The 57,671-nt window shown below is 62.1% G+C and carries 51 protein-coding genes, 1 tRNA gene and 4 pseudogenes (1 of these 56 running past the window's edge); 11 read left to right on the top strand and 45 right to left on the bottom strand.

Annotated elements, in window-relative coordinates:
* Positions 1-156 precede the first annotated feature (156 nt).
* The 6 genes and pseudogenes from IPK59_00890 to IPK59_00865 form a co-directional block, all read right to left on the bottom strand.
* Positions 157-2,054 (bottom strand): annotated as a pseudogene (locus tag IPK59_00890) (PhoX family phosphatase).
* A gap of 157 nt (positions 2,055-2,211) precedes the next feature.
* Positions 2,212-4,163 (bottom strand): annotated as a pseudogene (locus IPK59_00885) (PhoX family phosphatase).
* A 112-nt stretch (positions 4,164-4,275) separates the two neighbouring features.
* Positions 4,276-4,977 carry an ABC transporter ATP-binding protein gene (locus tag IPK59_00880; protein MBK8157414.1) on the bottom strand — a complete coding sequence of 234 codons (702 nt, stop codon included), beginning with the start codon at positions 4,975-4,977 and terminating at the stop codon, positions 4,276-4,278.
* 7 nt (positions 4,978-4,984) lie between these two features.
* Positions 4,985-6,232 carry a lipoprotein-releasing ABC transporter permease subunit gene (locus tag IPK59_00875; protein ID MBK8157413.1) on the bottom strand — a complete coding sequence of 416 codons (1,248 nt, stop codon included), beginning with the start codon at positions 6,230-6,232 and terminating at the stop codon, positions 4,985-4,987.
* On the bottom strand, positions 6,229-7,545 hold the full coding sequence (locus IPK59_00870; GenBank protein MBK8157412.1) for a proline--tRNA ligase: 1,317 nt from the start codon (positions 7,543-7,545) through the stop codon (positions 6,229-6,231). Before IPK59_00870 ends, IPK59_00875 begins: the two co-directional genes overlap by 4 nt.
* Before the next feature lie 105 nt (positions 7,546-7,650).
* Positions 7,651-8,118, bottom strand: coding sequence for a hypothetical protein (locus tag IPK59_00865; protein ID MBK8157411.1), 468 nt, complete (start codon positions 8,116-8,118; stop codon positions 7,651-7,653).
* A gap of 108 nt (positions 8,119-8,226) precedes the next feature.
* Here IPK59_00865 and IPK59_00860 point away from each other — a divergent pair, with 108 nt between their 5' ends.
* A complete protein-coding gene (locus IPK59_00860; GenBank protein MBK8157410.1) occupies positions 8,227-9,588 on the top strand; it encodes a hypothetical protein in 1,362 nt (453 codons plus the stop codon).
* Here IPK59_00860 and IPK59_00855 read toward each other — a convergent pair.
* From IPK59_00855 to IPK59_00770, 18 genes and pseudogenes are all read right to left on the bottom strand, one after another.
* Positions 9,575-11,242, bottom strand: a complete 1,668-nt coding sequence (locus IPK59_00855; protein ID MBK8157409.1) for a ribonuclease J — start codon at positions 11,240-11,242, stop codon at positions 9,575-9,577. The genes IPK59_00860 and IPK59_00855 overlap by 14 nt on opposite strands.
* Positions 11,239-12,030: a type III pantothenate kinase gene (locus tag IPK59_00850; protein ID MBK8157408.1), complete on the bottom strand. Its 792-nt coding sequence runs from the start codon at positions 12,028-12,030 to the stop codon at positions 11,239-11,241. The genes IPK59_00855 and IPK59_00850 overlap by 4 nt, the downstream gene beginning before the upstream one ends.
* Before the next feature lie 30 nt (positions 12,031-12,060).
* Positions 12,061-12,798 carry a biotin--[acetyl-CoA-carboxylase] ligase gene (locus tag IPK59_00845; GenBank protein MBK8157407.1) on the bottom strand — a complete coding sequence of 246 codons (738 nt, stop codon included), beginning with the start codon at positions 12,796-12,798 and terminating at the stop codon, positions 12,061-12,063.
* Positions 12,795-14,235 (bottom strand): annotated as a pseudogene (nuoN, locus tag IPK59_00840) (NADH-quinone oxidoreductase subunit NuoN). Before nuoN ends, IPK59_00845 begins: the two are co-directional and overlap by 4 nt.
* 18 nt (positions 14,236-14,253) lie before the next feature.
* Complete coding sequence (locus IPK59_00835) at positions 14,254-15,774, bottom strand: NADH-quinone oxidoreductase subunit M (protein MBK8157406.1); 1,521 nt, start codon at positions 15,772-15,774, stop codon at positions 14,254-14,256.
* An 8-nt stretch (positions 15,775-15,782) separates the two neighbouring features.
* A complete protein-coding gene (gene nuoL, locus IPK59_00830; protein MBK8157405.1) occupies positions 15,783-17,753 on the bottom strand; it encodes an NADH-quinone oxidoreductase subunit L in 1,971 nt (656 codons plus the stop codon).
* A gap of 1 nt (position 17,754) precedes the next feature.
* Positions 17,755-18,066, bottom strand: a complete 312-nt coding sequence (gene nuoK / locus IPK59_00825) for an NADH-quinone oxidoreductase subunit NuoK (protein MBK8157404.1) — start codon at positions 18,064-18,066, stop codon at positions 17,755-17,757.
* Positions 18,063-18,680, bottom strand: coding sequence for an NADH-quinone oxidoreductase subunit J (locus tag IPK59_00820; protein ID MBK8157403.1), 618 nt, complete (start codon positions 18,678-18,680; stop codon positions 18,063-18,065). Before IPK59_00820 ends, nuoK begins: the two co-directional genes overlap by 4 nt.
* 28 nt (positions 18,681-18,708) lie before the next feature.
* Positions 18,709-19,194, bottom strand: coding sequence for an NADH-quinone oxidoreductase subunit NuoI (gene nuoI / locus IPK59_00815; GenBank protein ID MBK8157402.1), 486 nt, complete (start codon positions 19,192-19,194; stop codon positions 18,709-18,711).
* An 11-nt stretch (positions 19,195-19,205) separates the two neighbouring features.
* A complete protein-coding gene (gene nuoH / locus IPK59_00810; GenBank protein ID MBK8157401.1) occupies positions 19,206-20,282 on the bottom strand; it encodes an NADH-quinone oxidoreductase subunit NuoH in 1,077 nt (358 codons plus the stop codon).
* Positions 20,275-22,341, bottom strand: a complete 2,067-nt coding sequence (locus tag IPK59_00805; GenBank protein MBK8157400.1) for an NADH-quinone oxidoreductase subunit G — start codon at positions 22,339-22,341, stop codon at positions 20,275-20,277. Before IPK59_00805 ends, nuoH begins: the two co-directional genes overlap by 8 nt.
* Before the next feature lie 25 nt (positions 22,342-22,366).
* Positions 22,367-23,650, bottom strand: coding sequence for an NADH-quinone oxidoreductase subunit NuoF (gene nuoF / locus IPK59_00800; protein MBK8157399.1), 1,284 nt, complete (start codon positions 23,648-23,650; stop codon positions 22,367-22,369).
* 3 nt (positions 23,651-23,653) lie between these two features.
* On the bottom strand, positions 23,654-24,280 hold the full coding sequence (gene nuoE, locus IPK59_00795) for an NADH-quinone oxidoreductase subunit NuoE (GenBank protein MBK8157398.1): 627 nt from the start codon (positions 24,278-24,280) through the stop codon (positions 23,654-23,656).
* The gene (locus tag IPK59_00790) at positions 24,277-25,455 is read right to left on the bottom strand and encodes an NADH-quinone oxidoreductase subunit D (protein MBK8157397.1); all 1,179 of its coding nucleotides are present in this window, start codon (positions 25,453-25,455) and stop codon (positions 24,277-24,279) included. The genes nuoE and IPK59_00790 overlap by 4 nt, the downstream gene beginning before the upstream one ends.
* Positions 25,455-26,087: an NADH-quinone oxidoreductase subunit C gene (locus IPK59_00785; protein MBK8157396.1), complete on the bottom strand. Its 633-nt coding sequence runs from the start codon at positions 26,085-26,087 to the stop codon at positions 25,455-25,457. Before IPK59_00785 ends, IPK59_00790 begins: the two co-directional genes overlap by 1 nt.
* A 50-nt stretch (positions 26,088-26,137) precedes the next feature.
* Positions 26,138-26,707, bottom strand: a complete 570-nt coding sequence (locus tag IPK59_00780) for an NADH-quinone oxidoreductase subunit B (protein MBK8157395.1) — start codon at positions 26,705-26,707, stop codon at positions 26,138-26,140.
* 7 nt (positions 26,708-26,714) lie between these two features.
* The gene (locus IPK59_00775; protein ID MBK8157394.1) at positions 26,715-27,080 is read right to left on the bottom strand and encodes an NADH-quinone oxidoreductase subunit A; all 366 of its coding nucleotides are present in this window, start codon (positions 27,078-27,080) and stop codon (positions 26,715-26,717) included.
* 281 nt (positions 27,081-27,361) lie between these two features.
* Positions 27,362-27,438 (bottom strand) — tRNA-Asp (locus IPK59_00770).
* Between the two features lie 367 nt (positions 27,439-27,805).
* On the opposite strand from IPK59_00770, the gene IPK59_00765 reads away from it, so the two are divergent.
* Both IPK59_00765 and IPK59_00760 read left to right on the top strand, forming a co-directional pair.
* A complete protein-coding gene (locus tag IPK59_00765) occupies positions 27,806-28,921 on the top strand; it encodes an efflux RND transporter periplasmic adaptor subunit (GenBank protein MBK8157393.1) in 1,116 nt (371 codons plus the stop codon).
* A 12-nt stretch (positions 28,922-28,933) separates the two neighbouring features.
* Entirely contained in the window at positions 28,934-32,038 is a 3,105-nt protein-coding gene (locus tag IPK59_00760; protein MBK8157392.1) for an efflux RND transporter permease subunit, read from the top strand.
* Here IPK59_00760 and IPK59_00755 read toward each other — a convergent pair.
* Both IPK59_00755 and IPK59_00750 read right to left on the bottom strand, forming a co-directional pair.
* A complete protein-coding gene (locus IPK59_00755; GenBank protein ID MBK8157391.1) occupies positions 31,959-32,435 on the bottom strand; it encodes a 2,4'-dihydroxyacetophenone dioxygenase family protein in 477 nt (158 codons plus the stop codon). The genes IPK59_00760 and IPK59_00755 overlap by 80 nt on opposite strands.
* Positions 32,436-32,443: 8 nt before the next feature.
* Entirely contained in the window at positions 32,444-33,325 is an 882-nt protein-coding gene (locus IPK59_00750; protein ID MBK8157390.1) for a DMT family transporter, read from the bottom strand.
* 155 nt (positions 33,326-33,480) lie between these two features.
* Here IPK59_00750 and hutU point away from each other — a divergent pair.
* The 6 genes and pseudogenes from hutU to IPK59_00720 all read left to right on the top strand — a co-directional run bounded on the left by hutU (position 33,481) and on the right by IPK59_00720 (position 39,813).
* A pseudogene (hutU, locus tag IPK59_00745) lies at positions 33,481-35,151 on the top strand (urocanate hydratase).
* A gap of 15 nt (positions 35,152-35,166) precedes the next feature.
* Positions 35,167-36,390, top strand: coding sequence for an imidazolonepropionase (locus IPK59_00740; protein MBK8157389.1), 1,224 nt, complete (start codon positions 35,167-35,169; stop codon positions 36,388-36,390).
* Positions 36,381-36,974 carry a HutD family protein gene (locus tag IPK59_00735; protein ID MBK8157388.1) on the top strand — a complete coding sequence of 198 codons (594 nt, stop codon included), beginning with the start codon at positions 36,381-36,383 and terminating at the stop codon, positions 36,972-36,974. Before IPK59_00740 ends, IPK59_00735 begins: the two co-directional genes overlap by 10 nt.
* Positions 36,971-37,762: an N-formylglutamate deformylase gene (gene hutG, locus IPK59_00730; GenBank protein ID MBK8157387.1), complete on the top strand. Its 792-nt coding sequence runs from the start codon at positions 36,971-36,973 to the stop codon at positions 37,760-37,762. Before IPK59_00735 ends, hutG begins: the two co-directional genes overlap by 4 nt.
* A 208-nt stretch (positions 37,763-37,970) precedes the next feature.
* The gene (locus IPK59_00725; GenBank protein MBK8157386.1) at positions 37,971-38,402 is read left to right on the top strand and encodes a hypothetical protein; all 432 of its coding nucleotides are present in this window, start codon (positions 37,971-37,973) and stop codon (positions 38,400-38,402) included.
* A 64-nt stretch (positions 38,403-38,466) separates the two neighbouring features.
* Complete coding sequence (locus IPK59_00720) at positions 38,467-39,813, top strand: PepSY domain-containing protein (protein MBK8157385.1); 1,347 nt, start codon at positions 38,467-38,469, stop codon at positions 39,811-39,813.
* Here IPK59_00720 and IPK59_00715 read toward each other — a convergent pair.
* Together IPK59_00715 and IPK59_00710 are read right to left on the bottom strand one after the other, a co-directional pair.
* On the bottom strand, positions 39,810-41,246 hold the full coding sequence (locus IPK59_00715) for a hypothetical protein (GenBank protein MBK8157384.1): 1,437 nt from the start codon (positions 41,244-41,246) through the stop codon (positions 39,810-39,812). The two genes, IPK59_00720 and IPK59_00715, sit on opposite strands and share 4 nt — an antisense overlap.
* A 50-nt stretch (positions 41,247-41,296) precedes the next feature.
* Positions 41,297-42,658: a formimidoylglutamate deiminase gene (locus IPK59_00710; GenBank protein ID MBK8157383.1), complete on the bottom strand. Its 1,362-nt coding sequence runs from the start codon at positions 42,656-42,658 to the stop codon at positions 41,297-41,299.
* A gap of 93 nt (positions 42,659-42,751) precedes the next feature.
* On the opposite strand from IPK59_00710, the gene hutC reads away from it, so the two are divergent.
* Positions 42,752-43,465 (top strand): histidine utilization repressor, encoded by a 714-nt coding sequence (hutC, locus tag IPK59_00705; protein ID MBK8157382.1) that lies wholly within the window; start codon positions 42,752-42,754, stop codon positions 43,463-43,465.
* A 19-nt stretch (positions 43,466-43,484) separates the two neighbouring features.
* On the opposite strand, the gene IPK59_00700 is transcribed toward hutC, so the two are convergent.
* From IPK59_00700 to IPK59_00680, 5 genes are all read right to left on the bottom strand, one after another.
* Entirely contained in the window at positions 43,485-44,207 is a 723-nt protein-coding gene (locus IPK59_00700; protein ID MBK8157381.1) for a hypothetical protein, read from the bottom strand.
* A gap of 435 nt (positions 44,208-44,642) precedes the next feature.
* Complete coding sequence (locus IPK59_00695; GenBank protein MBK8157380.1) at positions 44,643-44,984, bottom strand: hypothetical protein; 342 nt, start codon at positions 44,982-44,984, stop codon at positions 44,643-44,645.
* Positions 44,985-45,138: 154 nt separating this feature from the next.
* A complete protein-coding gene (locus IPK59_00690; protein MBK8157379.1) occupies positions 45,139-45,657 on the bottom strand; it encodes a hypothetical protein in 519 nt (172 codons plus the stop codon).
* 654 nt (positions 45,658-46,311) lie between these two features.
* Complete coding sequence (locus tag IPK59_00685; GenBank protein ID MBK8157378.1) at positions 46,312-47,169, bottom strand: DUF3037 domain-containing protein; 858 nt, start codon at positions 47,167-47,169, stop codon at positions 46,312-46,314.
* Positions 47,166-47,969: a hypothetical protein gene (locus IPK59_00680; protein ID MBK8157377.1), complete on the bottom strand. Its 804-nt coding sequence runs from the start codon at positions 47,967-47,969 to the stop codon at positions 47,166-47,168. The genes IPK59_00685 and IPK59_00680 overlap by 4 nt, the downstream gene beginning before the upstream one ends.
* 779 nt (positions 47,970-48,748) lie before the next feature.
* On the opposite strand from IPK59_00680, the gene IPK59_00675 reads away from it, so the two are divergent.
* Positions 48,749-49,591: a hypothetical protein gene (locus tag IPK59_00675; protein MBK8157376.1), complete on the top strand. Its 843-nt coding sequence runs from the start codon at positions 48,749-48,751 to the stop codon at positions 49,589-49,591.
* A 23-nt stretch (positions 49,592-49,614) separates the two neighbouring features.
* Here IPK59_00675 and IPK59_00670 read toward each other — a convergent pair whose 3' ends face one another.
* From IPK59_00670 to IPK59_00615, 12 genes are all read right to left on the bottom strand, one after another.
* Positions 49,615-50,094, bottom strand: a complete 480-nt coding sequence (locus tag IPK59_00670) for a terminase small subunit (GenBank protein MBK8157375.1) — start codon at positions 50,092-50,094, stop codon at positions 49,615-49,617.
* Positions 50,091-50,303 (bottom strand): hypothetical protein, encoded by a 213-nt coding sequence (locus tag IPK59_00665; protein MBK8157374.1) that lies wholly within the window; start codon positions 50,301-50,303, stop codon positions 50,091-50,093. The genes IPK59_00670 and IPK59_00665 overlap by 4 nt, the downstream gene beginning before the upstream one ends.
* A complete protein-coding gene (locus tag IPK59_00660) occupies positions 50,291-52,291 on the bottom strand; it encodes a DUF4376 domain-containing protein (protein ID MBK8157373.1) in 2,001 nt (666 codons plus the stop codon). Before IPK59_00660 ends, IPK59_00665 begins: the two co-directional genes overlap by 13 nt.
* A 3-nt stretch (positions 52,292-52,294) precedes the next feature.
* Positions 52,295-52,729 carry a hypothetical protein gene (locus tag IPK59_00655; protein MBK8157372.1) on the bottom strand — a complete coding sequence of 145 codons (435 nt, stop codon included), beginning with the start codon at positions 52,727-52,729 and terminating at the stop codon, positions 52,295-52,297.
* A complete protein-coding gene (locus IPK59_00650) occupies positions 52,719-52,997 on the bottom strand; it encodes a hypothetical protein (protein MBK8157371.1) in 279 nt (92 codons plus the stop codon). The genes IPK59_00655 and IPK59_00650 overlap by 11 nt, the downstream gene beginning before the upstream one ends.
* Positions 52,998-53,034: 37 nt before the next feature.
* A complete protein-coding gene (locus IPK59_00645) occupies positions 53,035-53,232 on the bottom strand; it encodes a hypothetical protein (protein MBK8157370.1) in 198 nt (65 codons plus the stop codon).
* 18 nt (positions 53,233-53,250) lie between these two features.
* A complete protein-coding gene (locus tag IPK59_00640; protein ID MBK8157369.1) occupies positions 53,251-53,412 on the bottom strand; it encodes a hypothetical protein in 162 nt (53 codons plus the stop codon).
* Positions 53,405-54,199, bottom strand: a complete 795-nt coding sequence (locus IPK59_00635) for a hypothetical protein (GenBank protein MBK8157368.1) — start codon at positions 54,197-54,199, stop codon at positions 53,405-53,407. The genes IPK59_00640 and IPK59_00635 overlap by 8 nt, the downstream gene beginning before the upstream one ends.
* Positions 54,196-54,435 (bottom strand): hypothetical protein, encoded by a 240-nt coding sequence (locus IPK59_00630; protein ID MBK8157367.1) that lies wholly within the window; start codon positions 54,433-54,435, stop codon positions 54,196-54,198. Before IPK59_00630 ends, IPK59_00635 begins: the two co-directional genes overlap by 4 nt.
* A gap of 344 nt (positions 54,436-54,779) precedes the next feature.
* Entirely contained in the window at positions 54,780-55,397 is a 618-nt protein-coding gene (locus IPK59_00625; GenBank protein ID MBK8157366.1) for a hypothetical protein, read from the bottom strand.
* A 67-nt stretch (positions 55,398-55,464) separates the two neighbouring features.
* A complete protein-coding gene (locus tag IPK59_00620) occupies positions 55,465-55,986 on the bottom strand; it encodes a hypothetical protein (protein ID MBK8157365.1) in 522 nt (173 codons plus the stop codon).
* A 264-nt stretch (positions 55,987-56,250) separates the two neighbouring features.
* Positions 56,251-57,671: the 3' portion of an AAA family ATPase gene (locus IPK59_00615; GenBank protein ID MBK8157364.1), read on the bottom strand. It continues 496 nt past the right edge of the window; the window shows 1,421 of its 1,917 coding nt (coding positions 497-1,917); its start codon lies off the right edge, out of view — the gene reads right to left on this strand; its stop codon occupies positions 56,251-56,253.

The raw sequence follows: 57,671 nt of genomic DNA, 5'->3' as shown, positions 1-57,671 counted from the left end.
GATCTGCTGTTGGAGCCGTGCACCCTCTCTGCCGAAGATACTGACTGATTCGGGTTGCGGGCAGCTTGCACGGACGTGACAAATCGATGACCGACATGGAAAGCGCCCGGCAGTGTTTCCTGCCGGGCGCTTCCGCTTCAAACAAAGACTGGCCGATCAGCCGCCGATCTCACCGCCATCCTGTTTGGTGATGGCGACAACCGAGGGGCGCGGCAGGCTGTCCGGCCCGAAATCCGGCCAGCGCGTCGTCAGCTTGTCGAGGCTCTCGGAATTTTCGGCCGGATGCTGGACCGAGACGAAGAGCGTCTTGCCGTCCGGTGTGAAGGCCGGACCGCACAATTCGGCACCGGTCGGACAGGCGAAGAAGAAGCGCGGCAAGGCGCGGCCGTCGCCCAGCGTGTCGGCACCATAGAGGCCATCGGCGATGTCAAAATCGTTGGCACCGTCGCTGGCGATCCAGATGCGGCCCTTGGGATCGAAGGCGACATTGTCGGGGCTGCAAACCAGCCGTCGGCGCTGATGCCTTCGTTGTACCTGGCACCCTCTTCCGGCTTCGCGGGATTGCCGGCCAGCAGGAAGACGTCCCATTTGAAGATGTCCGCCGCATGGTCGGCATTCTTGCCCTCGCCCGGAGGGAGCATTTCCAGAATGTGGCCGTAGTGATTCTCGGGCCGCGGATTGGCGGCATCGATTTCCTCCGGCTTGCGCTTCTTGTTCTTGGTCATGACCGCATAGACGCGACCGGTGACGGGATTGGGCTCGATATCCTCAGGCCGGTCCATCTTGGTGGCACCGACCTTATCACCGGCAAGGCGCGCCTTGATCAGCACTTCGGCCTGGTCGGCAAAGCCGTTCTCAGGCGTAAGACCGTTCTGGCCATGGATCAGGGGGATCCAGGTGAGCGTGCCGTCCGCATCGAACTTGGCGACGGAAAGCGTGCCCTCGTCGAGCAGTTTCTTGTTGGCGGTGCGGTCGGCCGGATCGAATTTTCCGCTGCTGACGAAGCGGAAGATATATTCGAAATAATCGTCGTCGCCGGTATAGACCACGACACGGCCATCGGCGTTGACGATGCAGGTCGCGGCCTCGTGGCCCATGCGGCCCAGCGCCGTGCGCTTCACCGGCGTCTCACCCGGTTCGTAGGGATCTATCTCGACCACCCAGTCGAAGCGGTTGGGTTCGTTCGGCACCTTGTCGAGATTGAAGCGTTCTTCGATGCGCGCAAACCCATAATAATCGGAGCCGTCATAGGCATAGCGTTCGAGCAGGTCCGGATCGCCGCCCTTGGCCGGATCGCCGCCGAACGTGTCGGAGAGGCCTTCTTCGCAAGAAAGAACCGTGCCCCAGGGCGTCACGCCGCCGGAGCAATTGTAGCCGGTGCCGAAGACCCTGGTGCCGGTCGGATCGGCCGCCGTCTGCAGCAGCTTGTGGCCGGCAGCGGGACCGGAGATGGCCATCTCAGTCGTGCCGGTGATGCGGCGGTTGAACTTGCTGTCCTTCACCGTCTGCCATTTGCCATCGACTTTCTTGACCTCGACGATCGAGTGACCCCAGGATTCGAAGGCCGCCTTGATCTGATCAGGATTCATCTTCTTCGGCGCATCGTCCTCGGTCATGCCGGGGAACATGACATGCGGGTTCGGATACTCATTGTTGACGCACAGGAGCCCGTGCTCGCTATTGTTCGAACCCAGCGGCAGCGGCATGTAGCCGATGAAATCGCAATTGTAGCCGAACTGCCTGGCCTGATCGGCGGCGTTCTGGTTGGCGGCATCAAGCTCCTTGCCACCCGAGACGATCGCCTCGCCCCACCGCACCAGGATATCGGCATTGTAGCCCTCGGCCACGTGATGGGTCTCGTCATAGACCTTTTTCAGTTCCGGAAAGGTCAGCGTCGAAGAACTGGTCGCGGCCTGCGCGCCGGGCAAGCGGAAGGACATGGCCGAGGCAGCCGCGGCGCCGGCGGCGCCCAGCAGCACGGTGCGGCGCGAGAATCGCGCGGCGACCAAGTCGGCATAAGTGGGTATCGAGTCAGTCTTGGCAGAATCGCGCATCGAAGCCTCCTCTTTTCTGGGTGGGAGGGACAGCATAGCGCGCGGTGATGACGGTCAAAGGCCGGAAATGTGAAGGATCAATGACAGTCTCAAAAAAGCAGAAAAGCCCGGTCGAGGAACTCCCCGACCGAGCTTCCTGATGCAAACGCGACGCCTATCAGGCGCCGATTTCGCCACCGTCATCCTTGGTGATGGCGACGACCGTCGGGCGCGGCGGCATGCCATCCTTGAAGTCGGGCCAGCGGGTCGACGGCGTCGCAAAATTGCTGCCATCCTCGTCACCGGGATGCTGGACCGCGACGAACAGCGTCGTTCCATCCGGCGTGAAGGCCGGTCCGCAGAGTTCCGCACCGCGCGGGCAACCGAGGAAGTGACGGGTGATCGCGCGCCCCTCGCCTTCCGTCTCCGTCACCCACAGGCCGTCATGCACACCATGATCGGGGAAACCGTCGGTCGAGATCCACAAGCGGCCCTTGGCGTCGAAGGCGACGTTGTCGGGATTGGCAAACCAGCCGGCATCCGTGACGGCACCGCCATAGACCGCACCTTGCGCGGCATCGCCCGGGTTGCCGGCCTGGATGAAGGCGCTCCAGGTGAAGCTGGTGGCGGCATGATCCGCCTTGCCGTCGACCATCGGCGGCACCATCTCGACGATGTGGCCCCATTTGTTTTCAGCGCGCGCATTGGCGGCGTCGACCTGGTCAGCCTTGCGCTTGTCGTTCTTGGTGAGGACGACATAGACCTTGCCGGTCTTGTCGCTGGTCTCGATATCTTCCGGCCGGTCCATCTTGGTAGCCTTCAGCAGATCGCCGGCGCGACGTGCTTCGATGAGCACATCGGCCTGGGACTTGAAGCCATTGGCCTCAGTCAACTCACCCTGGCCATGAACCAGCGGCATCCAGGTGACATTTCCCTCGGCATCGAGCTTCGCCACGAACAGGGTGCCCTCGTCGAGCAGCGCCGAATTGGCGCGGCCCTTCGCGGCATCGAAGGTGCCGGTGCTCACGAACTTGTAGATATACTCGAAACGCTCGTCGTCACCCGTATAGACCACGAGACGACCATCGCTGTTGATGACCGTGGTGGCGGCTTCATGCTTGAAGCGGCCGAGCGCCGTGTGCTTCACCGGAATCGACGCCGGGTCATAGGGATCGACTTCGATGATCCAGCCGAAGCGGTTGGGTTCGTTGGGCTCCTTCGAGATATCGAAGCGGTCCTGGAACTTGCCCCAGGCATAGGAAGGTTCGCCCTTGATGCCCATGCGCTTGGCATTGGCGGCCTCGGCGGTGCCGCTCGGATCGCCGCCGAAATACTGGTGCGTATTCTCTTCCGCAGACAGTATGGTGCCCCAAGGGGTCCAGCCGCCGGCGCAATTGTTCATCGTGCCGAACACCTTGGTACCGCTGGCATCGGCCGAGGTCTTGACGCGGTCATGGCCGGCAACCGGGCCAACCAGCTCGAACTCTGTCGCCAGCGTGATACGGCGGTTGAACGTGCTGTCCTTCACCAGCGTCCAGCCGGACGCTTCCTTCTTCACCTCGACAACGCTGAGACCATGCGCCGCCTGTTCATAGGCCGCCATCTCGGCGGTCGCCGCGGCGAGCGCTTCCTTGGCATCGGCAAAGCCCGGGAAGATCATATGCGTGTCTGTGTATCGTGGTTGACCACGAGCAGGCCGTGATCGCTGGCGTTGGAGCCTTCCGGCAGCGGCACAAAGTGCACGAAGTCGCAATTGTAGCCGAACTGCTGCGCCTGCGCGGCCGCATCACGCGTCGTGGCATCGAACGCCGGCGCGCCGGCGATGCTCGGGCCGCCCCAGCGCGGGAACGGGTTGGCCGTGTAGCCGGCGGGGATGTGCAGGTTTTCGTCATAGGCATGGGGAATCTCGGTAAAGCTCAAGCCCATCGCGGCCTGGGCCGGGCGAAGGGCGCCAGAGCCGACACCGATGGCACCGAGGGCGGCACTTGCCAGCAGGCCCTTCAACGCCGTGCGGCGCGAGAAGCGCTGGGCGATCAGGTCGGTCATCGTGGGACCGGCGCTGGGATTGGACGGGTGGTTGTCGTCTTCGTTATTGATGGTCACCGGCATGCGGTAATGACGATCGGTCATCGCGTGAGCCTCCTGTTGTCTGGCGATCCAGGCGCTATAGCGGTGTTTCATGACACTTTCCGGTCACCCGCGTGACGACCACATGACTGGATGTCGCTGGGCCGAAATCGCCTCAGCCAGCAACCAGTTCTCCGTCGCGCAAGGTGACCACCCGGTCCATGCGAGCCGCGATTTCGAGATTGTGCGTGGCAATGAGCGCCGCCACGCCGAAATCGTGGACCAGCGCGCGCAGCATGGCAAAAACGTCGTCCGCCGTATGGTGATCGAGATTGCCGGTCGGTTCATCTGCCAGGATCAGCTTCGGCTCGTTGGCCAGAGCCCGGGCAATGGCAACACGCTGCTGCTCGCCGCCGGACAGCTTGCCTGGACGGTGATCGAGGCGCTTTGCCAAGCCAACACGGGTCAGAAGTTCAACCGCCCGCGGCGTTGCCGTAGCCCGCGACCTGCCGGCGATCATCTGCGGGACGACGACGTTCTCCAGCGCCGAGAACTCCGGCAGGAGATGATGATGCTGATAGACAAAGCCCATCGTGTCGCGGCGCACCGCCGTCCGCGCGTCGTCACCCAACGCCGTCATGGTCTTGCCGGCGATGACGATCTCGCCCGCCACGGCCTTCTCCAGCATGCCGGTGATGTGCAGCAGGGTGGATTTGCCGGAACCGGATGGGCCGATCAGCGCCACCATCTCGCCGCGCCGCAAGGTGAGGTCGGCATTGCGGATGACTTCGAGGACACCTTCCGCTTGCGGAAAGCTCTGGCGGATGCCCTTCAGCTCCAGAACGATATCGCCATTGTTGGCGTGCCCCTTGCTCATGACGTCGTTACTCATAGCGAAGGGCCTCCACCGGATCGAGCCTTGCGGCGCGCCAGGCAGGATAGACCGATGCCAGCAAGGTGAGGACCAGCGACATGGTCGAGATGAGGACCACTTCCATCGGATCGACGATGGCCGGCAGCTTGGAGAGGAAATAGATCGTCTCGCTGAAGAGATTGGTGCCGGTGATGTTTTCGAGGCCACGCCGGATGGTTTCGATATTGGCCGCGAAGGCGACGCCCAGCAGGCAGCCGAACACCGTGCCGACGATGCCGATGCTGGCGCCAGACAGCAGGAAGATGCGTAGGATCATGCCCTGCGTCGCACCCATCGTGCGCATGATGGCGATGTTGCGTGCCTTGTCCTTCACCATCATGATCTGGCCGCTGATGATGTTGAAGGCGGCGACGACAATGATGAGCGTCAGGATCAGGAACATGACGTTGCGTTCGACTTCGACCGCCGTGAAGAAATCACGATTGGCTTCCTGCCAGTCGCCGATATGAAAGCCTGGGCCGATCGCGTCGATGATTTCGCCCTTGGTTTCCGGCAGGTCATTGATGTTCCTGGCCATCACTTCGATATTGGTCGCCCCAGCCCGCACCTTGAAATAGATCTGCGCCATTTCCAGGGTCGAGAAGGCGATGGTGTTGTCATACTGATACATGCCGACATTGAAAATGCCGACCACCGTGAAGGTCTTCATGCGCGGAATGGCGCCGCCGATCGTCACATTGATATCGGGCGAGATCGCCGTGATCTCCGTGCCGATGCCGGCGCGCAACGCGCGGGCCATGGCTTCGCCAATGATGATACCGTCACGGTTGCGCAGGCCATCGAGGGTGCCTGCGACCATGCTGTCGGCAATCAGCGCCTTCAGCTTGATGTCCTCAAGCCGCACACCACGCAGCACGGCACCCACACCACCTTCCGTGCCGGTGAGAAAGACCTGGCCTTCGACGATGGGCGTCGCCGAGGCGACGCTGGGCAGGCTGCGCAGCTTGTCGGTGAGCTTCGCATAATCCGCAATCGACGTGCCGTTGGCGCTGATCGAGAGATGCGCATTGAAGCCTAAGATGCGGTCGAGCAATTCGGCCCGGAAACCGTTCATCACCGACATCACCACGATCAGTGTCGCGACGCCAAGGCCGATGCCCAGCAGCGAGAACAGGGCAATGACGGAGACGAAGCTCTCCTGGCGGCGCGCGCGCAGATAGCGCATCGCCACCAGGCGTTCGAAGGCCGAGAAGATCATGCGCCGAGCTTCTTCAGCGCCGCATCGGCAGACATGGCTTCAACGGCGCCGGTCTTGCGGTTCTTGAATTCGACCTCGCCTTTTGCGGCACCGCGCGGGCCGACGACAACCTGCCAGGGCAGGCCGATGAGGTCCATCTCGGCGAACTTCTCGCCGGCACGGGTATCGCGGTCGTCATAGAGCACTTCGACGCCGGCCTTCTGCAGCTTGGCATAGATGTCGTCGGCAAGGCCGGTCGAGGCGGCATCGCCGGCCTTCAAATTGATGAGGCCGACCTTGAAGGGGGCGACACTCTCGGGCCAGATGATGCCCTTCTCGTCATGGCTGGCTTCGATGATGCCGCCCACCAGGCGCGAGACACCGATGCCATAGGAGCCCATATGGACCGAGATGGTCTGGCCATCCTGGGTCTGCACCTGGGCCTTCAGCGGATCGGAATACTTCGTGCCGAAATAGAAGATGTGGCCGACTTCGATGCCGCGCGCCTCGACCTGGCGGTCCTTCGCGAGCGCCCCGAACTTGGCCGCGTCATGCTTTTCGTCGGTGGCGGCGTAATCGGTCGTCCATTGCTGCACGATCGGTTCGAGATCGGCGTTGTAATCGACGTCCATCGAAAGCACGTCGCGCTCGATGAAACTCCGATCACAGAACACCTGGCTCTCGCCGGTATCGGCGAGGATGATGAACTCGTGGCTGAGATCGCCGCCGATGGGGCCGGTATCGGCCGCCATCGGAATGGCCTGCAGCCCCATCCGCGCAAAGGTGCGCAGGTACGCCACGAACATGCGGTTATAGGCGCGGCGCGCCGCAGCCTCGTCGATGTCGAAGGAATAGGCATCCTTCATCAGGAATTCGCGGCCGCGCATCACGCCGAAACGGGGGCGCACTTCATCGCGGAACTTCCACTGGATGTGATAGAGGTTACGCGGCAGCTCGCGGTAGCTCTTCACCGAATTGCGGAAGATCTCGGTGATCAATTCTTCATTGGTCGGGCCATAGAGCATCTCGCGGTCGTGGCGGTCGGTGATGCGCAGCATCTCCTTGCCGTAATCGTCATAGCGGCCGCTTTCCCGCCAGAGGTCGGCCGACTGGATGGTCGGCATCAGGACTTCCTGGCAGCCGGCGCGATCCTGCTCCTCGCGGACGATCCGTTCGATGTTTTTCAGCACCTTGAAACCCATGGGCAACCAGGAGTATATTCCTGCACTGGCTTGGCGTACCATGCCGGCGCGGAGCATCAGGCGGTGCGAAACGATCTGGGCTTCCGAGGGGTTTTCCCGGAGCGTCGGCATGAAGAACTGGCTGGAACGCATGGAGAGGCCTTGCTGAAAAAAGACGTGTGAGTGGGATATCGGATAGGCGGGGGACTGTAGGCAAAGCCCCCCTTCCTGTCCACAGGGGGCCCGGTATTGGGCAGGCTATTTCGCTGGCAGTTGTTCGCGGCAGAGCTGTTCGAGGGCGGCGATCTCGGGATCGCCGAGGAGTTGTCCCTCGTAAAAGACCTGATCGCCTTTCACCGTCACCACGCCGACTTGTGCCTTGGCGTTCCAAAGCACGGAATTGGTCGGGATGTTGAAGCGGTCCTGGATGAGGATCTCGATGGGAATGATGATGGTTTCCGGCGGTTTGATTTGATAGCCCCCACCGATATCGGCGGGGGCCACGGGGCGGCCATGGACGTCGACACCCGGCTGGTACTCGACGCCCGGCGCCGGCTGGTGCTTGACCAGGCGATCGCAATCCGCGCGCGTCACGGCAATATCGGCGGCTGCTGGAAATGACCCGCCGAAGCAGGTAAGAAGGAACAGCACTGCGTTAACGATCGCGACTCGGGATCTGGTCATGGCGCGGGCGGTGCTGGGACGTTGGTTGGGGACGGATGGCATAGCTGCATCCTAGCAGTTTGGTGGCCGGACGGCGAATAACGCTCTGGTGAGGATAGCTATTGTACTTTTTTCCACCTGATATTGGCCCCGGAAGCTGGAGATGACGGGATGGTAAATCCCCTCGCGGATGAGCCGGCGACCAATGCCATGATCCGCCTGCGCCAGATCGGGCTGGCGACAGCCGGCTTGGGCGTGACGATCGCCGATTGTCTGCCCATCCTGCGCCCAGATCTCGACCCGCAGCCCGTGCCGGTCGCCGTCGCCTGGCTGGCCCTGGCGTTTCCCCTGTTGGTGCCGGCCAGCATCATCGACCGCTTGCCCGCTTTTCACAGCATTGCACGGCGCGACCTGCTGGTGGGTCCGGCCATCATCATGGCCCTGGTCCTGTTCCCGGCCCTCACGGCCTTCGGCTGGATCGGGATCGGCTTCGCCGCTGTCGCCACGGCAATCGCGCTGGTCGATCACATCGTCGCCTGCATCGACCGCTGCGGCATTGATCTCCTGTGGCTGTGGATCCCCGTCATCCTGCTGGCCGGACTGGCCGTCGCCCATTTCGGGGCGCAGCCGGCGATGGAGGCGGCCTTCGGCGCCTGGGTCGATGTGCTGAAAGTGCCGGATGGCGGCGCCAGCGATGCGCGCATCATCATGCTGGTGGTGGCGTTGCCATTTCTGGTGGCCTGCCTCGCCATGGCGGGAACGCTGATCGGCGGCACGCTCCGCGAGCACAGCACGACCTCGATCGTGGTCTTGCTCATGGCGCTGTTCCTCGCTGTCACCCTCCCCTCGCTCGGCCTCGGTCCCAGTTCCCTGGTCAACGGCACCATGCTGCTGGCCGCGGCGGTACTGGCCCTCGGCATCGCGCCCCTGTTTGTGCTCGCGGCAGATCCCAGCGCCGAGCCGCCGGTGCCCGAAGGTGTGATCTGGGGTTTTGCCCTGGCACTCGTGCTGATCCTTTCCGCCCTCGATAGCGCGGTAGGCCTCACCTGGGCCGTCGTGCTGCTGGCCTGGATCAACCGACACTACGGCGTCAAGGCACGGTTCTTTCAGGTCATGCTGGGTGCGTCGCTTGTCATCTGGGCGGTGATCGAAACCCTGATGGGCGGCTGGCAGATGATCGCTGACGCCTCGCCCCTCAACATGGCCTTCGTCGCGACACTCTGGGTGGAAGGACGTACATCCTTGCTCGTCGGCAGCCATGTCATCGTCATTTCGACCTTGATGCTGACCGCGATCGGGTTCCAGCGCGGTGCGGTGGATGTGCGCAAATATGCAATCCTCACCTTGCTGGTGGCTCTGGTGGCGATCGACCTGCTGGTCTTGCTTGTCGGTTTCGCCGAGGCTCAGGCCCTGCGCTTCCTTGCCGCAGCCGGCTGGCTGGCCATGCCATTCCTGCTCGCCGAGATGCTGGCCCTGCTGCCGGCCGGACCGATCGTCTATCTATTCGGCAAGCGATCCTTCACACGCGGATGACGTGGATCTTGGTGATCGGTTTCTTGTCGTAGTTCTTCTGGAACCAGCGGCGGGCGGCAAGACGTGCGGCCTCCCCCACTTCGCCATCGTCACCGCGCTTGGTATGGGCAAGTTCGCCGAGCGCGCTCTCGATCGCCTGGGCGATCTTGCCGCTGGTGGCGATGGCCTCGTCGCCATCAAGGAGTCCATCGAGCGAGACCTGCGGCGGCGCCAGCAATTTCCCACTGCGATCGACCACCAACGATCCCATGATGACGCCGTTATAGCTCATCCGGTGGCGATGCCGGATCGCCTCACTGTCGACCGGCACAAGAGCCTTGCCGTCGAGCGCCAACCGCCCGGCCTGCACGCGGGCGATGATCTCGGCCGGACCTGGTGCCAGGCGGATAAGCGTGCCGTTCTCCGGCGCCAGCGCCTCCGGCACCTGGCATTGGCGGGCAAAATCCACATGCTCCTTGATGTGCCGCAGCTCGCCATGGACCGGCAGCGCGATGCGCGGGCGCACCATGTGATACATCTCGGCCAGCTCGTCGCGTGCCGGATGCCCAGATACATGCACATCCTCGTCCCGGTCGGTGATGATCTCGACACCGCGCCGGGTGAGGTCATTGTGCAGCCGGTTGATCGAGTTCTCATTCCCCGGAATGACGCGCGACGAAAAGATTGCGGCGTCGCCGGCTTCCAGCGAGACCTGCGGATGCTCGCCCCGCGCGATGCGGGTCAGCGCCGAGCGCGGCTCGCCCTGGCTTCCGGTGCAGATCATGAGGATGTTCTCACGCGGGAAGTAGCCGATATCGTGTTCGGTGACGAAACGCGGCAGATCGGTGAGATAGCCGTTCTCCTGCGCCGATTCCAGCATCCGCCACAACGAGCGGCCGATGAGGGCGCAATGGCGGCCATGCGCCTCCGCCACGCGGGCGATGGTTTCGACGCGCGCGAGGTTGCTGGCGAAGCAGCCGACGGCGACGCGGTTCTTGAGTTCGCCCACCACCTCCATGAGCGACGCCCGCACATCGGCTTCCGACCCTGAGGTGCCCTCGACGAAGACGTTGGTCGAATCGCAGACCATGGCGAGGACGCCGCCATCACCGAGGCGCCGCAGGGTCGCCACATCCGTGGGTTCGCCCAGCAGCGGTTCCGGATCCAGCTTCCAATCGCCCGTATGCAGCACCGCGCCATGCTTGGTGCGGATGACGACCGCATTGGGCTCGGGGATCGAATGGGTAAGCGTGATCAGTTCGACATTGAACGGCCCGATATCCCGGCTGCCCGACATCGGGATGATCGTGATGGGTGCCTGCTTCTCAAGCCCCACTTCGATCAGCTTCCGCCGCAGCACCGATGCCGTGAACGGCGTTGCATAAAGCGGGCAGCGCAGGCGCGACCACAGATAGGGCACCGCGCCGATATGATCTTCATGGGCGTGCGTCAGCACGATGCCGACGAGGTCCGAAGCGCGCTCGGTGATGAATTGCGGATTGGGCATGACGACGTCGATGCCCGGTGTGCTGTCATCGCCGAACGAGATGCCGAGATCCAGCATCAGCCACTTGCCGTCATGGCCGTATAGATTGAGGTTCATGCCGATCTCGCCGGACCCACCCAAAGGCAGGAACAGCAATTCGTCGGGACCTGGCTTAAAGGGATCGCTCATTGGCTGTTACGGCGATAGATCTCGACCAGCCCCCGCATGGTGATGTCAGGATCGAGATGAGTGATGACCGGCTTCTGCCCGTGGAACAACGGTGCGAGGCCACCGGTTGCCACCACATCGAGCGGGCCGCCGAATTCGTCCGAGATGCGCCGCACCATGCCTTCCACAAGGCCGACATAGCCCCAGAAGATGCCGGACTGCATCGCCTCGGTGGTACTCTTGCCGATGACGCGGGCCGGCCGCTCGACCACGATGCGCGGCAGCATGGCGGTGGCGCTGTGCAGGATCTCGACACTGAGCACGATGCCGGGCGCGATGGCGCCGCCAATGTAATTGCCTTCCTGGTCAACGACGTCGAAGGTCGTGGCCGTGCCGAAATCAACGACGATCAGCGGCTTGCCGTCATAGGTCATGTGGCCGCCCACGGCATTGGCCAAGCGGTCGGCACCCACGGTCGACATGGGGATATCCATCTTGACCTCGATGCCGAGTTTTACCGATGGATCGCCCACAACCAGCGGCTTGGTGCCGAGATGGCTTTCGCACAGCATGTTGAGATGGAACAGGGATTGCGGCACCACGGTCGCGATGATCGCGGCATCGATCGATTTCAGCGACAGGCCCTTCATCGTCATCAGCTGGTTGAGCCAGACGACATATTGGTCGGCGGTGCGACCGGCCTCGGTCTTGATGCGCCAGTCCCCGAGCGATTTGGCGCCCACGGATCTCGCGCCGTCATAGACGGAGAATTTCACATTGGTGTTGTTGGCGTTGATGGCGAGCAGCATCAGCTTCTTTCCGGATTTCGGTGGTGCATTCTAGCGTTGGGGCACAAAGATATCACCGGCGGCGATCCGCCGACTGGAGCCGTCGGAAAGCGCCATGACCAGCGTGCCATCGGCCTCGATATCGTCAAACCGGCCCGAGACCTCTTCCTTCTCAAGCCGCGCCAGCACAGTTTCGCCAAGACCGGCACCATGCGCCAGCCAATCGACCCGCAAGGCCGCAAACCCCTGGCGCAGCCAGGATTCATAGAGCGGCCGGAACTCTGCCAGCAGCAAGTCGAGGGCCTGGTCAGGTGTCAGGCTAGGGCCGCCGGCCGCCAGCAGGTCCGTGGTCGGATAGAGGCCTGCCGGTGGATGGTGGCGCAGATTGACGCCCATGCCCAGGACCAGCCAGTCGACCTTGCCCCCTGTGACGCCGCCCGATTCAAGCAGGATGCCGGAGATCTTGCAGCCATCGACCAGCACGTCGTTGGGCCATTTGTGCAGTACTGGTACCGGCAGGACCGCGCGCAGCAACCGCCCCAGGGCAATCGCCGCGACGAAGCCCAACGTCGCCGCGTCGGCTGGCGATTTCCCCGGCCGCAACAGTATCGAGACATAAAGATTTCCCGGCTCCGACACCCAGTTGCGACCGCGGCGGCCACGGCCGGCGGTTTGCAAGCCGGCGCGGAGCACAAGGCCCGCTTCGGCACCGGCCAGCGCCCGGCGCTTCAGCTCTTCATTGGTGCTGTCGATTTCCGCAACGCTCTCGACGCGGAAGATCAGGCTCATTCGGCGAAGAGCACGCTCGCGGCGCTGTCCGAGAGATCGAAGAACGGGGCACCCGCGATGAAGCCGAAGCTGATCACGAACACCGTCCCGATGAGCACCAGACGCAAAGTGGGCGTCACTCGGTCGAAGGCTTCGGCCGGTTCGTCGAAGAACATGACCTTGATGATGCGGATGTAATAGTAAGCTGACACCACGCTGGCCAGCACGCCGATCACCGCGACCACATTTAGACCGGCCTGGATCGCCGCCAGGAACACGAACCATTTGCCGAAGAAGCCGGCGAAGGGCGGAATGCCGGCCATCGAGAACATGAAGATCGCGAGTGCTGCGGCAAGGCCCGGCTGGGTGCGGCTGAGGCCGGCAAGATCGCTGATCTGCTCGACCGCTTCGCCGCGCCGACGCATGGCAAGGATCACGGCAAAGGCGCCGATCGTCATCACGACATAGATCGACATATAAATGAGGAGCCCGGAGATGCCCTCTTGCGTCCCGCTGGCAAGGCCCACCAGCGCATAGCCGACATTACCGATCGAGGAGTAAGCCATCAGGCGCTTGATGTTCTTCTGGCCGATGGCGGCGACGGCGCCGAGGATCATCGAGGCCACGGCAATGAAGATGATGATCTGGCTGCCACTGGTCGACCAAATCTCCGAACGGACCGACCAGTACCCTGGCAAAAAGCGTGATCGCCGCGACCTTGGGGGCCGCTGCAAAGAAGGCTGTGATCGGCGTGGGTGCCCCTTCATAGACGTCCGGCGTCCACATGTGGAATGGCACCGCCGAAACCTTGAAGGCGAGGCCCGCGCACAGGAATACGATACCGACGATGAGACCGAGCGACGCCTCGCCGCTGAGCGATGTCGCCAGCACCGAGAAGCTGGTCGATCCCGTGAAGCCATAGATCAGCGACGAACCGTAGAGCAGCATGCCGGAGGAAAGCGCGCCGAGGACGAAGTATTTGAGACCGGCTTCAGTCGATTTCACCGTGTCGCGCCGGATGGCCGCCACCACATAGAGCGCCAACGATTGCAGCTCCAGGCCGACATAAAGCGAGATGAGATCGTTGGCCGAGATCATCAGCGCCATGCCGAGACTGGCCATCAGCATGAGGAGCGGCAACTCGAACCGCGCCATCCCCTCTCGCTCGGCATAGTCCAGCGACATGACGATGGCCAGCGCCGCCGCCCCGAAGGACAGCACCTTGGCAAAACGCGCATAGTCGTCGGCCACGAACAGGCCGTGGAAAGCAAGGCCGTCGGCGGAGTCGGTGATCGCCAGGACCATCGCCACCACCAAGGACGCGACACTGGCCCAGGCGACGAGGCGGGTATGACGATCGCCGAGCGACACGCCGATGACGAGCAGGGCCAAGGCGGCTATGGCAAGGAAGATCTCCGGTCGGGCGAGACCCAGATTGAGATCGATGAACGAATTCATGGCGTGGCTATCCTTGCCTTACGGAGTTGTCGCAGCGGGATCAGCCGCGATCGCTTCCATGCGCGGACCGTAATCCTGGATGAAATCAGTCACCGTCGGCCCGAAGATCGAGGTGAAGCTGATCGGATAAATGCCCATCCAGAACACGAGCAGCAGGAGCGGCGCGAAGATCACCTTCTCGCGCAACGAAAGATCGAGCATGGTCTTCAAATCTTCCTTGACCAGCTCGCCGAAAATAATGCGGCGATAGAGCCACAGCATGTAGGCGGCACCGAGGATGACACCAGTCGCGATCAGCAGCGCCACCAGGGTGTTGTCCTTGAACACGCCGACCATCACCAGAAACTCGCCAATGAAACCGCTGGTGCCCGGCAGGCCCACAGAGGCCATGGTGAAGATCATGAACACCACGGCATATTTCGGCATGCGGTGCACAAGGCCGCCATAGCGCGCGATCTCGCGCGTGTGCAGCCGGTCATAGATGACGCCGACGCACAGAAACAAAGCGCCCGACACAACACCGTGCGAAAGCATCTGGAACAGGGCACCTTCGAGACCCTGCTGGGTCATCGAGAAGATGCCCGCGGTGACAAAGCCCATATGCGCCACGGACGAATAGGCGATGAGCTTCTTGATGTCGGTCTGCACCAGCGCAATGAGCGAGGTGTAGATGACCGCCACCACACTCAAGGCATAGACGAGCGGGGTGAAATAGGCCGAGGCCTCGGGCAGCATCGGGATCGAGAAGCGCAGGAAACCGTAGGCACCCATCTTCAGGAGCACACCGGCCAGGATGACCGAACCGGCAGTCGGCGCTTCCACATGGGCATCCGGCAACCACGTATGGACCGGCCACATCGGCACCTTGACCGCAAACGAAGCGAACAATGCCAGCCACAGCCAGTTCTGGATGGCAGGATCGAACCGGTAGGCCATCAGGGTCGGAATGTCGGATGTCCCGGCGATGGTGTACATGGCGAGGATCGCCAGCAGCATCAGCACCGAACCTGCCAGCGTAAACAGGAAGAACTTGATCGAGGCATATACGCGCCGCGGACCGCCCCAGATGCCGATGATGAGATACATCGGGATCAGCACGGCTTCGAAGAAGATGTAGAAGGCCACGAAGTCGAGGGCGCAGAAGGTACCGACCATCATCGTCTCGAGGCCGAGAAAGGCGATCATGTACTCCTTGACGCGCTTCTCGATCGATTCCCAGCTGGCCAGGATGCAGATCGGCGTCAGCAGGGTGGAGAGCAGCACGAAGGTCATCGAAATGCCATCGATGCCCATGTGATAGTTGATGCCGAGCAGCGGCAGCCAATCCATTTTCTCGACGAACTGGAAGCCGACCACCGACCGGTCGAACTGGAACCAGATTACCAGCGAGACGGCAAAGGTGATGAGCGACGTCCACAGCGCGATGTACCGCGCGTTGCGCGCGACTGATCCCGCCTCACCCTTCAGCATGAGGATGAGCGCCGCTCCCAAAAGCGGCAGGAAGGTCGTCAGGCTGAGGATGGGCATGCTGCCGCTCATCAAATCTCTCACTTACCAAAGGCGAAAATATACCAGCTGACCATGGCGACGATGCCGATCAGCATGACGAAGGCGTAATGATAGACATAGCCGGACTGCAAGGCGCTCGCGCGCTTGGCGAACCACGAACCGGTCAACCAGGCAAACCCGTCAACCGCGCCATCGACGATTGCGCCGTCGCCCTTCTTCCACAGGAAGCGGCCCAAGCCCTTCGCCGGGTTGACGAAGATCGCGTCATAGAGCTCGTCGAAATACCATTTGTTGTAGGACATCAGGTAAAGCGGCTTGAGCGCACCCGCGATCGCGGCCGGCAGACCCTTCTGCACTAGATACGCATAGGTGGCAAAGAGGATACCGATGACGCCTGCCGCCAAGGGCAGCAGCTTCACCCACAACGGCACATCATGGGCGTGATGCGGCACTTCGTTGGTGGCGGCGAAATGGATCGCCTGGCCCCAGAAATGCTCCATCTCCGTGCCCACGAAGCTCTCATGCCACACGAAGCCTGTGAGGATGGCGCCAGCGGCCAGCACGAAGAGCGGGGCCAGCATGACCCAGGGGCTCTCATGGACATGGTGCATCACGTCATGCGACGCGCGCGGCTTGTTGTGGAACGTCATGTAGATGAGGCGCCAGGAGTAGAACGCCGTCATCACCGCACCGATGATGCCGAGCCAGAAAGCATACATGCCGACACTGCTATGGGCGGCGAAGGCCGATTCAAGGATGCTGTCCTTGGAATAGAAACCGGCGAAACCGAAACCAGGAAAGCCGAGGAACGCCGGAATGCCGACACCGGCGAGCGCGATGTTGCCGATCCACATCAAGGTGTAGGTGGTCGGGATGAGCTTGTAAATGCCGCCCATCTTGCGCATGTCCTGCTCGCCCGACATCGCATGGATGACGGAGCCGGCGCAGAGGAACAGCAGCGCCTTGAAGAAGGCGTGGGTGAAGAGGTGGAACATGCCGGCGCCATAGGCGCCGACACCGGCTGCAAAGAACATGTAGCCGAGCTGCGAGCAGGTCGAATAGGCAATGACCCGCTTGATGTCGTTCTGCGTCAGGCCCACCGTCGCCGCGAAAAAGGCGGTCGAAGCGCCGACCACCGTCACAACTTCCTTGGCATAGGGCGCGTATTCGAACATCGGCGACAGGCGGCAGACCATGAACACGCCGGCCGTCACCATGGTCGCGGCATGGATGAGGGCCGAGACCGGCGTCGGGCCTTCCATCGCGTCCGGCAGCCAGGTGTGGAGGAAGAGCTGCGCCGACTTGCCCATGGCGCCCACGAACAGCAGCAGGCAGAGCGCTGTCAGCGTATCGACCTCGTAGCCGATGAAGTTGAAGGTGGGCGGCGTCTGGCCGGCGATGATCGTGTCGAACAGCGGCTTGAACTCGACCGTGTTGAACACCAGGAACACACCCATGATGCCGAGTGCGAAACCGAAATCGCCGACACGGTTGACCAGGAACGCCTTGATGGCGGCGGCATTGGCGGTCGGCCTGTCATACCAGAAGCCGATGAGCAGGTAGGAGCTGAGGCCCACCCCTTCCCAGCCAAAGAACATCTGGATGAAATTGTCCGCCGTCACCAGCATCAGCATGCAGAAGGTGAAGAACGACAGATAGGCCATGAAGCGCGGCACCGATTTGTCGTGGTGCATATAGCCGATCGAATAGACATGGACCATGGCGGAGACGGTCGTCACCACGATCAGCATCACGGCCGAGAGCTGGTCGATGCGCACGGCCCAGGCGGCGCGGAAGCTGCCGGTTTCGAACCAGGTGAAGAGTTCCGTGGTGCGTGTGGCACCGCTGCCGGTCACATCGAAGAAGGTGATCCAGGAAATGACCATCACGGCCAGCATGAGGCCGGAGGTGATCCATTGCGCGGCATGATCGCCGATGCGGCGATTGCCGATCCCGGCGATGAGAGCGCCCAGCAGCGGAAGGGCGACGATGGCGACGTCGAGAGTCATGTCAGCCCTTCATCATGTTGACGTCCTCGACGGCGATCGAGCCGCGAGTCCGGAAGAAGACCACAAGGATGGCGAGGCCGATGGCGGCCTCGGCGGCAGCCACGGTCAGGACCAGCATGGCGAAGACCTGCCCCACCATGTCGCCCAGGAAATGCGAAAACGCCACCAGATTGACGTTGACCGAGAGCAGCATCAGTTCGATCGACATCAGCAGGATGATGACGTTCTTCCGGTTGAGGAAGATGCCAAAGATGCCGATCGTGAACAGGATCGCCGATAGCGTCAGGTAATGCTCGATGCCGATCGCCGTCATTTGACACCTCCAGAAGCACCCTGTCCGGTCTTGACCTTGGTGAGTTCGACCGAGCTGCGGTCGCGCAGGACCTGGTCGCCGATGCGCTGGCGGCGCACGCCGATGCGTTCGCGGTGGGTGAGCACGATGGCGCCCATCATGGCGACGAGCAGCACCAGTCCCGCCACCTGGAACAGGTAGAAATACTGGGTGTACATGATGTTGCCGAGTGCTTCGGTATTGGTGACTTGGTCGATGGCCGGTGTCGGCGCGGAGGGGGCCGCGGTGCCGAGGCTTGTCCCGGTCATGACGAAGATCAGTTCCGCGGCAAGGATCACACCGACCACGGCGCCCACCGGCAGGTACCGCACGAAGCCCTGGCGCAACTCGACGAAATTGATGTCGAGCATCATGACGACGAACAGGAACAGGACGGCGACGGCGCCGACATAGACGACGACCAGCATCATCGCCAGGAACTCGGCACCGATGAGGACGAAGAGTGCCGCCACGTTGAAGAAGGTCAGAATCAGGAACAGCACCGAGTAGACCGGATTGCGGTTGCCGACCACCAGCAGCGCCGACACGACGGCGATTGCGGCAAAGACATAAAAGGCGATGGTCTCGACGATCATCTAACTGTTCTCCCCCACCCTATCCCGATCAGCGATAAGGCGCGTCGGCGGCGATATTGCCGGCAATTTCCGCTTCCCAGCGCTCGCCGTTCCGCAGCAGCTTGTCCTTGTTGTAGAACAGCTCCTCGCGGGTCTCGGTGGCAAACTCGAAATTCGGTCCCTCGACGATCGCATCCACCGGGCAGGCCTCCTGGCAGAAGCCGCAGTAGATGCACTTGGTCATGTCGATGTCATAGCGCGTCGTGCGGCGGCTGCCGTCGTCGCGCGGCTCGGCCTCGATGGTGATGGCCTGGGCCGGGCAGATCGCCTCGCACAGCTTGCAGGCGATGCAGCGTTCTTCGCCATTGGCGTAGCGGCGCAAGGCATGTTCGCCGCGGAAGCGGGGGGATATCGGCCCCTTTTCGTAGGGGTAGTTGATCGTCACCTTCTCCTTGAAGAGATAGCTGAAGGTGAGCGCCATACCCGAGACCAGCTCCCAGAGCAGGAACGACTTCGCCGTGCGGATCATTGACATGAAGCGGCTCCTCAGTTGCTGGCCGGCACGGTGGTATCCACCGCGGGGGCTGGCAGGATGTTGCCTTTCTTCGGCAGGCTGTCCGTCGCGAGCAGCACGCCCGCGGTCAGGATCACCATCACCAGAGAAAGCGGCAGGAAAACTTTCCAGCCCAGGCGCATGAGCTGGTCATAGCGATAGCGCGGGAAGGTGGCACGCACCCAGACGAAGCTGAAGGCGATGAAGCTGGCTTTCCCTGCGAACCAGACCCAGCCGGGGATCCAGGTGAAGGGCGCAAAGTCGAACGGCGCCTGCCAACCGCCCAGGAACAGGAGCGCCGTCATGGCGCTCATCATCCAGATATTGGCGTATTCGCCGAGGAAGAAGAGCGCGAAGGTAAAGGCTGAATATTCCGAGAAGTAACCGGCCACCAGTTCCGATTCCGCTTCCGGCAGATCGAAGGGCGGGCGGTTGGTTTCGGCGAGACCCGAAATGTAAAAGACTACGAACATCGGCAGCAGCGGTATGCAGAACCACCAGGTCTCCTGCGCCTTGACGATGTCGGAGAGGTTCAGCGAACCGACGCAGAGCAGCACGGTGATGATCACGAAGCCGATCGAGACTTCGTAGGAGACCATCTGTGCCGCCGACCGCAGCGCGCCCAGGAAAGGGTATTTCGAGTTCGAGGCCCAGCCGGCGAGCACGATGCCGTATACGCCCAGCGACGAGATCGCGAACAGATAGAGGATACCGACATTGAGATCGGCCAGCACCACGCCGTCATCGAACGGAATAACCGCCCAGGAGATGAGCGAGAGGATGAAGGTGATCATCGGCGCCACGACGAAGGCGACGCGGTTGGCACCCGACGGGATGATGGTTTCCTTGAACAGCAGCTTCACACCGTCGGCGATCGGCTGCAGCAGGCCGAAGGGGCCGACCACGTTCGGGCCACGGCGGATCTGCATCGCCGCCATGATCTTGCGTTCGGCCAGGGTGAGATAGGCTACGGCCAGCAGGAGCGGCACGATGATGCACAGGATCATCAGCACCGTGAAGATCGTGGTGCCGAGATAGGGACCGAAGGTCGATGTAAAGAACTCAGCCATGGGTGCCCGTCTTTCCGCCCGCGGCCGGCTGCACGAAACGCTCGGTGCATTGCGCCATCGTCGCCGAGGCGCGGCTGATCGGATCGGTCATGTAATAGTTGCTGATGGCGGGACGGAAATGATCGCGTCCCACTTCGCCCTGGCCGCCGAAGTTGGTCCAGGTGGCGGGGTCGATCGCCCCCAACCGCTGGAAGCGCGGGTAAGCCTGGTAAAGCTTGCGGCGCAATTGCTCCAGCGTGTCGAAACCGAGCTTCTTGCCGACGGTCTCTGAGAGCGCGCGCAGGATGCTCCAATCGGCCTTCGCATCGCCCGGCGGGAAGATCGCAAGACGGCCGAGCTGGGCGCGCCCTTCGATGTTCATGTAAGTGCCGTCCTTCTCGGTGTAAGCGGCACCAGGCAGCACGACATCGGCACGGTGCGCGCCACGATCGCCATGATGGCCCTGATAGATGACGAAGGCGGAACCGAGGCGGTTGGTATCGATCTCGTCGGCTGCCAGCAGGTAGACGATCTCGATCTCGCCCTTCTGCGCGCCGTCGAGAATGCCGTTCACATCACGGCCACCGGCCTGCGGCACGAAGCCGAGCTCAAGACCGCCGACGCGGGCGGCTGCGGTCTGCAGCACGTTGAAGCCGTTCCAGCCCTCGCGCACGACATTGCAGCTGTCGGCAAGTTTGCGGGCAAGACCCAGCACGGCGGCGCCATCGGGGCGGGTGAGCACGCCCTGCCCCACGATGATCATCGGCGCCTTGGCGTTCTTCAAGGTCTCGGCAAAGCTGTTGCCGCCGGACGCGATCTGTCCCAGCGTCTCGGCGCCGGCACCCAGCATCTCGACCGGATAGGTGAGGTCGCCCACGGCGCCAACGCTCGCGACCTTGAGGCCGCCCTTGAGGTGCCGCTTGCGAATGCGAGCGTTCAGGACCGGCGCTTCCCAGCGCGGATTGGTACCGACCAGCAAAATCACATCGGCCTTGTCGATTCCGGCGATGGTGCTGTTGAACAGATAGGAGGCACGGTTGGTCGCATCCAGTGCTGCGCCATCCTGGCGACAATCGATGTTGGGCGACCCCAACGAGACCATCAACTCCTTAAGGGCAAACATGCTTTCCGCATCGCACTGATCCCCAGCGATGGCGGCGATCCGTTTGCCGTCGACACCTTTGACACGTGCGGCGATGGCGGCGAACGCCTCGCCCCAGCTCGCGGGCTTGAGTTTGCCGCTTTCGCGCACGAAGGGACGATCAAGGCGCTGGCGCTTCAAGCCATCCACCCAGAAGCGGCCCTTATCGGCCATCCACTCTTCGTTCACGTCTTCATTAAGGCGCGGCAGCACGCGCAGCACTTCGCGGCCGCGTGAATCGATGCGGACATTGACGCCGACGGCATCCGCCACATCGACCGATTCCGTTTTAGTCAATTCCCAGGGACGCGCCGTGAAGGCATAGGGCTTAGAGGTCAGCGCACCCACCGGGCAGAGGTCGATGAGATTGCCCGAGAGTTCCGAGGCAATGCCCTTCTCGACATAGGTCGTGACTTCCATGTGTTCGCCGCGCGAGGTGGCGCCCAGCACTTCGACGCCGGCGACTTCGGTCGCAAAGCGGATGCAACGGGTGCATTGGATGCAGCGTGTCATCTCGGTCTTCACAAGGGGCCCGAGATCCTTGTCGGTGACGGCGCGCTTTTCTTCCTGATAGCGCGAGAAACTCTTGCCGAAAGCGACCGCCTGGTCCTGCAGATCGCATTCGCCGCCCTGATCGCAGATCGGGCAATCGAGCGGGTGGTTGATCAACAGGAATTCCATGACGCCCTTGCGGGCCTTCTGCACCAGCGGGCTGTCGGTCTTGATCACCATGCCTTCGGCAACCGGCATGGCGCAGGAGGCAACCGGCTTCGGCGCCTTTTCCTGCTCAACAAGGCACATGCGGCAATTGCCGGCCACCGACAGGCGTTCGTGATAGCAGAAGCGCGGGATTTCCTTGCCGGCGAGCTCGCAGGCCTGCAGGACGGTAATGCCGCCCGGCACCTCGATCTCGACACCATCGATCGTCATCTTCGGCATGATCTTAGATCCCTACTCCCCAGCCCTATTCGGCCGCTTGACGGCCACGGAAGTCGCGCATGCGCTGCTCGACCACCGGGCGGAAATGACGCATCAAACCCTGGATCGGCCATGCCGCGGCATCGCCGAGTGCGCAGATCGTGTGACCTTCGATCTGCTTGGAAATCTCCAGCAGCATGTCGATCTCGGACGGATCGGCATCGCCCTTCACGAAGCGCGTCATGATGCGGAACATCCAGCCGGTGCCCTCGCGGCACGGCGTGCACTGGCCGCAGCTCTCATGCATGTAGAAATGCGCAAAGCGCGTGATCGCTTCGATGAGGTCGGTCGACTTGTCCATGACGATGACCGCCGCGGTACCAAGCCCCGACTGCACCGCGCGCAGCGAATCGAAATCCATCAGCACATCGTCGCAGATCGATTTGGGCAGCATCGGCACTGACGAGCCGCCGGGGATGACCGCCAGCAGATTGTCCCATCCGCCACGCACACCACCGCAATGCTTGTCGATAAGTTCGCGCAGCGGAATGCCCATCTCTTCTTCGACATTGCAGGGCTTGTTCACATGGCCCGAGACGCAGAACAACTTGGTGCCGACATTCTTCGGCCGGCCGAGACCCGCAAACCAGGTCGGCCCACGCCGCAGAATGGTCGGTGTCACCGCGATGGTCTCGACATTGTTGACCGTGGTGGGCGAACCGTAGAGGCCGCAGGCGGCCGGGAATGGCGGCTTCAGGCGCGGTTGGCCCTTCTTGCCCTCTAGGCTTTCGATGAGTGCCGATTCCTCGCCGCAGATATAGGCGCCGGCACCTCGATGCAGGAAGACGTCGAAATTGTAGCCCGAGCCGCTCGCGTTCTTGCCGATGAGACCGGCATCATAGGCCTCGTCGATCGCGGCCTGGACGTGCTTCGCTTCCTGGTAGAACTCGCCGCGGATATAGATGTAGGCGGCGACGCAGCGCATGGCGAAACCGGCGATCAGGCAACCTTCGATCAGCATATGCGGATCGAAACGCAGGATCTCGCGATCCTTGCAGGTGCCGGGCTCGGACTCGTCGGCGTTGATGACGAGATAGGACGGCCGCCCATCGTTCACCTTGGGCATGAAGGACCACTTCATACCGGTGGGGAATCCCGCACCGCCGCGGCCGCGCAGTTCCGACGCCTTGATGTCGTCGATAATCTTGTCCGGACCAACATCCAGCAGCGCCTTGGTGTTGTCCCAGATGCCGCGGCGACGTGCGCCGGCGAGGCGCCAATCGTCCTGGCAGTAGATGTTTTTGAAGATGCGATCCTGATCCTGCAACATCGCTCAGTCTCCTGCCATGTCGTAGGTCAAGGGAATATCCTTGAGCGTGGTCGGGCCACCCTCGGCCATCGAGCCGCGACGGCCGTTCTGCGGGCCCTTCTTCGGCTGGCGGCCGGCCGCCAGTTCGTCGAGCACATGGCCCAGCGATTCCGGGGTCAGGTCTTCGTAGAAGTCATCGTTGATCTGCACCATCGGCGCATTGCAGCAGGCGCCGAGGCACTCGACTTCCATGACACTGAACAACCCGTCCTGGGTGACTTCCTTGAAACCGACGCCGAGCTTCTTGTGGAGGAAGCCGGAAAGCGAATCCGACCCGCGCAGCCAGCACGGCGTCGTGCGGCAAACCTGGATCAGGTATTTGCCGACCGGCTTCAGGTTGTACATCGAATAGAAAGTCGCGACCTCATAGACGCGGATCGGCGCCATATCGAGCATGCCGGCGATAACGTCCATCGCGGCGCGCGGGATCCAGCCATGCTGGCGCTGCGCCATGTCGAGGAGCGGCATCACCGCCGAGGGCTGACGGCCATCGGGATATTTGGCGATGATCTTCTTGGCCGCTGCCAGATTTTCCACCGTGAAGGCGAAGCTGTCCGGTTGGACCACGTCGGTGTTCGAAGGAGCACTCATCTGTCGATCTCGCCGAAAACAATGTCGAGGGAGCCGAGGATCGCCACCGAATCCGCCAGCATGTAGCCCTTGCACAGGAAGTCCATGGCCTGAAGATGCGGGAAGCCGGGCGCCCGGATCTTGCAGCGGTACGGCCTGTTGCTGCCGTCCGACACCAGATAGACGCCGAACTCGCCCTTGGGCGCTTCGACGGCGGTATAAGTTTCGCCGGCCGGCACGTGATAGCCCTCGGTATAGAGCTTGAAGTGATGGATCAAGGCTTCCATCGAGTGCTTCATCTCGCCACGGCTGGGCGGCATCACCTTGTGGTCGGTCGAACTCGCCGGCCCGCCCGGCATCTGCTTGATGCATTGCTGCACGATCTTGAGGCTCTCGCGCATCTCGGCCACCCGGACGAGATAGCGGTCGTAGCAATCGCCATGCTTGCCCACGGGAATGTCGAATTCCATCCGGTCATAGACCATGTAGGGCTGCGACTTCCGGAGATCCCACGGCACGCCCGAGGCGCGCAGCACGGGACCGGTGAAGCCCCAGGCGATGGCGTCCTCGGCCGAAACCGGGCAGACATCGACCAGGCGCTGCTTGAAGATGCGGTTGTTGGTGAGCAGCCCTTCCATATCGTCGACGACCTTGGGGAACTTCTCGCTCCACGCCCAGAGATCATCAAGAAGACCGGCCGGCAGATCCTGATGCACGCCACCCGGACGATAGTACGCCGCGTGGAGACGCGCGCCCGAGACGCGCTCATAGAATTCCATCAGCAATTCGCGCTGCTCGAACACCCACAGGAACGGCGTGATGGCGCCGACATCCATGGCATAGGCCGGGATGTTGAGGAGATGATTGAGGATGCGCGTCACCTCGTCGAACATCACGCGGATATACTGGCCGCGCAACGGCACTTCGAGGCCCAGCAGCTTTTCGACGGCGAGCACAAAGGCATGCTCCTGGCACATCGGGCTGACGTAATCGAGGCGATCGAAATACGGAATGGCCTGGGTATAAGTCTTGTATTCGATCAGCTTCTCGGTGCCACGGTGCAGCAGGCCGATATGCGGATCGACCCGGCGCACGACTTCACCGTCCATCTCCATGACCATGCGCAGAACACCGTGGGCCGCGGGATGCTGCGGCCCGAAATTCATGGTCATCGGTTTGATATGCGTTTCGGCCATCAGTTTGTCTTCCCGGCGGGCGCTTCGCCCGCCTTCTCGTCACCCGGCAACACAGGTCGCGGCTGCAGCATGCCTTCCCACGGCGACAGGAAATCGAATGAGCGGAATTCCTGCACCAGCTTCACCGGTTCATAGATGACCCGCTTCTGCGTCTCGTCGTAGCGCACTTCGACGTAGCCGGTCAGCGGAAAATCCTTCCGGAACGGATGCCCCTCGAAACCGTAATCCGTGAGGATGCGGCGCAGGTCCGGATTCCCATCGAAGAAGATGCCGTACATGTCATAGGCTTCGCGCTCGAACCAGCCGGCGGCGGGATAGATCTCGACCGCGCTTGGCACGGCGTCATCCTCGCCGATCGCAACCTTGACGCGGCAGCGCTGGTTTCTGGTGAGGCTCAGCAGATTGTAGACCACGTCGAAACGCTGGGCGCGGTCGGGATAATCGACGCCGCATACATCGACCAGCATCTTGAACTGGCAATTGCCGTCATCGCGCAGGAAGCCCAGCACACGCTCGATGCGCGCGGCCGGCACATAGACCATCAATTCGCCAAGGACGACCTCCGTGCGCAGCACGGCGTCACCGAGGGCGGCTGCGATATAGTCGCCAAGCTCGCGATAGACATCTGTCATGATGGTATTGTCCCTACCCTTCCCCTAAGCCCGTTCGGTGACCCGCGCCTTCAGCGCGCGATCGTCGATGTGCGTCGGATCTTCTTCTGCAGCTGCAGAATTCCATAAACGAGCGCCTCGGCCGTCGGCGGGCAGCCCGGAACATAGACATCGACCGGCACGATGCGGTCGCAGCCGCGAACCACGGCGTATGAATAGTGATAATAGCCGCCACCATTGGCGCAGGAACCCATCGAGAGCACCCAGCGCGGCTCGGCCATCTGATCGTAGACCTTGCGCAAGGCAGGAGCCATCTTGTTGGTGAGCGTACCGGCGACGATCATCACGTCGGATTGGCGGGGAGAGCCGCGCGGCACGACGCCGAACCGGTCGAGATCGTAACGCGCCATATAGGCATGCATCATTTCGACGGCGCAGCAGGCCAGACCAAATGTCATCGGCCAGAGCGACCCCGTGCGCGCCCAGTTCACCAGCTTGTCCATCTGCGCGACGACGAAGCCCTTGTCCTGGAGCTCGTTCGTCACCTCGGTGAGGATCTGGTCCTGGAGCGGGCCGGGACGCAGAACACCACCTGAATTGGCTGGCACCGAAAGGGGCTGGCTCATTTGGTCTACTCCCATTCCCCAATTATTCCCACTCTAGGGCGCCCTTTTTCCACTCGTAGATGAACCCTACGGTGAGGACGCCGAGGAAGATGATCATCGACCAGAAGCCGAACATGCCGATATTGCCCAGCGACACGGCCCAGGGGAACAGGAACGCCACTTCGAGATCGAAGATGATGAACAGGATCGACACGAGATAGAAGCGGACGTCGAACTGGCGGCGGGCATCATCGAACGCCTCGAAACCGCACTCATAGGGCGACAGCTTTTCCGAATCAGGGTTCTGCTTGCCGAGAACGAGTGATGCCGTGACCATCACCAGCGTCAGCGCCGTTGCAATGATCAGAAAGATCAGGATCGGCAGATATTCTTTGAGTAGGTCGTCCATCCCTAGATGCTTTCCTACGCTCCATCACCCAATTCAATCCCAGGGGCGGCCTGGGGCCTCACCTGGGTTCATCCGCGCACCGGAATTGCAGCGGTCCTTTACGCCAATTTTTCGCAGCGCAAAAGACCCTGATCGCGACCAAAATCACGACTCCGGGTCGCCGACACTATAAAGAGGTTAATTGGGCCAAGGAAGGGTAAAAACCACCGCAAATCGCCGTGAATTGCCCGCCAAACGGCTCGGAACTAGTTGATTTTTCGTTAATATTCTGGAAGGGAGAATGGCGCGAGTGACGGGACTTGAACCCGCGGCCTCCGGCGTGACAGGCCGGCGCTCTAACCAACTGAGCTACACCCGCGCAAGACAGGATCGAAGCCTTTGATCAGGCTCGTCTGTTCGGCGGGGCAGCATGTACTTCAACCCTGCGGTAGCTGTCAACACGAATGACAATAATATCTCCCGGCTCATGCCGGAACGCCATGTTTCAGCGCGCTTTCCCTGGACTTGGCCCCAGGCCGCATGATGCGGCGCAGCACATTGCCGCTTCGGCAGCATGGTATTTTGGGCGTATGCTGATCATTGTGCAGGGAAATGGCGTCGCTAACGTGTAATCCCGGACCGCGAGGCAGGGTCTGGGTTGCTGAAATTGATCTTCCCGGCCGCGTCACCCGTACCCATTTGCCCTGCAGGCAACCGGCCATCAGATTTGGACAGCTGAACATCGCATGATAAAGACCAGAAAACGTACGCGCCTGCCCAGACTCGTCGCCCTTCTGGCGATCGCAGCGCTGGCTGGCGGCCTTTACTGGGGCCGCGACCACCTGCCGGAGAAATGGATGCCGGCCAGCCTGCTGCCAAGCTCCGCAGCCTCCCAGGCGCCTGGCGCAGCGGTCAAGGCCCCCCCCGTGCCGGTCTATATCGCCAAGGCGACGTCCGAGACTCTCACTCGCCGCTCGCGCTCGGTGGGCACGCTCACCGCTTCCGACACCGTGACCGTCAGCCCCGAAATTGCCGGCCGAATCATCAGCGTCTCCGCGTCCCAGGGGGGCACGGTCGCCAGGGGCGATGTGCTGGCTGAACTCGACACGTCCATCTACCGCGCCCAGGTCGCCGAGGCCGATGCCAAGATCAAGCTGTGGCGCGCCAATGCCGAGCGCGCCAACAGCCTGATGGCCAAGGGCGCCGGCACGCCAAAGGCCGTCGACGAGGCCGCCTCAGAGCTCGGCATCGCCGAAGCCGCCCTCAACCTTGCCCAGGCCAATCTCGCCAAGACGAAGATCACCGCGCCCTTCGACGGCGCGCTCGGCCTGCGCATGGTCAGCATCGGCGAGTACATGAATCCAGGCCAGGCGATCTTCACACTGAGCCGCATCGATCCCCTCTATGTCGACTTCTCCGTCCCGCAGACGGAGCTGGCGATCCTCAAGCAGGGCACCGCCGTCAGCATCCGTACGGACGCGTTCCCCGATGAGGCCTTCACCGGCAAGATTCTCGCCATCGATCCCAAGCTCGATGCCGCGACCCGCGCCGTCTCGGTGCGCGCCGAAATCGACAACAGGGATGGCAGACTGAAACCTGGCCTCTTCATCGAGGTCGAGATCGATGCCGGCATCATCAAGAACGCGGTCGTGGTGCCCGAACAGACCCTGGTCGCCCGCGGCGATCGGATATTCGTCTACGCCCTGGTCGACGGCAAGGCGGAGCTGAAGCCGGTCAAGACCGGCCTGCGCCAGGCCGGCAAGGTCCAGATCGTGGAGGGGCTGAGCGTCGGAGAAACGATCGTCACCGATGGCCAGATGAAATTGCGGCCCGGCGCTGATGCCGTCGTGGTCGAGCCGTAGGAGCCAAAGGGCATGCGCCTGCCAGAGCTTTGCATCCGCCGGCCGGTCTTCGCCACGGTCATCAACCTCGTCATCCTGCTGATCGGCATTATCGCCTATCAGCGCCTGGCGGTGCGCGAATATCCCAATATCGACGAACCGGTGGTCAGCGTCTCCGCGACCTTCCGCGGCGCCTCGGCCGAGATCATCGAACTGCAGGTGACGCAGCCGCTCGAGGAAAGCCTCTCCGGCATCGAAGGCATCGACTTCATCAAATCCACGAGCCGCGCCGAATCCTCCCGCATCAGCATCACCTTCCGCTCCGACCGCGATATCGATGCCGCCGCCGCCGATGTGCGCGACCGTGTCTCTCGCGCGCGCGGCAAGCTGCCCGACGATGTCGAGGAGCCGGTCATCGCCAAAGTCGAGGCCGACGCCCAGCCGATCATCTGGATGGCTTTCACCAGCGAGATGGATTCCTCGCTGCAGATCTCCGACTATGTAGACCGCTTCGTAAAGAACCGCCTGCAGACCCTGACCGGCATTTCCGAAGTGCGCATTTTCGGCGAACGCAAGCCCGCCATGCGCGTCTGGCTGAAGCCGGAACGGCTCGCCGCCTTCAAGCTCACCGTGCAGTCGATTGAGGACGCGCTCCGTGCGCAGAATGTCGAGATCCCGGCGGGCACCATCGAAAGCCAGTCGCGCGAATTCTCGGTCCTCTCCGATACCGGCATCAACACGCCGGAGGAATTCGCCGCGATCATCGTCAGCAAATCGAGCAAGGCGCTGGTCCGCCTTGGCGATGTCGCCGATATCGAGCTTGCAGCCTATGACGATTCCGTGCGCGCCCGCATCAACGGCAAGAACGGTGTCACGCTCGGCATCATCAAGCAGTCGACCGCCAACCCGCTCGACGTGTCGGAGGAGATCAGGGCAGCTTTGCCCGCCATCCAGCAATCCCTGCCCAGCGGCATGAAGCTGGAACTGGCCTACGATTCCTCGACCTTCATCGCCCGCTCGATCGAGAACGTCTATCGCACCATCGGCGAAGCCGTGGTGCTGGTCCTGCTGGTCATCATCTTCTTCCTGCGCTCGGTCCGCGCCACCATCATCCCGCTGGTGACCATTCCGCTTTCTCTGATCGGCGCCTGCGCGCTCATGTATGCGCTGGGCTTCACCCTCAACACGCTCACCATGCTGTCCTTCGTGCTGGCGATCGGCCTCGTGGTCGACGATGCCATCGTCATGCTGGAGAACATCCACCGCCATATCGAAGAAGGCCTCTCGCCCCTGCGGGCGGCCCTGGTCGGCAGCCGCGAGATTGCCTTTGCCGTGCTGGCCATGACCATCACGCTCGCCGCCGTCTATGTGCCGGTCGCCTTGCAGACCGGACGCACCGGAAAACTGTTTGTCGAATTTGCCCTGACACTGGCCGGCGCCGTGCTGATTTCGGGCTTCGTCGCCCTCACCCTCGCTCCGATGCTGTGCGCCAAGCTGCTGCCGGACCGCGAGCATGAAAAGCACGGTCCAGTTTACGGTGCCATCGAGTATCTGCTGGTGGGCCTCGCCAAGGGCTACCGCAGCAGCCTCGAACTCTGCATGAAGCTGCGCTGGCTGGTGGTCCTGCTGGTGATCGGCGTCGCAGGTTCGGCCTTCTGGCTGGTGAGCGGCCTGCGCTCCGAACTCACCCCGGTCGAGGATCGCGGCCTGCTGTTTGCAACCGTCACCGGCCCGGAAGGGGCCACCATCGACTACACCTCGGCCTATGTGCAGAAGATGGAAGCGCTGTTCGCGGCCATCCCCGAGGTGAGCGCCTTCAACACCGTGACCGGCAATCAAAGCCCCTCGCAGGCGATGGCACCCATCCGCCTGAAGCCCTGGGAGGAACGCGAACGCTCCTCCAAGGAAATCGCCGCCTCGTTGCGCGGGCCGCTGTCGCAACTTCCCGGCGTGAACGCCTTCGTCAACGTGCCGGCGTCACTCGGTGGCCGACCCAATCAGAAGGCTGCCGAGATCGTCATCCTCAGCACCGGCACCTATGAGGAGTTGGACGCCACCGCCCAGGCCGTGGTCGATGCGGCGCTGGATGACCCGCGCCTCGCCAACCCGGATTCCGATCTCAAATTATCCAAGCCGGAAATCCGCCTCACCGTCGATCGCGACAAGGCGGCCGATCTCGGCATCGATATCGACCGCATCGGCGCCACGATCGAATCCCTGCTGGCCGGCCGCGACGTCACGCGCTTCAAGCGCGATGGCCGGCAATACGATGTTGTGGTCAAGGTCGACGATCGCTCACGCACCACGCCGGACCAGGCAAAGCTCATCTATGTGCGCGCCGAAGGCGGGGCGATGATTCCCCTCTCAAACCTGGTGAGCATCCGCGAAACCGTGGCACCGAAGGACCTCAACCGCTGGAACCAGCTGCGCGCCGCCACCGTATCGGTCAACGCGGCTCCGGGCATCACCTCCGGCGAAGCGCTACAGGCGCTGCAGGAGATCGTGGCGCGAACCCTGCCCAACACCATGCAGATCGACTATGCCGGCCAGTCGCGCGAATTCCTGGCCTCCAGCCAGAGCGGCGTCACGGTGTTCATCCTCGCCCTCGTCTTCATCTATCTGGTGCTCTCCGCCCAGTTCGAGAGCTTCCGCGATCCGTTCATCATCATGCTGACGGTGCCGCTCGCCATGACCGGCGCCCTCATTGCCATGCACATGACCGGCGGCACGCTCAATGTCTACAGCCAGATCGGCCTCGTGACGCTGATCGGCCTCATCACCAAGCATGGCATCCTGATCGTCGAATTCGCCAATCAGCGCCGCGAGGCGGGTGCCGACCGCATTCGAGCCGTGATCGATGCCGCCGTCTTGCGCCTGCGGCCGATCCTCATGACCACCGGCGCCATGGTGCTGGGCACGATCCCGCTGGCATTGGCCGAGGGTGCCGGCGCCGAATCGCGCCAGGCGATCGGCTGGGTCATCGTCGGCGGCCTCACCTTCGGCAGCTTCTTCACATTGTTCGTGGTGCCGGTCGCCTACAGCCTGATCGCGGCCCGGGTCAGCGAATCAGCTGATCGGCAATTGTCTGATCCAGCCCCGACTGGGACAAATGCTCCCGAAAGCGCGCCAGCCGAGTGAACACGTCCTCGAAGCCGATCTGCTGGCCCTTGGCATCGGTATAGACCAGCGACCCGCGCGTGACGAAGAACGTGCTCATGCCGCGTTTCTCGTCGGCATGGAGTGTATGCACCTCGCCCGGCGGTTCGTAGATGAAGCTGCCGGTCTCGGCCACCCAATCATGTTCCAGATAGCGCCACGCCCCCTCCAGCACGAAGGCATGGACCGGCGCCGTGTGATAGTGGCAGGCAAGGCTGCCACCCGGCGTCACCTTCAGCACGTTCGACCAGGCGCCGTTGGAGCAATCGAACATCAGCGGCCGGAACTGCACCTCATCCGTGATCGGGACCCAGAGCGGATCGTCCGCCGATACATGCTGCACGATCTCGGTCATTTCGTTGACGCTGCTGAACTTCATGGCTGCTCTCAGGTTGATGGCATGGCTGTGGCTGGGGCGGCGCGGCGGATGGTTACGACCGCGATGGCCCCAAGGATGAGCGCGCCGCCCCAGAATACGCTGGCCACCGGCACTTCGCCATGCACCAGCCAGACCCAGAACGGATTGAGAAACGCATCGGCGAGCGAAATCAGCACCATCTGCACGGCGGGCACATAACGCGCCCCGCGCATATAGAGCACGAGCGGCAGCGCCAGCTGCACTGTGCCCATGACGGCGAGGATCATGGCTTCGTTGAGGCTGATCGGCTTCAGGCCTACCGTCAGCGACACGGCGATGAGGATGCCGAACCCGCCGACGATCAGCGACGGCGCCATCTCGACCGAATGATAGCGCCGCAGGGTGACGCTCTGCCCGGCAAAGCAGAGAGCGACCACGAGGGCGATGAGCGATCCTTGCAGACCACTGATCGAGACACCGCTCTCGCCGAAGGCGACGATGGCGACGCCGGCCAGGGCCACCAGGATGGCGACGAACACCATGAGGCGCGTACGCTCGCCCAACCACATCCAGGCGAGGAGCGCCGCAAAGAGCGGCGAGGTGGCGGCGACGCAGGAAACGGCGGCGACACTGCTCTGCTGCATGGCGAGGATATAGAGCGATGAGCCGATGCCGAAGAAGCCGGCCGTGGCGATGAGGGGGATCGGTGTCGCCTGCCTGAAATGGGCGATCACCTGGCCACGGTAGCGCAACAGCATCCAGACCAGGAGCGCGCAGCTCATGGAGGCACCGCGATAGGCGTTGAAGGTCCAGGGGTCGATCTCGGGGACATAGCGAACAAAGATGCCGCTGAGGCTCCAGCCGATCGTCGCCCCGATCGCCAGCAGCACACCCTTCATTTCATTCGACATTTTGTCCCCACACCACCCCAACCCCAGGCACCTTATAGGGCCTTTCCTCCCATATCCAGGCCCCTGAAAACCGCCCTCTTCCCGGTTGTCGGCCGGAAACGCGCATGCTATTGTCCATACATGTATATACAAGTTAACGCGATGGAGTGTCGCCCATGAACGCCCCCACCACCAACCAGCGCATCATCCGTGCCTCGCGCGGCACCACGCTCAACGCCAAGTCCTGGGCGACCGAGGCGCCGCTCCGCATGCTGATGAACAATCTCGATCCGGAAGTGGCCGAGAATCCTGGTGAGCTGGTGGTCTATGGCGGCATCGGCAAGGCCGCGCGCAACTGGGCCTGCTTCGACAAGATCGTCGAGACGCTGAAGAAGATGGAGAAGGACGAAACACTCCTCATCCAATCCGGCAAGCCCGTCGGCGTGTTCCGCACCCATGAGAATGCGCCCCGCGTGCTGCTTGCCAATTCCAACCTCGTGCCGCATTGGGCGACCTGGGATCATTTCCGCGAACTGGATGCCAAGGGCCTGATGATGTACGGCCAGATGACCGCAGGCTCCTGGATCTATATCGGCAGCCAGGGCATCGTGCAGGGCACCTATGAGACCTTCGTCGAGGCCGGGCGCCAGCATTACGGCGGCGACCTGAAGGGCCGCTGGATCCTGACCGGGGGCCTCGGCGGCATGGGCGGCGCGCAGCCCCTGGCCGCGACCATGGCCGGCGCCTCGATGATCGCCGTCGAATGCGAACCTTCGCGCATCGAGAAGCGGCTGGAGACGCGCTATGTCGACGTCAAGGCGAACTCCCTCGATGAAGCGCTGGCGCTGCTCGACAAGGCCAAGAAGGACGGCAAGCCGATCTCGATCGGCCTCCTTGGCAATGCCGCCGAGATCTTCCCAGAAATGTACAAGCGTGGCTTGCGTCCAGACATGGTGACTGACCAGACCAGCGCCCATGATCCCTTGAACGGCTACCTGCCTGCCGGCGGGTCGCTCGCCAAGGCCGCCGAGATGCGCGTGAAGGATCCGGCCGCCGTCATCAAGGCCGCCAAGGAATCGATGGGCGTCCAGGTGCGTGCGATGCTCGACTTTCAGAAGATGGGCGTCCCCACCTTCGACTACGGCAACAACATCCGCCAGATGGCCAAGGAAGTGGGCGTCACCAACGCGTTCGATTTCCCGGGCTTCGTCCCGGCCTATATCCGCCCCCTCTTCTGCCGCGGCGTGGGACCGTTCCGCTGGGTTGCACTCTCGGGCGACCCCGAGGACATCTACAAGACCGATGCCAAGGTCAAGGAACTGCTCCCTGACGACAAGCATCTCCACAACTGGCTCGACATGGCAGCGAGCCGCATCAAGTTCCAGGGCCTCCCCGCCCGCATCTGCTGGGTGGGCTTGGGCCAGCGCATGAAGCTGGGCCTCGCCTTCAACTAGATGGTGCGCAAGGGCGAGCTGAAGGCGCCGATCGTTATCGGCCGCGACCATCTTGATTCAGGCTCGGTCGCCAGCCCCAACCGCGAAACCGAAGGCATGATGGACGGCTCGGATGCGGTCTCCGACTGGCCGCTCCTGAACGCTCTCCTCAACACGGCGTCCGGTGCCACCTGGGTCAGCCTCCATCATGGCGGCGGTGTCGGCATGGGCTTCTCGCAGCATTCCGGCATGGTGGTGCTCTGCGACGGCTCGGAAGACGCCGACCGGCGCCTGCGCAACGTGCTGACCAACGATCCCGGCACCGGGGTCATGCGCCATGCCGATGCGGGATATGAGAGCGCCATTGAATGCGCGCGCGAACAGGGTCTAAATCTGCCGATGCTCAACAAGTAGAGAACCGGCACCTTCATGACCTGGGACGCCCTGCTGACCGACTGCCGCGCCGCGACCATGTCGGAGAACGGCCAGCCTTACGGCGCCATCGATGATGCGGCCGTGGCGATTGCCGATGGCAGGATCGCCTGGATCGGCAAGCGCGCCGACCTTCCCGCGGGCGACGCCAAGGAAACCGTCAAGCTCGGCGGTCGCTGGGTGACGCCGGGCCTCATCGATTGCCACACGCATCTTGTCTATGGCGGCGACCGCGCGGCGGAATTCGAACTCCGCCTCAAGGGCGCCACCTATGAGGAGATCGCCAAAGCCGGCGGCGGCATCGCCTCCACCGTCAAGGCGACCCGGGCCGCGACCCTCGATGACCTCGTCACCTCGGCCGGTAAGCGCCTGGCGGAACTGACGGCGGAAGGCGTCACCACGATCGAGATCAAATCCGGCTATGGCCTCGATCTGGCGAACGAACGCAAGCAGTTGGCCGCCGCGCGGAAGCTTGGCGACAGCCATCGGGTCACGGTACGCACCACCTGCCTTGCCGCCCATGCGCTGCCGCCGGAGTTTGCCGGCAACAGTGACGGCTATATCGACCTTGTCTGCCATGAGATCCTGCCCGCCATCGCCGGCGAGCATCTCGCCGATGCGGTCGATGCGTTCTGCGAAAAGATCGCGTTCACGCCGGCGCAGACCCGCCGTGTGTTCGACACGGCGCGGAAACTGGGCCTGCCGGTGAAGCTCCATGCGGAGCAACTCTCGGACCAGGGCGGCACGCAGCTCGCCACCGAGTTCAACGCGCTCTCCTGCGATCACCTCGAATATGTGAGCGATGCCGGCATCAATGCCATGGCCAGGGCCGGCACCATCGCCGTGCTGCTGCCCGGCGCCTTCTATGCCTTGCGTGAAACGAAACTGCCGCCGATCGAGGGCTTCCGCAAAGCAGGCGTGCCCATCGCCATCTCGACCGACCACAATCCCGGCACCTCGCCCACCTTGTCGCTGCTTCTCATGCTGAGCATGGCCACCACCTTCTTCCGCCTGACACCAGAGGAAGTGCTGCTGGGCGCTACACGCCACGCCGCCCGGGCGCTGGGGCTGGAGGGCAGTCACGGCATTCTGAAGACCGGCATGGCGGCCGACATCGCGATCTGGTCGGTCGAGCGGCCGGCGGAGCTCAGCTACTGGTTCGGCGGCAATCCCTGCGCCGGCATCATCAAGACCGGCAATTGGGTGAAACGATGCGCCTGAAGCTTCTTGGTCCGACCGATTACAAGCGCATGCCGTGGAAAAACGGCGGCGGCTCGACGCTGGAGCTGCTGCAGGATCCGGCCCCCGATGGCGGCTTCAACTGGCGTCTCTCCGTCGCCGACGTGGCAACACCCGGACCCTTCTCGACCTTCGAGGGCATCGACCGCCAGATCATGCTGATCGGTGGCAACGGCATGGTGCTGAGCTTCGATAACGCGGCACCGCCGGTGGTGATCGCAAAGCCGCTGCGCCCCCATGCCTTCAAGGGCGAATGGAAAACCGATTGCCGCCTGATCGACGGCGCCATCCAGGATTTCAACGTCATGGTGCGGCGCGCCTGGGGCATGGCGGCGGTTAATGCCTTCGACCTCGTCAAGGATCAGCGCCTGACACTCGCCGTGGCGCCGCTTACCATCCTCCATCTCCTCAACGGCGCCGCCGAGTGCGGCGGTGAGATCTTGCAGGACGGCAACACGCTGCACCTTGAAAGCGACAGCACGGAAACCGTGGCGATCACCGTCACCAGCCCTAAGGCAAGGCTGATCGTGATCTCCCTGAAAGCCGATGAAGGCAAAGCCCCATGAGCTTGGACGCCTATGATTTCATCCCCGGCACTTCACCCCTTCTCATCAGCATGCCGCATGTCGGCACCGGGCTGATGCCGGAGGTGGCGGCTGGTCTCGCCAGCCCCGCCCAGGGCCTGTGCGATACCGATTGGCATCTGCCGATCCTCTATGATTTTGCCCGAGCGATGGGGGCGAGCCTGCTCATTGCCCGCTGGTCGCGCTTCAACATCGACCTCAACCGCCCCTCCGACGACAAGCCGCTCTACGCCACGGCGACCACCGGCCTCTATCCCGATACGCTGTTCGATGGCCAGCCGCTCTTTGCCCCCGGCAAGATGCCCGGCGCCGAAACCCGTGGGCGCTATCTCGACGATATCTGGCATCCCTACCACAACCGCATCGGCGCCGAGCTCGCGCGCCTGACAGCCGAGCACGGCCATGCGGTCCTGTTCGACGCGCATTCGATCAAGGGTCATGTGCCGCGCCTGTTCGAGGGGCAATTGCCCGATTTCAACATCGGCACCAACGAGGGCAAGAGCTGCGCGCCGGCGCTGACCGCTGAGCTCGCCAGGACCTGCGACGTGCCTGGCTACACCCATGTCGTGAATGGCCGCTTCAAGGGCGGCCATATCACCCGCCAGTACGGCAACCCGGGCCAGGGCGTCCACGCCGTCCAGCTCGAACTGGCCCAGCGCACCTATATGCGCGAGGAGCCGCCCTTCGACTACCAGGCCGGTCTCGCCACCCGCGTCCAGTCGGTCCTCGCCCGCTTTGTTGAGACGATGGTGCAGTGGCGACCGGCTTGATTTTGGCTGCTTCTGACTGAATGTACAGAAACACCCCTCACCCTGACCCTCTCCCGCAAGGGGAGACGGAATGAAATCTGCCGGCAATATCCAGCCTTGCCATTCATTTCAGATGTGAATGCGTGCTCACGCCCCTCTCCCCTCGCGGGAGAGGGGTTGGGGTGAGGGGGACTTGCAGACCCGGACGTCACCGCGTAGAAAATACGCAATGCGGGGACCAAGCTTCCTTTCAAGACTGCGCCGCCGGTCGCTCTGGCCGGTTCTGGCGCTGGCCTATGTGCTGCTGTTCCAGTCGATCCTGGGGCTGGCGGCATCGAACGCCCATGCCCTGGCCATGGCGCAACATGAGGCGCTCGGCCTCGGCATGCTGTGCCTCGAGGACGGCCGAATCGTCGTGGCCGACCCCGCCAAATCCGCGCCAGACAGCCAGGTGCCGGATGGCGATTGCCTCGCCTGCAAGATCGCCTGCGCCGCCGCCATCGGCATGCCGGTCCTCCCGGTGCCGGACGCCACGGCCCAGTTCATCGTCTATCCGCGCGCATCGATCGCCTCCGTGCCACGGGCCGAGATCGTCTTTGCACGCACTGTCCTCTTCCCCTCCGACCTCCCCTCGCGGGCACCCCCAGCCGCGCTGATCTGAGCGACCTTTCACCTCGATCAGCCACGAGCGCGCCCTTGCGCGCGCAATTCCATGGGGAATTACCATGTCCATTGCCAATTCCGCGGCACCCTCGCCGCTCTACCGCGCCATCTGGCGCTGGCATTTCTATGCCGGCCTGATGGTCATCCCGTTCATGATCCTGCTGGCCGTGACCGGCGGTGCCTATCTCTTCAAAGACGAACTCAACCGCGTCCTCTATGCGCAGTATCTGGTCGTCGAGCCGCAGGCCCAGGCACCGCTGTCACCCGACGACATCCTGGCGCGCGCCCTCGCCGTCCTGCCCTCCACGGCAACGGCCTACCTGCCACCGAATGCCGCCGACGCCTCCGCCATCGTCACGATCAAGGGCGACTCCGGCAAGCAGCGCGTCTATCTCAATCCCTATTCCGGCGACGTGTTGGGAATCCTCAGTGACGGTGGTGCCGCGCGCTCGCCGATCATGCTGCTCATCCGCAAGATCCACAGCCTCGACTATTTCGGCTGGATCGCCAATCGCGTCATCGAGCTGGTGGCCGGCTGGGCCATCGTCCTGGTGGTGAGCGGCATCTATCTCTGGTGGCCGCGCAACAAGGGCGTCGGTGTCTTCAAGATCCGCAGCGGCGCCGTGAAGCGGCCCTTCTGGCGCGACCTCCATGCGGTGACCGGCATCTATACCGGCTTTTTCATCGTCTTCCTGGCGCTGACGGGTCTTCCCTGGTCGGGTTTCTGGGGCGACAAGGTGAACACCTATGTGAACGAGGCCGGCATCGGCTATCCCACCGGCTATTGGGACAACGTGCCCGTTTCGACCGTGCCGATGAAGGATGCGATGACGCAGGTGAACTGGACCATGGAAAATGCGCCCATGCCGGAATCGACTCCCACAGGAGAGCCGGCGTTCAGCCTCGCCCGTGCCGTGGCAACCTTCGACCAACTCGGCATCGCCAAGGGCTACGCTGTCGATCTGCCGCAGGGTCCCGAGGCCGTCTACACCGCCTCGGTCTATCCTGACAACATCGCCGATGAGCGGATCATCCATCTCGACCAATACAGCGGTAAAATCCTGTTCGATGCCGGCTTCAAGGACCTCGGCGCCGGCGGCAAGGCCATCGAATGGGGCATCAGCGTGCATATGGGCCAGGAATTCGGGCTCATCAACCAGCTCGTGATGACGGGCGCCTGTCTTGCCATCGTCTTGATGTGCGTGTCCGCCACCATCATGTGGTGGAAACGCCGCCCGAAGGGATCGCTCGGCGCGCCGCGCTATCCCAGCGACTACCGTGTCGCCAAGGGCGCCGTTCTCATCCTGGCGGTACTGGGGATCGTCTTTCCGCTGGTTGGACTATCGATCCTGGTTGCCCTGGCGATCGACTTCATGGTCCCGCGCGGCTGGCGCGCAAAGGCAGCCTAGCCCGGCGGCGTCCGCCATATCCTGGCAACGCTTCGCACATCGTCGGCGATCTTCGGCCAGACCTCCCCCAGCACGCGCGCCAGATAGGCCAGCGGCAGATGGAGAATGACGAGGATCGCCGGCAGGGCGATTTCTATCGGCAGATCGAGCGCGTCTGCTTCGCCGAGCAGGCCGTCGAACAGGGTCCGGGCGTTGACCGCGATGGCGGCCAGCACGCCGATGGCGATGGCAAGCTTCAGCCAACCTTCACCAGTCAGCGTGACATCCTGCAGTTTCAGGCGCCGCCGCAGCCACTCAACGCAGACCGCAAGCAATGCTGCGCCGAAAGCCGCAACGAATGGCCAGACAAACTTGAGCAACTCGTCCCATGAGAACAGCGCAGGCAGGCACAGCAGCACGAGCAAGCCATAGACATACCAGCGCCCACCCGGCCAGGCGCGGGCCTTGCCTGTCTGCACGTCGCGCAGGCGAACCCCCAGAAATCCGAACGCGACACAGAAGATCAGTTGCTCGGCATTGACCCATAATCCCCGTTGCGCCAGCAGCAGGGACCCCGCATTGGCGATCGCCAGGAGAATGATCGTCACGACGAGGGCATAGCCGATGCCACCGTATCCCAGCAGATAGCCAGCCATGAGCGCCGCCAACGGCAGAGCGAGATGCTGGCCGTAGAAACCAACATAGCCGGCGCTTGGGGGCAGTTCGGGCAGGTAAGCCCAGGTCAGCTGCGGTAACACGGCGAGTAACACGAAGCCCGCAATCGTCAAATAAGGATGCTGCCAGGGGTTACGGGTGTCATCCATGCTGGCCACAATGCGCCCCGCGAAGAAGTAGCCAAGGCCGACCGCAAACGTCGCCAGATCGTCGAGATGATACCGCACCTCCACCACCCCTGCCGGCGGCAACTGGCCGATGCCAAGAAGAATGCCGATGAGGGTCGCTGCGGCCAGTCCACCCACAACCCAGATCGTGCGAATGCCGGCCAGCCCCTGGACGAAGAGAGCCAGGAAAAATAGTGAGAGCAGCGGAAAATAGATTTCAGCGACGATGTCATCCTGCAGATCATGCCGGCCAAAGAACAGGCTGAGCGGGAGAAGGATGACAACCGCGGTGAACAGCCAGGGTGAGCGCCAGAAGGTGTTGCTCCCGATCAGCGCACCGACCGGATCGGTCGAGAGCGTCGCTCGGCACACCCAGAGGCCGATGAGATAGATGTCGATACCGCCGCCGAACGTCCCGCCCGACGTCTCCAGATACGGCGCCAGTGCCAGCACTCCACCCAGGAGCACCGTCATGAACCCGGCTGATCCGTAGCGCCGGCCAAGCAGCGCTGCAATCGGAATGAACAGATACGGCAAGGAGAGTGAAACGCCCGCGAAGACGGGCGAGCTGTAGAGGAGCAACGGCAGGAGCGGTACCAGCACCCACGGCATGACGACCCTCCCCCATCAGGGTTCGCGCGACACCTACATGATCGACGCGATCAAACTACTGCCTTCACCGCGGCAGCAAAGGCTCGGCCAGCCTCGATTTCGTCGGCGTGGCGGCCATCCTGAACGACCCATTCGCCGCCCACCATGACATCCTTCACCATGCCATTGAGGCCAGCGAACAGCCAGCGCCCCAGAATGTCATCGCCCCCGACATGGGCCAGCAGCGGATGCTGGCCGTCGAGCACTACCAGATCGGAGCGATGCCCCACGGCGATCGCCCCCATCTTCTGCCCCAGCGCCTGGGCGCCACCCTGCAATGCCGCGCGGTAGAGATGACCCGCCACATGCTTGTTGGCACCGTATAGCCGGTTGCGCCGTTCATGCTTCAGCCGCTGGCCATATTCCAGCCAGCGCAATTCCTCGACCACACTCAGCGAGACATGGCTGTCCGACCCGATGCCAATGATTCCGCCTTCGGCCAGGAACTCAACCGCCGGAAACAGACCGTCGCCAAGGTTGCCCTCGGTCGTCGGACAGAGGCCCGCTACAGCACGGCTCCTGGCCATCGCCGTCACTTCATCGGCCTCGGCATGGGTCGCATGAATGAGACACCAGCGATTGTCGACCGGCACATTGTCATAAAGCCATTGGATCGGACGCCGCCCGCTCCACGCCTGGCAATCATCCACTTCCTTCTGTTGTTCGGCGATGTGTACATGCACCGGACGGCCATCCTTGCTGCTGCCCATGACCGCCTTGATCTCGTCCAGGGTCACCGCGCGCAGGGAATGGAAGCAGAAGCCGAGACGCTTGCCGGGACCGTCGCAATCCTTGGCCAGGATCTCCTGCAGTTTCAGATACTGGTCGGCCGAATTGATGAAGCGCCGCTGGCCGTCGGTCGGCGCCTTGCCGCCGAAGCCGCCATGGGCGTAGAGCACGGGTAGCAGCGTGATGCCGATCCCGGCGCGCTCGGCAGCACGCAGCAGCCGGCGCGACATCTCGGCCGGGTCGGCATAGGGCTTCCCGTCCAGTCCATGATGGAGATAGTGGAACTCGGCCACCGCGGTATAGCCGCCCTTCAGCATGTCGATATAGAGATAGCGAGCGATGTCCTCGACCTGGTCAGGTGTGAGCCGTCCCACCAGCCGGTACATGAGGTCGCGCCAGGTCCAGAAACTGTCCTCTGGATTGAGCGCCACCTCGGCCAGGCCCGCCATCGCGCGCTGAAAGGCGTGGGAGTGGAGATTTGGCATGCCCGGCAGGACGGGACCGCGGCACTGGTCGGCATCTGCCGGCGCCGTCACACCCGTCTTGATGCTCGTCACTGTGCCGGAGCGGTCGAACTCGATCAGGACCTGCTCGGCCCAGCCCTCCGGCAGCAAGGCAATAGGGGCAAAAACGGCGCGCGGCATGGGGGCTTCCCGGTTGGCTGTCTATACATGTATATATATCTTGGATTTTCGGCCCAGTGTCGAGTCCGCTGAAGGAGCGTGTCGGGACCGCAGATGAACCAGGAAATCGTACCGCATTATCAGCGCGTGAAGCGCATGATCGCCGATCGGATCAAGGCCGGCACCTGGAATCCGGGCGACCGCATCTCGTCCGAAGCCGAGCTCGTGAAGGCGCTCGGCGTCAGCCGCATGACCATTAACCGCGCTCTCCGCGAACTGACCATCGAGGGAAGCCTCACCCGTGTCCAGGGCGTTGGCACTTTCGTCGCCATGGCCAAGCCCCAGGCCGCCTTGTTCGAGGTGCGCAACATTGCCGAAGAGATTTCCGAGCGCGGCCATCAGCACCGCGCCGAAATCCTGACCCTGAAGGCCGAGCCGGCGCCGGACGAGATCGCCGCCACCTTCGGCCTCAAGCCCGGCGCCAGGGTGTTTCATTCCGTACTGCTGCACCGGGAGAACGAATTGCCGGTGCAGCTAGAGGATCGCTATGTCGATCCCCGCCACGCCGCCGATTATCTCGACCAGGATTTCACGCGGCAGACACCCTATGTCTACCTGACCGCCATAGCCCCCATATCCGAGGCCGAGCACATCATCGAGGCGGTGCTGCCCGGCGCTTCGGAACGCAAGTTGCTCAAGATCGACGCCCACGAACCCTGCCTGCAACTGACAAGGCGCACCTGGTCAGCCGGCAAGCCGGTGAGCCATGTTCGCCTGATCTATCCGGGCAGCCGCTACCGCCTCTCCGGGCGCATCGCGCCTAAGTGAACCGATCTCGGCGGGACAGCTAGGCGCGGATCACCAGCAGGGTCTGGCGGATCCCGTCGATTTCGCCGTCGACCAGCGGCTCGAAACTGATCTGGGCCGTGGGCGCATGGCGCTTCGCCACCGCTTCGATCAACGAGCGCGGGCTGGCCCAGGCGAGGCCGGACAATTGGCGGCGTTCCGCTGTCTCGGGAAAATGCACCAGGGCGATGCTGCCGGGCGACATCAACGAGATGATGTTGCCGAGATAGCTGTCGAGTCTTGCTTCCGGCACTTTCGAGCAGACATGCCAGGACCCGATCAGCCGCGGCTTGTCGGCCCTTACCTTGGCCAGCGTTTCCGCATTGATGACACCAAGCTTCGGAGCCTTCTGCCGGAGCCATTCGGGGTCCATCGCCTCGAGCCCCAGCTTGTAGAACTCGTCGGTAATGTCGACACCCCAGAATTTGCCGGGCTCAAGATAGTCGATGACGCTGCGGCCGAGACGCAGTGAGCCGCAACCGTAATCTACTGCAACATCATTGGGTTGCAGACCAAACCTCTGCAAGAACTCCAACAATTCGCCATGCTCACGCACAGGCCGCGACGCCGAGCCGATAGCGGGATGACCACTGCCCGCATTGATCTTCGTCATCACGGCGTGGACATAATAATCCTCATAGGGCGCGAAGGGGTGTGTGACGCGCCATTTGAAATAGCGCTTGAAATTGCGCCAGGCGCGCTTGGCGTTGAACTCTTCTGCCACGTCGAAACCCCTAATTGTGCAGGCCGGCCAGATCTGGCGACCGGCCGGATATTAAGGCCGGGAACCTAACGAAATCGCCCGGCCCATGCCATTGCTGATTGGCGTCAGGCGATATCTTACCAACCTGTCATTTAGCTGACATCGTCAGGGGCGGGGCTACCCCACCACTGGATCAGGCCCGCCGGGCTTCATCGCGCCGGCGCCGCCCGCATGATTGTGATCGCAGTCACAGACGCCTTGGCCCCTTCGCCCCTAAGTTCAGTTCATGAAGCGGGGCTCACCCAACCGTCCCCATCCCTGCTTCGTATCGCGGGCGCCCGATGCCATCCCCATCGGGCGCCCGCACTGTTTTCGGTTGGGATCGTCTGGGCAGGTCGTGCTGCAGCAGTTCCTAGATCGGCAGGGCTATTTGCGTGGGAGGCAGCGGCCGGCGCGTCAATGCAACACTACGTGTCGGCACTGCGCCTCTTCGAGCAGCTGGGTCTCTAGCTTACCCATCAAATGAAGCTTAGGCCCGCCATCGGGCAACCTCTGCCGAATGGCCGCATTAACATTTTGTCCCAGCAACAGTCTTTCGGCACCAGAGAGCGTCAGATAGAGGCGCCCGCCGATATCCTTTGAAAAGGTCCCGAAATTTGGCGGGAGCAAGGGCACATAGAAGACAGCCCGGACATCGACGTTACCGGTCAGCCGCACCACGAATCCTTGCGGGTCGTCGTTCCAGTAGGCCCGGTCGGAAAGGGTCACACGGGAAAGGTCGTCGGTTTCTTTGTGCATCAAGGACCCCTTCTATTCGTCTCATCAGGGAAGCCTGTTGGCTTGCTTATATACAGCCACATAACGCAGGTAACGGGAAATCGGCAACTTTCGGTTTTGTCACAGTCGGTGTCCTTGCCTGGGACGGCTGCCATTTGGCGCCTCGGCGCTCAACTCACCCCTTCAGTGGTGGCGCTTCCGAAATCTCTCGCTCTTGCCATCTTCTGACGATCGCAACAGGCTCTCCGGCCAGTTCTTGCTGCGCGTCAAACTCCGTAAAACAAACGGATATGCATTGCGCGCTGCAATCATCCGCCTGGATGCCGACGGATGCCCTGAGTGCGACAAAAAGCTTGGCCCCGGCACTGCCGTCATATTTTTTTGGCACGTCCTTGCCCATCTCCAGGATCTTTTCGGTCGCAAGGAAATTGGCCCGCCTCATATGCATTTCGATCTGATGAATGGCGCTATGCACGGACTGTCCCAACATATGGCCATTTGAACCGTTGAGCGTGCCCGTCGGCAAAGCTTGAGGCCGCGAACCGCGAAGCGCCTTCAGCTCTCTCTCCCAATGCACCGCGGCGTGGCATAGAAGAATAACCTCTTTGAACTTGCCCCAGATCTCTGTCGACACATCACCGCGATCGAAGAGCGTCCAATCGATATCCGGCATATAGAAGTTGAGAACATCCATAGGTCACAGTTCTGCAATGCGGGCGCAAGAATGCTTGGGCCCCGTCGCGCATATGGCGCGATGGAATCTGAGAATGCCTGCGTTGTGTTGGATTCGCCTGAGGCGACGAAACCCGGCATGGATGGTTAATCATCATCCACCGGAAAGGTTGCGCCCGGCCACCAATAGATTGCCAGTCCCGGCGCATGATCGATGCCCATACCCGAGCTACCGACTAGCCGGCTTGTCCGCTCTGCCGTGATTAGGGGTGCCAATTTCGGGCTTTGAGGCCCGGCTAGGCCGACAAAGGAGGCTCAAGCAATGCATGAAGCCCTGCCGACCGATCCCCCTTCCCAGGCCGCTAAAGCTTGGGTATGAAGAGCCCCGTACGCGCAGGATGGCGAAACTGGCCGGATGCCTGCGCGTGAGCTTTCAGTTTCTGGAACGTGTGGATCTCGTATCTGGTCAACGTCCTGATATGAGGCACATTTTTCTCGGACGTGCCGGCGTAGCACAGTGGTAGTGCAGCGGTTTTGTAATGCGGCCTAGTGAGTGCCGCCTATTGCGCTCTAGTGCGCTATTTTCCTGGAATTAAAGGATATCTTGCCGGGCGCCTCGCTCTAGGCTTCGGCCTATTTCCGCTTAGTTCGGTCTATTTGGGTGCTGGGTTGGGTGCTAAGCGCCGCTTGCGGCGTGCGCTCTCACTTCGTCTTCCATCTCGTTAACAAGCGTATCGACTTGAGCCTCGTCGTAGATGGCCGGCTTGAATTCAGAAGTCCGCAATATCTCGACTGCCTGCTCGTACGCGGGAAGAAGCGCGGCTGTCTGAGGCTTACCGACGAGCAAGTGCAAGCTCACGCCTGTGGCGTCGGCGCCATCGGCTGCGGCATCAAGATGCCCGCGCCACCTTCGCGCTTTGTCCTTGATCCCATTCGCATCTGCCAAGTCGAAAGAAATCGGCTCGTAAGCGTGCCATTTTCCATTTTTCCAAGCATTACCAAACTGGATTGTATCCGCGGCCCCTACAACTTCGAGTTCTTCAAACTCAATCGGCAGCTTGCGCTCGGCAATTTTCTCCCGCACCGGACGCCATACATCTTCTTCGGTCTTTCGAGATTTTGCATGTGTATCGTACTTTGAGACATACCGAGCGAAGAGCCGCTGCAGCGTAGCCTCGGGGCTATTCGTGTACCCGCCTCCCGGGTTAGACCACTGCAGCGAACTGTCATCGGTCGCGAGCGCCAAGCGCGCAAGATCGCCGGCGTGACGATCGCTCTCAAACATGTTGTTCTCGGCCAACCTGCGCGAAACCGCCGACACACCGCTCTTGATCGATCGCATGGCCGAGTTGAACGCGTCCCTATCCAGATCCGGAAAAGCGCCGCGAAGGCGGCCGATAGACGTGCGTGTCTTGATCTGCACCTTGCGAAGCTCCGGAAGGTGCATCAAGACCCCTACATTGACGAATTCGCCCGTCACCGGGTCGTGAACGTAACGCAGGATTGTGTAGCTGTAAGGAATCTTACCGCTCATTTTAACACCCGTTCCACTTCCGCGAGGCACCCGTCAATATTATCGCGAGCGTCCTTAATGGAAGATAACGCTTTCGCGACAATTGAGTTCTGTGCGACGACATTTGCGTGCGCCCAGGCTTTTGGGACGCTCTGCCCATATTCTCCAATACGCACGTCGGATATGTTTTGCCAAGCTGCTTTAATAGGGCTGTAGTCCACTTGGCGCCCGACCAACGCCTGTCTGAACGCGTGATTTTCGTTATTTTCCAATGATTTAAGGCCACCTGGTCGCCAAGGAGCGATAAATCCGAGTAGCATGGTAGGAAAAGTAAGCTCGTGGTCAAATATTCGTATCTGTTTTCCCTTTACCAAGCAGTTCGGATTGGAAGCCCGCCGGTCGGAATTCTGGGTTAGTGCGTCAAAAACGAAGATGGCGGCCGCCGTCGGCAGCATTTCGTCAGTTATCATCGTCCCAGATGTCCAGAGCGAATACTGCCCGGTCAAATAAGTTGACCCGAACGCTGTGCGGCAGCTCTGAGCAATTTGCTGCCGTCGCCCGGGGTCGGACACGATGTTCTCCCACTCGGGCGGAACCAAAATTATATAGGGTTGGGGCACCGGCAAACCCAGGTCGGCGGCCAAGCAGGCTGCGATCGTTTCGCGGACCAAGCTAGCCTCCTGCGATTCGCAGCCTCCCGAAAACTTCGCCACTACTTCGATGGTCGCGCCGTCCGCTTTCTCGCACACTAACAGGGAGGGTTTGGTTTTGCCGGTATCAATCTTCCGAGAAAACTCTATCGGCTCTACGGTAGTGAGCATACCCGGCCTTCACTGAATGTGATTCTAGCGAGGATTAGTCGCAAAAACGGTTGTTCTGTCAATCGCGCGGCGAAGTGCAGACAGGCCGATGTCGAATGATCTCGCGTCGAATGTGCGCAACTGCCGGGGGCGCGTCCATGATCGGCGCACAACCGTACCCTATCGAGGCCGCGCGTCTCCGGGATGCCTTGTGTTCTTCTATTGTTCTCACATAGAATTGCCCGGCCGGAGGTGTTCAGGGCATGCCCGATTATCACGATAAGCACGGCCGGGCGCAGCTGTGGGGCCACGGTCACCTGCCTAGTGCCGGCTTGTGGCGGGACGAAGCTCCTTTTCCCCGAGCAAGCCGAGCCGATCGCCCGCAGGCTTTCGGAAGGGTACGGGCTCCGCTACCTGCTGACCCGGCTCAAATGCGGCCGGTGCGGCTTCCGCAATGCCAGCGTGACTTTCCACCTCGCCTATCCCGGCCGGCGACCATGGGACAGTCGCAAGGCGCCAGGCGAGCCCCGGCGCAAGTATCCGCATGAGGGCAACGGCGCTAGCATGGATGTTAGCGGCAGCGCGCTTCACAAGGATATGCCGACTTTAGGAAACGGGCGGGGGCGGCATAGATGATCAACTTCGGCAGATGCAATTCATCTGGGTGCGTTTTCTGGGCCCGACTCGAGCAATCATCTTATGGTGGTTATTGACATATCCCACGGGCGCCAATGCGAGCGGCATACTCTGGCGTTCAATGCTGTCGTTTCGCACGCAAACCAATTTTGATGGATTCGCAAATGGACGAAATTGCCGCGCGTAGATCGATCTCCTTTAAACACTCTGTTGTGATCACTAAGGAACTGCTTGAGAAGATCGACTCGGTACTTAATGAATGCCGGGCAGTTTCCGAGCGTCGAATGCGTGAGGATGCTCGTAAGGAATACGCCGAGCGAGAAGGATGGTCTGAAGAAAAGAAGAAGGAATATGCGGATGTGGAAATTCAGCGGAATCTGAAGTATCAGCGGGTCCAGTGGTCTATCGAGTTGGCGGACAGAACACAACTCGGGCCAATGACGTTGGGGCAGGTATTGGCTCAATCAAATCTGCCCGGTAGGAGAATTGAGAGGATTGAAGGCGAAGCAAGGTCAAATAGTCGGCCGACGATTGTGATGACGTTTCAAAGACCCAAACACGAATCTGAAACGTGTCGGTACGTTGTCACCGGCGCCGAGACGGACGTGAATAATTTCAGCCGACGGCTTGACGATATTATAGCGGAAGCGCGCGATGGTTGGACGTGGCTACATCGCTCACCATACAAGCTGTTTGTCAGTGCCCTAGTTGCTACTTCGGTGGTCACCTTTGAAATCACTCGAGAGTCGCTTCCTACAGACGAGGAAGCATTGAATGCCAAGTTTACGGTATGGACAATATTGTTTTTCGGCATCTTGGTGTGCTTGCCGATAGGGATGACGTCGTTGGTTGACCGGATTTTCCCGAAGTCGACATACGCGATCGGGCATGAAGTATCTCGCTACGCAACACTGAAATGGCTGCGCTGGACCATTTTAGGCGGCCTAGTCGTAATGCCAACCCTTGCCTTTTTTCGTGACAAACTGCTTTCACTGTTTACGGGCTAGAAGATGCAGCCGATATTCGCATTTCAATCTTCAAACGGGTTTTGCTGCCGCGGTCGTGCCGGCAGCGCTTCGCGAGCTTCGGCGGGCACGTCGATCACGGACGGCGCCGATCGATGCTGAAACGCGCGGGCGCGGGCGGACTCAAGAGCCTTCACAATGCTGACCGCTTCAATCTGCACACGGTCGACCAATAGGCCGGCGATCTTGGACGACAATTCGCGTCCCTTGATGATCGCCATTGCGTTGCCCTTCTCGCGTGCGAATTCGATATCTATGGCGATCAGTTCAAGCATGCGCTCGGCTGTATAGGTCGTGTTCTGGCGCAGCTTTTCGCGCGCCTCATCGATCGCCGCGGCAATCTTCTTGTTGCCATGGATCAACCGATCATGAGCACGCGCGGCGTAGTGCGGCGCATAGCCGGCCTTGCGCGCCGCGGCAGCGGCGTTATCGCCAGCGACCACGTGCTGCACAAACATGAGCTGTTGCGGGCTGAGTTCTTTCATTCCAGGCCCGCCGGGATAAAAGCCGCTTTGGCGATCGCGCGCATGCGTTGGATCTCGGTCAATTCGTCAAGCGACAGAAGCGGAATGTGCGTCATGTCCCAATGCTCGGCACAGTAGGGCTTGCCGGCAAGCGCAGGTCGACCGCACCAGGCGATCGGATCGGCTTTAGGGTCGCCATGGATATAGGCGCAGCCATTCAAGCGGCCCATCCCGTCTCAATGTCGTAATCTTCAATTTCCTCGGTGGTGCCCAGATTATTGACCGCGTCGACGTGGCGCCACTTGGCCAGGCGCAGCCGATAGACTTCGGCCTTTGCCGCTTCGCCAAGCGCAATCATGTCGTCGGCAGTTGCCAGATACAGCATGGTGTCATCGGCCATGCGCCAGTTGAAATCCGATGGCCAGGGCACGCCGGCAGCTTTGGCCCACCGCGCCTCATTGCCCATGGTGGTCAAGTTGGCCTGATCCTGTGGCCGGATCTGCAGCACCTTACCCGCGTAGGGCATGCCAGCGGCCAAGGCCGCGTCGAAACGATCGGAGATGGTTTTTAGAATGCGCTCCCGCGCAATATGAACTGGCCACACCCAGGCGCTGCCGTTCCATACCTGCCGGCCGTCTTCAGGCGCCGTAGGGACTTCTGCATGCGCACGCGGTGGCTTCCCGCCGTCAATGCCAACACCAGCGAACTTGTTATCTTGCGTGATGAAAAATGATGCCATGTCACCACCCCTGCTCTGGCGGGCGCGGTATTTCCAGCGGGCCGCGGTCAAGGCGCCATCCGCGCCGCCGGTGCCCTTGTTGTTGGACGCAAAAGCCCAGGTGTCGCCGGTCGTGAACAACATCGAGTTGCGGCTGGTCAGTCGACGCGGCAACGGGCTCGATGCATAGCCGGTGCTCATGTCGGTCAAGGGATTCTGCAGAACATCCCCGACCGCGTGGCCAAGGTCGATCGTCGTGCATTCGATCTCAATCGCACCGTCCGCTAGAATATGCGTGGTGCCAATGTTGTGGTCAAAGCTGACAACTTGGCCGGTGCCGGGCAGTGTCGCGGTCCAGGAAGATACATAGCGGCCTTGGATCGCGTACCAGGTGATCGCCGTCACCACGTTGCCGGCGACCGTCACCTCGCCCACGTAAACGCGATAGACCTGTGCAGCGGTCGACCCGTTGCCAAGCTTGCCGACCATCTGCTGTACGTTGAAGGTGAATTGATTGTTCGTGACCACATCGGCGCCGCCCGCGCGATAGGTTGGGGCCTGGGTGCCGGCGCCAGGTGTGCACGTGCCATCGGCTGCGATGGTCAAATAGAGATACATCGTCCCGTTGCTGGTGAGGCTTGTCCAGCTTGGATCGGTAATCGAACCAACGTAATCGGTCGTGCCATTGGCAGCGGTCGCCACGATCGTGCCGGTCGCCGTAACCGTGGCGCTGCCCGTCGAGCTGCCAAAGCTCGGCAGCCCATCATTGTCGACAGGACCGCTCAGCACCGTCTGGCGCACAGGCGAGGCAATGACAGCACCCGACGCCTGCAACGCGAGGATGTCCGCTTCGGCCGCGGTGACGCGCCCGGCAAGTACCGAACCGGCCAAGGTTTCAGGCGTGACGTGTGCGGCGGCTTCCGTGCCCGCGTCAACCTGCGCTTGGTTGGCGCGCGGCGAAATGCCCTCAACGCCAACGCTGGCAGAGACCACTGCGTCGGTCGGGATCGTGAGGCTGTAATTCTCAAGCCCGTCACCGTCGCTATTCCAGCGAATGCCTTTCAGGGCGCTTGGGGTCGGCAGCGTCACATCGGCGCCCGAAACGTCACCGTCCGATAGTCGCGCCGATCGCCCCATCAATTCTCTGAGGCGCTGCACGATCATGGTGAGCTTGTCCACCGGTCGCTCAAGCGACGTGGCGGGCAGCGGGCCGTTGTTCTGGAAGTCCACTTCCTGGGTCAGCGCGGGATCGCGATACCGGGTGATCTTGTAGGCGCTGCTGGGCGCGGTGGTAAGCGTGATGCTGCCACCGCTCTCGTCGCCGGCGCCCGTCACCGTGTAATCCGTGTTCAAGGTCAGCGTGGTTTCGGCGCCGCTGGCGATTTCCGTTTTCAGAACAACGAGATCGGTGTCTTCAAGGAAATAGTAGGGGAACGCGAAAACGGTCGTGACGCCGTTGCCGGTGGAGATAACGCGGTTGGTAGTTGAACTGATCGGCATGCATTAGCTCAACACAGTCATGGCCTGCCGGACGCCCTCGAATTTCGCAGCGAAGGCGTTCAAATCGCGTTCACGCTGATCAAGCGCCTCGGTCCGGGCCATAGCTTCCTGTTCCCGAGTGGCCTGCAGGGTATCCAGTTCCTTGCCGCGCGCTGTCTGGGCCGCGGCGCGTCCGTTCAACTGCGCCTCGCGTGCGTCCAGGGCCGCTTGCCGCTTGTCGAGTTCGGCTTCCTTTTCGGCGTTTCGCTGATTGCCGGTGAGGATGGTTTCTTCGGTGACGCGCAACGCGTCCCTTTCCTGCCGCATATCTTCCGTTGCAGCACGGATATCCGACAGTACCTCATGGGCTGCCGGGATGTTGTTGACCAAGTCGACCAGGCCCCAGAAATCGGCGGGGGTGTTCAAGCCGCGTGAGCGGGCATTCGCGTCAATTGACATGAGAAGTCCTTTCGAGTGTGCCGCTCAATTGCGGCGGTTCTTGCATTGCGTCGGCACAAGCCAACACGTCTTCAAAAGCCAGCTTGTATTTGCGCAGGGCGGCGCTGCGCTTGCGCAGGCGGTCGAGTTCGACTTGCGCGGCCTGCACAGCGGCGGCACCGTCAACCGAACCTTGGCGGCGGGCGCGCAATGCTGCATCGAGCTTGGCTTGCGCTTCCCCGAGTTCGCGCATCGCTACCGGAATTTCCTGCCGGGCGAAGTCGTACATTTGGCGGGGTGTCATGCTCATTGGCGCCATGCCGCCATCAAGCCGGTTGATTGCCGGTCACGATCTTGGCAACGATTGCCTCAATCGCCATAAGCGCCTGGGGCTTGCCGCGGCCGGTAACGCCATCCTTGATCCTGAATTCAAAGTCGGCGGATGCTGCGGTCGAGGTGCCGACAGTCACGTTGTTAGGGTCCAGGCCCTTGCCGATATTCAGACTGTAAAAATGATCAGCCATGGGGTGCGCCTTTCTCTATCAGTCCGCGGCGGCGCCGTTGACATAGGTTTCGTATTCCGTGGCCCGCTCCAGGACGTGCTTGGTCTCGAGGCCATGCGTGTGAGCAAGCTTCAGGCATTCAAGCCTGATCGTTTCGGCAGCCGGGGCCGGCGCGGGGTGATTGTTCTGAGTTTCAGCCATGGGTAATTCCTTTCTTGGCGAGCAAGCCTTCGGCGGCATATGCGAATGAGGTGATGACTCTTGCGTTGGACCCGGCGCCGGTTATGGACAGCATTTCGATGATGCCGGGCGACTTCGCCTCGAGTTCACGCATGAGCTGGCCCGCGAGCTTGAGCTTCGCCGGCATCTGGTCGCCCCAAAGCTTCTCGAGCATGGCCTGTTGGCCATCGGAATAGGCTTGCCGTTCGGCGTCCGACGCGTCACGCCAGACAGCGAAGGTCTGTGCAGCCTCATGCAGAACCGAGTTCCCGATATCGGCCGGCATCTGTGCCGTGGCCAGCCAACCGCGAATTTGATTCTCGGTTTCTTGAGCTTCCTGCATTTCTTCTTCGGTGTCGTAAGGCCCGGCCAGGTTCGGCATGCGGTACTGTGACGGGTCGATTGCTTCCTCTCCCGTCTCGCCTTCCGGGTGCAGCTGCTGCATCAACTCGGTGTGTTCCCTGTGTGCGGCCGGATCGCCGTCAATAAGCCGCTGCCGCCAAGCGGGATCGTTCTGCAGTATCGCCAGACGGGCCGCTGCGGCTTCCTTGCCGGGTGCGGCCTGCTGTTGCGCTGCGCCGGGTTCGGCATATGCCAGCTTGTGAAGGCGTTCGGACTCCGCGACCGTGGCAGCGTCACCCGACAGGAACTTGGCGCCCCATTCGGGATTCGCCTTGTTGGCGTTGAGCGTCGCCAGGGCTTCACTCTGGGCAAGAGGTGCGGCGCCTTCCGGCGAACCGCCATTGAATGGCGCCGCTGTCTCGGTCATGCGTGGGCCTGTTCATTGTTGGCGAGGTTGCGCAGCGAAATGGCGATCGCATCGAGGCGCGTTTTGTCCTCGGGCGTCATGCCGCGCAAAAGCTGGTCGCGCCGCTTGGCCGCTTCGTTGAAGTGCCGGCTACGTTCCGACTTCGTCAGCGACTTGTCGGCGCCCACGTTCCAAACGCGGACCGTTTCCGCCACCACTTCGGCAATCCGATCGATACCACCCGGAAGCTTTGACATGTGAAATCCCCCTATCCATCGCAGCATTGCGATGCCCCGAAGTTGCGCGCGTTTGCGGACAAAATCAAGTCCAAAAATCGACCTAACTAATTGATCTATATTGCAAATATTGCAACAAGTTGCATTTTTCGCAACACGCAACCAGGGATTGATCGCGTATTCAAGGGCTTAGAAATTCGGGTCACGTTGGCGCCTCATTAAAAAATTTGATCTAGGCACCGCGTGGGGCCCCCGTACGGCCATGCCGTCGCGGAAATCCGGGGGTGCCCCCGGGGGTACTCCCCCCTTCGACGATCGGCCTTTTGCTGCCGGCCGATCGCCGGTTTCCGCAGATCGAGGGGGGTTCAACCGCGAACCTTCCGCAGCTGCGCCAGCTGATCGCAGGCTTTGGCCATGTAACTGCTGAGGGTCGGAAGGTCCTTAAGCTCCCATGGCCAGTTGCCAGCCCAGCGCAGGCCGCATTTGACCAATGCGTATCGGCCGGTGATTTCGACCTCGGGCAGGATCAAAAAGGTGCCCGTTTTCTCGGAGCTATCCGGCCGGTACGGCATCGCCTCGGCAATCTGCGCCGTGACGTCCTGCAGCTGCTTGAATTTGCCGGCCAGGTCTGCCGCAAGCTTCTCGATGTCGGCGGCAATGTCTTTCCGCGTCTCTGCCAGGGCTTCCGCGGCATCCCAGCGCTTGGCACGGTCGGCAGCGGTAGCCGCGGACGCTGTGGCCGCTGCCTGGGCTTCGGCGGCCTGCGCAGCGGCGGTAAGTCCCTCGACCCGTTCTCTGGCCGCTGTAAGGGCGGCGCGGGCGTCATCAAGCTTCCGGGCGTTGGTGTCGTGGCCAGGCGATAGCTCATAGGCCATGGCCGCCGATGTGAAAGCGGCCTGCGCCAGATCGGCCGCGGCGACCGCGTCGGCAAGGCGGGCCTTAAGCCGGGTGACAGGATCTTGGCCGGCAAGGGCGTCGACCACGTCGACCGCCTTGGCAGCTGCACCAGTGAAAAGCCGGCTCAATGGGGATTTGCTCATGTGGATAGCCTCATTTCTTGGGGCAGCGTTTGCTTGAACCGCTGCCGCGGGTTGAAAAGTCTTTATGTTCCGTGGTGTTGCCGGTGGGCTCGGGCTCTAAGCACCCGATTTCAGCACCCAAAACAGCGGCGGGCGCATTTTTTGGGCCGATCTCGACGGCAAGGCGCACGGCAAAATCGCGCATCGCGGTGTCATCGGGGTTGGCCAGGGTGAGGGGTGCGGCATGGCTGCCGATCAATTTGACCGGCTGCGGATCTCGCAAGAGCAATTCCAGGCGGTAGCGCAGCACGGCAGGCCGTGACGGCAGCATGAGGCGGCGCAGCGCCTCGGCAGCGCCCGGGGCGCCGCGCTTGATCTCCGCAGCCACCAGGGCAAGTACACGGTCGTCATGTAGCAGCCGGGCGGCAATGGCGCGGGCACCGGGCCTGTACCCGGCAGCAAGGGCGGCGGCGGTCGCATTGCCACCCGATGCGACCAGGCGCTTGGCAAACGCCACGCGCCGGCGGCTGATAGGGCGAAGCGGCATGCTCATGACAGCCACCCATGCCCGCCAGTCACACGCGCAGGGGTCGCGCCACCCAATCCCTGCTGTATCGGCCAAGGGCTGTTTGATGAGTTTTGAAAAGCAGGGTCGCGGCGTAGCGGACATCCCCTATAGGGAGATGTCCGCTTTGTCCGCCCCGTATGACCGGCGGACATTTGCGGGCATGTCCGCCATTTGTCCGCTTTGTCCGCTTCGGAATTCCCACGTGTTATCAAGGCGATAGCACTGGCTACAGTTTGTCCGCTGAAGGGCTTAACCGAGAACAAGCGCATGATCGCCCTCATCCTTGATCCACCCCATGCGGACAAGCTCATTTGTCCGCCTTCTGAACTCCCTTTGACCGCTTGATTCACGGCCCCGATAATTCCGGGAGACGAATTCAGCCCGCCACTCATGGACCGCAATCCGGGCCGGTTCGCCCGGTTCTGCCCTGCCTAAAGTCAGGTTTTGGGCCGCTTCCAGTAGCTTGGCGGTACTGGTTCCGGCCTTGGGTGTCTCACGCTCAAATGCCCGCCCCCGGTCCGGGACGGTGACGGCAGACGTGACCGGGCGCCCTTTGGCATCGGTGCCGATTTCCACCGTCTCAATTTGGAAATGGAATTTTGCGCCCGTCTCACCGTCGCGTTGCTTCTCGATCGTGACGGCCGAATTCTTAATTTCCAGGGCCGTGTCGACAGCACCCATAAGCGAGCTATGGCCACGCGCGCCCTTGGCCGCATCCTTGCCCAGATGGTGGATGACCAGGACCGCGGCGCCCGTCTCACGCTTGATGCGGCTCAAGCTGGCGATAACGGCGCCCATGTCTTCCGCGCTGTTTTCGGCGCCGCCGGCCATGATCTGGTTCAGGGTGTCGATCACAATCAAGCGCAGGGGGTGGCCGGTGCGCTCCGGCAATTCCAGGGCCGCCGCAATCAAGGCCGACACATCGTCGGCACTGCTGCGCAGGTTGGCGCCATCCTCGATCGCCGCGAAGGGAATGGCGGCGCCGGCAAGCTCGTCAAATTGGCGCCGCGCCTCGAGGCGGTTGGCGAGCATGCCTTCCGCGCTGAAATAGAGCACCGAGCCTTGAAGGGTGTCCCGGCCATGCCATGGCACGCCGCGGGCGATGGCAAAGGCCATCTCCACCGCGCTGAGCGTCTTGGCTTTGCCCGGTTCGGCAATGAGAATGACCAGGCCGCCGGCCGGCAGCACGCCATCAATCGCCCAAAGCATATCCAGCTTGGGGGCGATGTCGCCAAGCAACCGCACCTTAAAGCGCCGATTGCCCGTGGCGGAATTTCCCGCCGCGCTTGGGGCTAGCGTTTCGATCTTGCTAAATATGACCTCGGGCGCAGCGGCGCCAGGTTCCTCAAAGCCGTAGCGGTAGGCGTTGTGAACCTTCTCGGCCATGCGTTCCGGCGACCAGCCAGGCGGGCAGCGTGGATTGTAGTGGTCAAGCATGAGCTCGACACAGTCCGCCTCGCTCACGCCAAAATCTTTCACCCGAGCCGCCACTTTGAACGTGGTCTGATCTCCACCTTGACCTTTGACGGCTACCGGAGCGGTCGACCGGAGATAATCGGTTGCACGAGATAGAGCACGGACGCGGTCGACGTTGGCAGGGGGTGCTGTGTCGGCATTGGCTGGACTTTCAGGGCCGCGCTGACCGCAGCGATCGACAAGCCACGTAGGGG

The organism is Rhodospirillaceae bacterium (assembly GCA_016712715.1).
Classification (GTDB): domain Bacteria; phylum Pseudomonadota; class Alphaproteobacteria; order Dongiales; family Dongiaceae; genus Dongia.
Note: the sequence above shows the minus strand (reverse complement) of the source record. Positions and strands in the feature narration are given on the sequence as shown.

Coding starts and splice junctions, on each gene's coding strand:
- IPK59_00880 (MBK8157414.1), bottom strand. CDS start 4,977: ATGAGCAAGGGGCACGCCAACAATGGCGATATCGTTCTGGAGCTGAAG.
- IPK59_00875 (MBK8157413.1), bottom strand. CDS start 6,232: ATGATCTTCTCGGCCTTCGAACGCCTGGTGGCGATGCGCTATCTGCGC.
- IPK59_00870 (MBK8157412.1), bottom strand. CDS start 7,545: ATGCGTTCCAGCCAGTTCTTCATGCCGACGCTCCGGGAAAACCCCTCG.
- IPK59_00865 (MBK8157411.1), bottom strand. CDS start 8,118: ATGCCATCCGTCCCCAACCAACGTCCCAGCACCGCCCGCGCCATGACC.
- IPK59_00860 (MBK8157410.1), top strand. CDS start 8,227: ATGGTAAATCCCCTCGCGGATGAGCCGGCGACCAATGCCATGATCCGC.
- IPK59_00855 (MBK8157409.1), bottom strand. CDS start 11,242: ATGAGCGATCCCTTTAAGCCAGGTCCCGACGAATTGCTGTTCCTGCCT.
- IPK59_00850 (MBK8157408.1), bottom strand. CDS start 12,030: ATGCTGCTCGCCATCAACGCCAACAACACCAATGTGAAATTCTCCGTC.
- IPK59_00845 (MBK8157407.1), bottom strand. CDS start 12,798: ATGAGCCTGATCTTCCGCGTCGAGAGCGTTGCGGAAATCGACAGCACC.
- IPK59_00835 (MBK8157406.1), bottom strand. CDS start 15,774: ATGAGCGGCAGCATGCCCATCCTCAGCCTGACGACCTTCCTGCCGCTT.
- nuoL (MBK8157405.1), bottom strand. CDS start 17,753: ATGACTCTCGACGTCGCCATCGTCGCCCTTCCGCTGCTGGGCGCTCTC.
- nuoK (MBK8157404.1), bottom strand. CDS start 18,066: ATGACGGCGATCGGCATCGAGCATTACCTGACGCTATCGGCGATCCTG.
- IPK59_00820 (MBK8157403.1), bottom strand. CDS start 18,680: ATGATCGTCGAGACCATCGCCTTTTATGTCTTTGCCGCAATCGCCGTC.
- nuoI (MBK8157402.1), bottom strand. CDS start 19,194: ATGTCAATGATCCGCACGGCGAAGTCGTTCCTGCTCTGGGAGCTGGTC.
- nuoH (MBK8157401.1), bottom strand. CDS start 20,282: ATGGCTGAGTTCTTTACATCGACCTTCGGTCCCTATCTCGGCACCACG.
- IPK59_00805 (MBK8157400.1), bottom strand. CDS start 22,341: ATGCCGAAGATGACGATCGATGGTGTCGAGATCGAGGTGCCGGGCGGC.
- nuoF (MBK8157399.1), bottom strand. CDS start 23,650: ATGTTGCAGGATCAGGATCGCATCTTCAAAAACATCTACTGCCAGGAC.
- nuoE (MBK8157398.1), bottom strand. CDS start 24,280: ATGAGTGCTCCTTCGAACACCGACGTGGTCCAACCGGACAGCTTCGCC.
- IPK59_00790 (MBK8157397.1), bottom strand. CDS start 25,455: ATGGCCGAAACGCATATCAAACCGATGACCATGAATTTCGGGCCGCAG.
- IPK59_00785 (MBK8157396.1), bottom strand. CDS start 26,087: ATGACAGATGTCTATCGCGAGCTTGGCGACTATATCGCAGCCGCCCTC.
- IPK59_00780 (MBK8157395.1), bottom strand. CDS start 26,707: ATGGGAGTAGACCAAATGAGCCAGCCCCTTTCGGTGCCAGCCAATTCA.
- IPK59_00775 (MBK8157394.1), bottom strand. CDS start 27,080: ATGGACGACCTACTCAAAGAATATCTGCCGATCCTGATCTTTCTGATC.
- IPK59_00765 (MBK8157393.1), top strand. CDS start 27,806: ATGATAAAGACCAGAAAACGTACGCGCCTGCCCAGACTCGTCGCCCTT.
- IPK59_00760 (MBK8157392.1), top strand. CDS start 28,934: ATGCGCCTGCCAGAGCTTTGCATCCGCCGGCCGGTCTTCGCCACGGTC.
- IPK59_00755 (MBK8157391.1), bottom strand. CDS start 32,435: ATGAAGTTCAGCAGCGTCAACGAAATGACCGAGATCGTGCAGCATGTA.
- IPK59_00750 (MBK8157390.1), bottom strand. CDS start 33,325: ATGTCGAATGAAATGAAGGGTGTGCTGCTGGCGATCGGGGCGACGATC.
- IPK59_00740 (MBK8157389.1), top strand. CDS start 35,167: ATGACCTGGGACGCCCTGCTGACCGACTGCCGCGCCGCGACCATGTCG.
- IPK59_00735 (MBK8157388.1), top strand. CDS start 36,381: ATGCGCCTGAAGCTTCTTGGTCCGACCGATTACAAGCGCATGCCGTGG.
- hutG (MBK8157387.1), top strand. CDS start 36,971: ATGAGCTTGGACGCCTATGATTTCATCCCCGGCACTTCACCCCTTCTC.
- IPK59_00725 (MBK8157386.1), top strand. CDS start 37,971: ATGCGGGGACCAAGCTTCCTTTCAAGACTGCGCCGCCGGTCGCTCTGG.
- IPK59_00720 (MBK8157385.1), top strand. CDS start 38,467: ATGTCCATTGCCAATTCCGCGGCACCCTCGCCGCTCTACCGCGCCATC.
- IPK59_00715 (MBK8157384.1), bottom strand. CDS start 41,246: ATGCCGTGGGTGCTGGTACCGCTCCTGCCGTTGCTCCTCTACAGCTCG.
- IPK59_00710 (MBK8157383.1), bottom strand. CDS start 42,658: ATGCCGCGCGCCGTTTTTGCCCCTATTGCCTTGCTGCCGGAGGGCTGG.
- hutC (MBK8157382.1), top strand. CDS start 42,752: ATGAACCAGGAAATCGTACCGCATTATCAGCGCGTGAAGCGCATGATC.
- IPK59_00695 (MBK8157380.1), bottom strand. CDS start 44,984: ATGCACAAAGAAACCGACGACCTTTCCCGTGTGACCCTTTCCGACCGG.
- IPK59_00690 (MBK8157379.1), bottom strand. CDS start 45,657: ATGGATGTTCTCAACTTCTATATGCCGGATATCGATTGGACGCTCTTC.
- IPK59_00685 (MBK8157378.1), bottom strand. CDS start 47,169: ATGAGCGGTAAGATTCCTTACAGCTACACAATCCTGCGTTACGTTCAC.
- IPK59_00680 (MBK8157377.1), bottom strand. CDS start 47,969: ATGCTCACTACCGTAGAGCCGATAGAGTTTTCTCGGAAGATTGATACC.
- IPK59_00675 (MBK8157376.1), top strand. CDS start 48,749: ATGGACGAAATTGCCGCGCGTAGATCGATCTCCTTTAAACACTCTGTT.
- IPK59_00670 (MBK8157375.1), bottom strand. CDS start 50,094: ATGAAAGAACTCAGCCCGCAACAGCTCATGTTTGTGCAGCACGTGGTC.
- IPK59_00665 (MBK8157374.1), bottom strand. CDS start 50,303: ATGGGCCGCTTGAATGGCTGCGCCTATATCCATGGCGACCCTAAAGCC.
- IPK59_00660 (MBK8157373.1), bottom strand. CDS start 52,291: ATGCCGATCAGTTCAACTACCAACCGCGTTATCTCCACCGGCAACGGC.
- IPK59_00655 (MBK8157372.1), bottom strand. CDS start 52,729: ATGTCAATTGACGCGAATGCCCGCTCACGCGGCTTGAACACCCCCGCC.
- IPK59_00650 (MBK8157371.1), bottom strand. CDS start 52,997: ATGTACGACTTCGCCCGGCAGGAAATTCCGGTAGCGATGCGCGAACTC.
- IPK59_00645 (MBK8157370.1), bottom strand. CDS start 53,232: ATGGCTGATCATTTTTACAGTCTGAATATCGGCAAGGGCCTGGACCCT.
- IPK59_00640 (MBK8157369.1), bottom strand. CDS start 53,412: ATGGCTGAAACTCAGAACAATCACCCCGCGCCGGCCCCGGCTGCCGAA.
- IPK59_00635 (MBK8157368.1), bottom strand. CDS start 54,199: ATGACCGAGACAGCGGCGCCATTCAATGGCGGTTCGCCGGAAGGCGCC.
- IPK59_00630 (MBK8157367.1), bottom strand. CDS start 54,435: ATGTCAAAGCTTCCGGGTGGTATCGATCGGATTGCCGAAGTGGTGGCG.
- IPK59_00620 (MBK8157365.1), bottom strand. CDS start 55,986: ATGAGCATGCCGCTTCGCCCTATCAGCCGCCGGCGCGTGGCGTTTGCC.